The following is a 46,324-nucleotide window of genomic DNA, read 5'->3' as shown; positions in this document are numbered from 1 at the left end:
CTGCCGCTGTGGCGCCGAATGCGCATGCCGTGTTGCTGCTCGACCAAGCCGGATGGCACCTATCGGACAGGCTCGAGGTACCGCCGAACATCACCCTCATCCCGCTGCCGCCCAAGTGCCCTGAGCTCAACCCGGTCGAGAACACCTGGCAGTTCATGCGGGACAACTGGCTCTCCAACCGCGTCTTCCGCTGCCACGACGACATCGTCGACCATTGCTGTCGCGCCTGGAACCGCCTCGTCGAGCAGCCCTGGACTATCATGTCCATCGGACTGCGCGATTGGGCGTATCGGTTCTGATCAGTGGGATTTGGTATAAAGCGCTACCGCATCGGCGGTGCGACCATCAGCCCGCCGCGGGTCCAGAGGTCGTTGAGCCCGCGCGGCAGCCCGACCGGGCTCTCCTTGCCGAGATGCCGCTCATAGATCTCCCCGTAATTGCCCACGGCCTTGATCGCATTCAGCAACCAGGCCCGGTCGAGCCCCAGTGTCAGGCCCAGATCGCCGGTCTTGCCCAGCAGCCGCTGCACCGCCGGGCTCGGGCTTTCCGCCAGCATGCGCGAGGCATTCTCGCGCGTGATGCCAAGTTCCTCCGCCTCCACCAGCCCGTAGACGACGTAGCGGACGATATCGAACCACTGGTCGTCCCCCTGCCGGACGGAGGGCGCATAGGGCTCCTTGCTGATCCGCTCGGGCAGCAGCACATGCCGCGCCGGCTCGGGGAAGGCGCTGCGCACGGAGGCGAGCTGGCTGGCATCGCCGGTATAGCTGTCGCAGCGGTTGCTCTCATAAGCCCGGCGCGCCTCGTCCTTGTCGGCGAAGATGACCGGGGTGAAGCGGATGCCCTGAGTGCGCGACCAGTCCTGCAGGTTCAGCTCATGCGTGCTGGCCGAGACGAAGCAGATGGCGGCGCCGTCGAGCTGACGGGCGCTGGTGATGCCGCTCTCGGCATGCACGAGGAAGCCCTGGCCGTCATAGAAATTGGGCGCGGTGAAATTGAGCCCCAGCATCGAGTCCCGCGCGAATGTCCAGGTCGTCGTTCGCGTCAGCACCTCGACCTGTCCGGAGGCGAGGGCCGGGAAGCGGTTCTGCCCGGTGAGGTGCTGCCAGACAACCTTGTCTGGGCCACCGAGCACGGCGGCGGCGATGGCGCGGCAGATATCGGTATCCATCCCCTGCCAGACACCGCGGCTGTCCGGCTGGCTCCAGGCCGGGTCGCCGGTCGAGATGCCGCAGGACAGCGCACCGCGGGCCCGTACGGCCGAGAGGGTCGGCCCTGGGCTCTGGGCCTGTTGCGCGGCGGCGATCCCCGGCGCGAACAGCGCCAGGGCGAGCAGAATGGGCTTCAACATCGACAGTCTCCCTAGGGTCAGTGCGGCGCCGGCCGCGGCAGCCGCACCAGCTGGGCGGCGCCGATCAGGCCCGGCACGCCGAGCGCGATCGCCAACCGCACCAGGTCCGGCACGCCATGGTAGAAGGCGGCGAAAAGCCCAGCGGCGCCAAGCAGCAGCCGCGAGGCCCAGCCCATCGGCCGCAGCAGGAAGCCGGCATAGGCCGCGCAAATCGCCGTCAGCGCACCCACCTGGATCGCCGTCGCGGTGAGGATGTCGCCGAGCCAGCCGCGCAGCATGATTCCCGGGTCGTAGAGGAAGGCAAAGCCCACGGTGAAGCCGGCGATGCCGAGCCGCGTCGCATGGTTGCTCGAGACGAGCGGGGAGGCCTTGGCGATGGCTGCCGCCGCGAAGGCCGCTGCCGCCACCGGTGGCGAGGCATCCGCCAGCACGGCGAAGTAGAAGACGAAGAGATGTGCCGGCAGCAGCAGGTCCCCCGGCGGCACGCCAAGCGCCTTCGATCCAAGGTCGAGAATCTGCGGCACGCCGATGGCGGCGGCGATGATGTAGCTCGGCGTCGTCGGGATGCCCATGCCGAGGATGAGGACGGTGACCGCCAGCAGGATCAGCAGCAGCGCAAAATTCCCCGCCGCCAAATCCTTAATGATTCCGCCCAGCGCCACGACCAGCCCCGTCGCCGTCAGCGCCGAGACGACGATGCCCGCGCCAGCGATGGAAACCGCGAGCGGCGCCATGGTCAGGCCCGCATTGGTCAAGCTTTCCAGCACCTGCCGCCAGCCCATGCGGCTACGGCGCCGGAGCGCGGCCACGCCAACCATGGCGAACGTCGCCACGAAGGCCGCGTAATTCCCGCTCCAGCGGTCCGTCATCATCCATACCAACACGGCGATCGGGATGACGAGATGCGCATCCTGCGCCACCTCCCGCCAGGCAGGGATGTCGCGCAGCGCCATGGGCGCCATGCCGGCCTTCTTCGCCTCGAAATGCACCGCGGCGAGGATGGCGAAATAGTAGAGCGCCGCGCCGATCGCCGCCGCGACGACGATCTCGCCATAGGCGATGCCGGTGATCTCGGCGAGGACGAAGGCCGCCGCCCCCATCACCGGCGGCATCAGCGCTCCACCGACCGAGGCCGCGCTCTCGATCCCGGCGGCAACCGCCGGTTTGTAGCCGATGCGGATCATCAGCGGGATGGTCATGGCGCCGGTAGTGATGACGTTGGAGACGCTGCTGCCGCTCATCGTGCCGAACAGACCGGAGGTGACGACGGCGACCTTGGCCGGCCCGCCGGAGAATCGCCCCGCCGCCGCCGCACCGAGATTGCTGAACAGCCGCCCCGTCCCGCTGCCCTGCATGAAGGCGCCGAAGACGATGAAGACGGCGATGGTTGTCGCCACGATGCCGGTCAGCGGCCCATAAACGCCGCCCGCCGTCGGCACTAGCCAGGAAGCCTCCAGGATCTCGTCGACGCTGAAAGGCCGGCTGTTCAGGATGCCCGGAATGTAATGCCCGAAAGCCATGTAGGCGATCGAGATGATGATCATCCAGGCGAGCCCGACCTCGACCGCCCGCCGCGTCGCCTCCAGCAGTGTCACGATGGCGAGGACGGCGAGCACCGCCATCTCGGTGCTGAAGGGATCGACGAATTCCATCCGGTCCGAGACCTCGGACCAGTGCCACATCACCCAGCCATGCGGCGCCGCGGCTGCGAGCACCCAGAGCCAGTCAGGAAGGCTCGGCCGCCGCACCGGCGACCGGCCCGGCCGCGCCGGGAAAAGTAGGAAGAGCGGCGGGACAAAGACCAGCAGATGGAAGGCGCGGAGCGTGATCGGCTCCGGGAAACCGAACCCGCCCCAATAAAGATGGATGGCCGAAGCAGCGGCCAGCCAGAGGGTGACGATCAGCTTCAGGGGGCCGGCAAGGTCGCGCATCATGGCCTCAGACTATGCAAGGACCTTGCCGCCCCGGCCGGTTACGACAGGACGCCCGCTTCCTTGAAGGCCTTGATCCCGCCCGAATGCAAGGGCAGGCCCTGATACTGCACAGATTTCGCCGGATCCCAGGCCCCCATGCTGGCATGGATCGAGACTAGGCGCTGGCCCTTGTTGCGGATCAGCGTGCGGGTGATCTTGTAGGCGGCCTCTTCGGGTATGCTCTCATGCACCATGAGCACGCTGTCCATCATGGTCACCGGCACGTCGCCCGATTGCAGCGACGGGTAGGTCGCAGCCGGGATGAATCCCTCGGCATAGGCGTACTGGTCGATCAGATGGCGGCGGATATCCGCCGGGAACTCGACCAACTTGCCGGCGCGCCGCCCCTGCGCGATCTCGGTGAAGATCGCCGCCGGCTTGGCCAGCGCGACGAAGAGGTAATCCACCTGCCCGTCGGAATAGGCGGAGCCGATATCGGCATAGCTGCCGTTCAGGTAGCGCCCGCCCTCGGACCTGATCCTGTCCGGGCTGGTGCCGAGGAATTTCAGGATGCGCTGCAGCGTCATCTCATCGGTCGAGGAGCGCTGCGGGCAGCCGATGCGCAGCCCCTTCTGCGTCAGGATGGAGCGCATGTCCTCCGGCCCGCCATCGGTGCGGCGAAGGAAGTGGAATTCGGTCGGCGAATAGCCGGTGCCGAGGAAACGCAGCGCCTCGTGCTTCTCTGCATAAGGTTCCGTCCCCGCCCGGGCAGCGGCGGCGAAGGTGTCGATGCCCCAGCCCATCGGCGACTGGCCGCGGTTCACCCGCGTCGAATTCGCCAGCCCCCCGCCCGGGACGACGCGGATCTGCAGATCCGCATTTTCGTCCTTGATGAGGGCCGAGAGACCGGCGGCCATGGTATACCAGCCGCCACCGAGCGAGCCTGCCACCCATTCCAGCGTCTGCTGCGCCCGCGCCGTACGGATGAAAGGCAGTGCCAGGGCGCCGCCGACCAGGCTGCGCCGCGTCCAGATCAGGCTCATCGTCATTCTCCCAGCCGAAACCGGGGCGGGATCATGCGGCCCTGAGAACGCGGCCGCAACCGTGCTTCATCGGCACATCAGCACCGGCATGTCGCTGTTCTCGAGGATATGCCGGGTGACGCCGCCGAGGATGAGCTGGCGCAGCCGCGAATGGCTGTAAGCGCCCATGCAGAGCAGATCGGCTTGGAAGTCGCGCGCCGCGCCCAGCAGCCCGGCACCGACATCCTTGGTCATCGGCTTGAACAGCACCGGCTCCGCCTCGATCTCGTGCCAGCGGAGATAGCTGCGGATGCCCTCCACCTTCGGTCCGCGACGCTGGTACTCGTCGGCATAGAGCAGGCGGACCGCCTCAGCCCGGTGCAGCCAGGGCAAAGCGGCGGCGATGGCGGCGGCGCTTTCGGCCGAGCCGTTCCAGGCGCAGCAGACCCGGGTGCCGATCGCCTTCGGCACCTCCCGCGGCGCGATCAGCACCGGCCGGCCCGAATCGAAGAGCACGGCATGCAGCGCGTCGGAGGAGGAGACATCCTCATCCGCCTCCGGATGCGGCACCACCGCCATGTCATAGAGGCGCGACTGCTGGGCGACCACATCCTCCTCGCGCCCGGCGATGCTCTCGAAGGAGAGAGTCGGCCCATCGGTCTTGAGCGCGGTCTCGGCGCTGTCGGCGATGGCGACGCCGCCCGAGGTGCCGGCGAAGCGGTCGAACAGCGCGCGGACGCGTCCGGCGCGGTCGCCGCTCTCGCGCTCCGTCGCCGCCATCATCTCCTCGATCATGGCTCCCGACAGGCCCTCGCCCGCCAGCGGCGCGACATCCCGGGCATCGACCCGGACATGCAGGCAATGGACATGCGCGTTCCATATGCGCGCCACCATCAGCGCGGTGGCGAGCGCGGCCTCCCCGGCGGCAGTGCCGGTGAGGGGCAGGAGCAAACGACGATAGGCCATGGCGCGTCTCCCAAACGGCGCGGAAGACCGGGTTCTAGCACGGATCGGCACCGTTGCAGCCCAGCGCTTCGCAGGCGGCCGGCAGCGGATCCCCGGCCGCGTCGAGCACCCGCCAAGCTAGCGGCCCGGCATCCCGCGCCGCCGCCGCCGCCAGCACGGCCACATCGGCATCCGAGGCATCCGAGGCATCGCCGGTGCGCGCGGCGATCCGCGCCTCCAGCACCGCGCGCGGGGCGGTAAGCCAAATGCCGTCGAAGCGCACCCCTGCCGCCCGCGCTGCCGCCTCGATCGCCGCCCGCTCCTCCGGCCGGAGAAAGACGGCATCGGCGACCACGGCATGCCCGGCGCGCAACGCCGCCTCCGCCTGAGCCGCGAGTTCGGCGAAGACCGCCGCGCTCGCCTCCGGCGTATAGGCCGATGGCGGCAGGCGTTGCTCCGGTGGCACCCCGGCCCGGCGCTTGCGGATCTCATCCGAGCGCAGCACCAGCGCCCCCGGCGCCGGACCGAGCATCGGCGCCAGCGCCCGCGCCAGCCGCGTCTTCCCCGTGCCCTGCAACCCACCGACCGCCACCAGCCGCGGCGGCGCCGGATGCAGCAGCGCCTCCGCCCGGTCGAGATAGGCCAGGCCGTCGCCGCCCCGCTTCGCCTCCGCATGCGCCCGGATCATCGCCCGCAGCGAAAGCCAGAGCGGCAGCGCCGCCACCAGTCGCGCATCGCCCGAGCGGGCGGCATAGCGGTTGAGCACGCGGTTGGCAGCGGCGCGGCCCAGGCGGTGCTCGCAATCCATCAACAGGAAGGCGAGGTCATAGCCGGTATCGATGGTCGCCAGCGCCTCATCGAATTCGAGTGCATCGAAGGGCGTCACCCGCCCCTGCCAGAGGCAGAGATTGCCGAGGTGCAGGTCGCCATGGCAGCGCCGCACCCTCCCTTCGCCCGCCCTCGCGGCGAGCCAGGGGTCGAGCCGCTCCAACCAGCCGAGCGCCGCACCGGCCCAGGCCGCGACCCGCCCCTCCTGCAGCCCGGCCCCGAGCGCCGCCCGCGCATTGCCCTCGATCACCGGCCGGAAGCCGGGCGCTGGCCGCGTCGGCAGGGCGGCATGCATGGCGAAGACCGTATCCCCCAGCGCATCCAGCCGCGTCGGATCGAAGCCTGCCGCTTCCTGCGCGTCGAGAAAATCGCCCGGCCGCAGCGGCGCCATGCGAAGCACCCACTCCACCGGCTCGCCCTCCCCGCCAAGCTTGAGAGCGCCATCCGCCCCACGCGTGACCGGCACGACCTCCCGATACAGCCCCGGCGCGAAGGGAGCATTCAATGCCAGTTCCCGCCGCAGCAGCCGCTCGCGATCGGTCAAGCGGCTAAAGTCGAGGAAGCCGAGCGCCACCGCCTTCTTCAGTTTCCAGGCATCCTCGGGCCCGACATAGACCGCCGAGATATGCGTCTCCACCGCCGCCACGCCGGCCAGGCGCGCGAGCAGCGCACCCGCCTCCGCCTGCGCGGCGGGCAGGCTCACGGGTAGAGCGCCTCCACCCTCCAACCCTCACCCTCGCTATGGAAGACCTGCCGGTCATGCAGGCGGAAGGGCATGTCGCGCCAGAACTCGATCCGCCGCGGCAACACCCGGAAGCCGGACCAGAATTCCGGGCGCGGAATCTCGCCGATGCCGAATTTCAGCGTATACTCGGCCACCGCCTTCTCCAGCGCGAAGCGCCCTTCCAGCGGCCGCGACTGCCGGCTTGCCCAGGCGCCGATCCGGCTGCCCCGGGCGCGGGAGGCGTAGTAGGCATCCGCCTCCTCCGCCGAGACCGCCTCCACCGGCCCCTCGACGCGGACACTCCGCTGCAGCGTCTTCCAGTGGAAGCAGAGCGCCGCCTCCGGATTGGCCGCCAACTCGCCGCCCTTCCGGCTCTCGAGGTTGGTGTAGAAGACGAAGCCGCGCGGATCGACGCCCTTCAGCAGCACCATACGAGCCGAGGGCCGGCCGTCCGGTGTGCTCGTCGCCAGGCAGACGGCATTCGGGTCGTTCGGCTCGGATTTGGCCGCCTCCGCCATCCATTCCTCGAAACGGGCAAACGGGTGGGCGGCGCTGCTGTCCATGGCGGAAATCCCGGGTAACGAGGGGTGCGGGCGCTAAGGCTTGCTCGCTGGCCGGGGGTGTGCCACCACGCCAGGGCCACCACAACACTGCCAGAGCCGGTCCCCACGCACCATGTCCGACGCGCCACTCGCAGACGCCCCCACCGGCACGCTCATGGCGGGCAAGCGCGGCCTTGTCATGGGGGTGGCCAATGACCGCTCGATTGCCTGGGGCATTGCCCGCGCCGTCGCGGCCCAGGGTGCCGAGGTCGCCTTCACCTACCAGGGCGAGGCGCTGGAGCGCCGCGTCCGCCCCTTGGCTGAAAGTGTCGGCAGCAAGCTCGTCCTGCCCTGCGACGTGACCGACGACGCCAGCGTCGACGCCACCTTCGCCGCCCTCAAGGAGGCCTGGGGCGGCCTCGACTTCCTGGTGCATGCCATCGGCTTCGCCAACAAGGACTACCTCCGCGGTCGCTATCTCGACACGCCGCGCGACGTCTTCCTGCAGGCGCTCGACATCTCCACCTACTCCTTCGTCTCGGTCAGCCAGCGCGCCGTGCCGCTGATGAAGCCGGGTGGCTCGCTGCTGACGATGAGCTATCTCGGTGCCGAGCGCGTCACACCACATTACAATGTTATGGGCGTCGCCAAGGCCGCGCTGGAGGCCAGCGTCCGCTATCTGGCAGTCGATCTCGGCGGCATCGGCGTCCGGGTGAACGCCATCTCCGCCGGGCCGATCAAGACCCTGGCCGCAAGCGGCATCGGCGACTTCCGCTACATCCTGAAGTGGAACCAGTATAATTCGCCGCTGAAGCGCAACGTCACCATCGAGGAGGTCGGCGGCGCCGGCCTCTATCTGCTGAGCGACCTCTCCGCCGGCGTCACCGGCGAGGTGCACCATGTCGACAGCGGCTTCCATGTGGTGGGGATGAAGTCGGTGGACGCGCCGGACATCAGCACGGTCTGACCGCCGCGCGCGATGTCCCACAACAGCTTCGGCCACCTCTTTCGCGTCACCACCTGGGGCGAGTCCCATGGCCCCGCCATCGGCTGCGTCGTCGATGGCTGCCCGCCTAGGCTGGCGCTGACCGAAGCCGATATCCAACCCTTCCTCGATCGCCGCCGCCCCGGCGCCTCCCGCTTCGTCACGCAGCGGCAGGAGCCTGACCAAGTCCGCATTCTCTCCGGCACCTTCGAGGGGCTGACCACCGGCACCCCGATCTCCCTGCTGATCGAGAACCAGGACCAGCGCAGCAAGGACTACGGCGAGATCAAGGACCGCTTCCGCCCCGGCCATGCCGATATCGCCTATGAGCTGAAATACGGCATCCGCGACTACCGCGGCGGCGGCCGCTCCTCGGCGCGCGAGACGGCGATGCGCGTCGCCGCCGGCGCCGTCGCCCGCCGCCTGCTGGAAGGCGTGACCATCCGCGGCGCACTGGTGCAGATGGGCGACGATCGCATCGACCGCACGGCCTGGGACTGGGCCGCCGTCGAGGAGAACGAGTTCTGGTGCCCCGACCGTGGCGCTGCCCTTCGCTGGGAACAGCGCCTGCTGGAGGCACGCAAATCCGGCTCATCCCTCGGCGCCGTGATCGAGGTCGTCGCGGAGGGCGTCCCGCCGGGTCTCGGCGCGCCGATCTACGGCAAGCTTGATGCCGACATCGCCGCCGCCCTGATGGGCATCAATGCGGTGAAGGGCGTCGAGATCGGCGAGGGCTTCGCCGCTGCCGCCCTCACCGGCGAGGCCAATGCCGACGAGATGCGCATGGGCCCCGACGGCCGAGTGGTCTTCGGCGACAACCATGCCGGCGGCGTCCTCGGCGGCATCTCCACCGGTCAGCCTATCGTCGCCCGCTTCGCCGTGAAGCCCACCTCCTCCATCCTCACCCCTCGGCTGTCCGTGGACCGCTTCGGCCAGGAGGTTGAGGTGAAGACCAAAGGCCGCCACGACCCCTGCGTCGGCATCCGCGCTGTGCCGGTGGGTGAGGCGATGCTGGCCCTGGTGCTGGCCGACCACCTCCTCCGCCACCGCGCGCAGAACCCGGACGCACCGAGCGAGGCACGCCTCCCCCGCAACTAGGCGAAGACGAAATCGCTCGCCGTCAGCGCGGCCTTGGCGATTCCGGCCAGGATGATGCTGTCATCGGCATCGAGGGTGACGACCGCGCCGCCGGCCTGATTGCTGACATGGCCGAGGATGTTAGAGGCGTTGAGCCCCGCGAATCCCGCCAGGCGGATATGGTCGATGCCATGCGTGAAGTCGCCGATCCGGTCGGCGCCCGTGCCGTTGCCGATGGCGAAGGTATCGGCACCCGCGCCGCCGAAGAGCACGTCATTGCCGCGGCCACCATCGAGCGTATCCGCTCCCTCCCCGGCCATCAGCCAATTCGCCCCGGCATTGCCGGTGACGCGGTTGTCGAGCCCATTGCCCTGGCCGGTGCGCGTCGTACCCTCCAGCACGAGGTTCTCGACATGGGCCGGCAGCTGGTAGCTCCCGCCCGGGATGCGGGCCTGAACCGTATCGGTGCCCTGCCCTGCCGCCTCGCTCGCCACATCTTGCGTGCTGTCGACGATATAGACATCGTCGCCCGCTTCGCCGGCCAGCCAATCCGCCTCGCCACGGCCCGAGGCGGCCTCGAGCGTGTCGTTGCCGCCGCCGCCCAGCAGCCGATCCACCGAGGCATCGCCTCCGCCGAGCAGCGAGTCATTGCCGCCCCGGCCCAGCAGCGTATCGCCCCCATTGCCACCATCGAGCCTGTCCGCTCCGGCACCGCCATCGAGGGCATTCGCCACCGCATTGCCGGTGATGGAATCATCCCCAACCCCGCCCTTGGCATTCTCGATCACCACGCCGAAGGCGATCGCCAGGTTGTCGTGCCCGTCATAGGTCGGGGTCGGCGCCTCCGAGGCGAAGGCCGGGATTTCCAGCCGCTTCTCCGCCTCGGTTTCGCGCATGGCGATGCTGGAGAAGCGCCCGTCGCGCAGGTCGATGACCGAGTCCAGTGCCTGGTTCGAGGTATCGATGGTGTCGGTCCCGCCCGCATCCCAGATGGTCTGGAAGAAGCGGGCATTTGTGGCCCAAGAATAGGTGTCGCTGCCCGCCGCATGGATCATGTTGGCGCCGTAGAGCGCCTGCACGGCAGCGATGTCGTCGAGCATCGGCCCACTCGGATAGAGCGGCATCTCGACATAACTGTAGTCTTCCGCCGTTCCGGTGACGCTGACCACCGAGGCATTCTCCGGCGGATGGTAGTTCATGATCGAATGGCTGAGATTCTGCTCCGAAGCCGGCAAGGTCAGGGGACCCTCGAAGGGGTGCTTCAGCCCGATCGAATGGCCGACTTCATGCGTCAGCGTCTTGAGCCCATACTGTCCTGGCGCTGTCTGCGCATTCTCCGCGTAGCGGCCGAGATAGAGATCGCCGCCGAGATCGACCGGCTCGCCGCCGACGAAGCTGGGGTAATAGGAATAGCCGCCTACCCCATGCAGCGGCGAATCTGCGGGAAGCGCCGTCGTATCGAAGCTGCCGAGGCGGATCGCGCCGCCCCACCCTGAATCGGAGACCTCGGTGAAGGTCAGGTTGGCGACCGCCGCCCAGGCCCCGAGCGCCGCCCGCGTCGCCGCCTGCATCGACACGTCAAGCGGTGCGAAGCCGGGATGATTCGCCTGCGCGTCATAGGCGGGCACCGCTCGCATGAAGCTGTAGGTCACCTCGGCCGGAGTGCCGGGCACGTCCGGATAATTCCAGCGCGCCGTCGGCATTCCGTCCAAATAAGCAAGAAGCGGATCGTATTCGGCCATGAAATCCCTGCAGTAAACGGAAACGCGAGCAGAGCCAAAGCGCAGCAGGCCTGGACGAGGTTCCGGTTCCTAGCGCAAGCCCCTTGACGATTTCCCTGCGGAGGCGCTTAGCAGCATTAACGAGAAGGATGAGACGAAGCCATGACCTTCGCCGATCCGCAGCCAGCGCAGTTGAAGCGGGGCAGCAGCTTCCCCGCCTCGCCCAGCCTGACCGCTGCCAATCCTGGCCTCGATGCCTTCGTCGCGCTCTGCGGCGAAGCCACCTGGGCTGCCCGACTTGCCGATATCGGCAACCGTGCTCAGGCGAATTCCCTCGCTGGCCGCGCCGCCCAGCAGCGCCATGCGCTGGAACTGGCCCTCGCCCGCCTTTCCGGCCGCCGTGCCCTGACCCGCGCCAGCAGCACCGAGCGCTTGGTTTCCGCCTTCGCCGAGGAAGCCGTCCGCTTGGCCGACAGCCTGCCCGATGGCCCGCGGGCCCGTATGCGCGACCAGATTCTCGCCGGCCTCACTGGCGAGGCGACGCTCATCCCGCTGTTTCACCTGCTTCGCACTGCCGCCCTGCTGCGCGAGAGCGGCTTCGCCATCCGCTTCACCGGCTTGGTCGAGGGCACGCCCCATGACATTCTGGCGGAACGGGACGGCGCCAGCGCGGAAGTGATCTGCGAGACGGTCTCGGCCGAGGAGGGCCGCCCGGTCCATCGGGGCGATTGGTACGCCCTGGTCGACCGTCTCAATCCTGAGCTGCAGTCCTGGCTTGCGGCCCATCCTGGCCGTTACCTGCTGAAGATGACCCTTCCCGAGGGCATCTCTGGCCCCGAGCAGCTGGCCACCCTTCATGAGTGCATCACCGGCATGCTCGCCTCCGGCAAGCGGCAGGAAGCCGGCAGCCAGGCGGTGTTGAAACTCGATCCGCTGGTCCTCACCGGGCCGCAACAGGGGATGCCCGGCCTTTCCGCCCGCCTCCGCGCGCAATTCGGGCCTGAAGCACATCTCGCCATCACCACCGACGCGCCGAGCGGCAGTGTCTTCGTCCTCGCCGCCCGGGCAGGGCGGGAAAACGAGATCGCCGGCGCCGTCGCCCGCCGTCTCGGGCTGATGGCGGAGGCGCGGCTGTCCGGCCGTCGACCCGGCATTGCCGCCGTCTTCCTCGAGGATCTCGACCGCACCGAATGGCGTGGCCTGCGCGAGCAGCTGGAGCTGGAAGGCGCCGTTCGCCGCTTCCTGACCACGCCGCCGGCGCGGCGCGTGGTCGCCGTCACCTGTGCCTCGCGCTTCGAGATGTTCGGTGCCGCCCCGCCGGATGCTGCGGCCGAGCCAGCGCTGCGCTTCCGCAATCCCTCGCACCCGGCAGCTAAGCTCCAGGCCCTGGCGCCGGCCATCCTGTCCTCGATGTAGCGACTTCTTGATCGGGGGTCGGAAGGAAACCGTCTTCAATCTGCCACGTTTCCCTGCGGCACTGATCGACGCTGCCGCTGCCGGCAATGCTGGCAGGGCAGAGAGGAATGGAGCCGCATGACCGACCGCGAATTCCAGGCCAAGCTCGACGAGCTGGACCAGCTGCTGAACGACCCCGATGTGCGGATGGACCCGCACCGCGTCTGGACCTTGCTGGCCGAGATCAGCGCGGCGGAGGCGCAGATCGCGGCGGAATAGCCGCCACCCGCGGCGTCGCCATCAGGCGCCAAGGATCTTCCAGATTCCATCTGCATGGATCACAGTGCGGCCGCCGACCGTCACCAGTCCACGAACGAACACCACGCTCCGTGTCGCGCGCAGGATTTCTGCCCTCCCCTCGACGAAATCCCCGACGCGCGCTGGCGAGATGAACTGCGTGCTGAGCTGCACCGTGGTGCAGGGTTTGCGCCCGGCGGCCTCCCAAACAGTCATTCCGAGCACGTCATCGGCGAAGCTCATCAGCATGCCGCCATGGACGACGCCGCCATTGTTCAGGTGGCGCGGCTCAGCCGGGAAGCCGTAGCGGAAGCCTCCCTCCTCCCGCTTGAACCAGAAGGGGCCGATCAGGGCGGGGTAGCCTTCCGGCCGCAGGGGCTTCCAACCGGCGGAGGTGGGGTCGAACAGGGTCGGTGCGTCATTCATGTCGGAAGCTTATCCCGCACCGCAGCAATCAGAAACTCCCGGTTTCCTTCCGGCCCCAGCAGTGGGCTCGGCTCCACTCCCAGCACCCGCCAGCCGGGCAGCGACCCCCACCACTCCTCGATCTTCCGGCAGACGCCGCGATGTACCGCCGCATCCCGCACTACTCCGCCCTTGGCGACGGCCGGCCCCACCTCGAATTGCGGCTTGATCAGTGCAACTGCCCAACTCCCCGGCGGACAGAGCGAGAGCGGCTGCGGCAGCACCACCTGCAAGCCGATGAAGCTGGCATCGCAAACCAGCACCTCCGGCACAGCGTCAAGGTGTCCGGCCTCCAGGTAACGGGCATTCACCCGCTCCATCACCGTGACGCGCGGGTCGTTGCGAAGGCTCCAGGCCAGCTGGCCATGCCCCACATCCACGGCGAAAACCCGCGCCGCCCCATGATGCAGCAGCACATGGGTGAAGCCGCCTGTGGAGGCGCCAACATCGAGAGCGACCTTGCTTTGCGGGGAAAGCCCGAAATGCCGGATGGCATGGTCGAGCTTCACCCCGCCGCGCGAGACCCAGGGGTGGTCCTGCCCCCGCACCTCCAGCGGCGCGCCCGGCGCCAGCATCTGCCCCGCCTTTTCGATCCGCTGGGTGTCGGAATAGACCTTGCCAGCGAGGATCAAGGCCTGCGCTCGGGTTCGGCTCTCCGCCAGCCCCCGGTCGACCAGCGCCTGGTCGGCGCGTTCCTTGGCGATGGCCGCCTCAGGCCCGCGCCGGCTGCGCCGCGGCACCGGCGCCGAGCGCCGCGACCGCCATGGCGACGATCTGCGCGGCGTTCAACCCCGCCTTGTCATACTGCTTGCGAGGAGCCTCATGGTCGATGAAGCGATCCGGCAGGCACATCGGTCGCACCTTCAGCCCATGGTCGAGCATCCCGCGCATCGCCAGGTGCTGCAGCACGAAGCTGCCGAAGCCACCCACCGAGCCCTCCTCGATGGTGATCAGCACCTCATGTTCCCGCGCCAGCCGCTCGACGAGGTCGGTGTCCAGCGGCTTGGCGAAGCGCGCATCGGCGACGGTGGTGGAGAGCCCGCGCGCCCCGAGTTCCTCAGCCGCCTTCAGGCATTCCTGCAACCGGGCGCCATAGGAGAGGATGGCCACGCTCGTCCCCTCGCGCAGCACGCGTCCCTTGCCGATCTCGAGCGGCGTGCCCCGCTTCGGCAGCTCGAGCCCGAGGCCCTCGCCACGCGGATAGCGGAAGGCGCTCGGCCGGTCGTCGATGGCCGCCGCAGTCGCGACCATATGCATCAGCTCCAGCTCGTCGGCCGCCGCCATCAGCACGATTCCCGGCAGGCAGCCGAGATAGGCGATGTCGAAGCTGCCCGCATGGGTCGCGCCATCGGCACCGACCAGCCCCGCCCGATCCATCGCGAAGCGCACAGGCAGCGATTGCAGAACCACGTCATGCACGACCTGGTCGTAGCCGCGCTGCAGGAAGGTCGAGTAGATGGCGCAGAAGGGCTTCATCCCTTCCGTCGCCATGCCGGCGGCGAAGGTTACGGCATGCTGCTCGGCGATGCCGACATCGAAGCTGCGCTTCGGGAAGCGCTTGGCGAAGGCGTCGAGCCCCGTCCCCGCCGGCATCGCCGCGTTGACGGCGACGATGCGGCTGTCCGCCTCGGCCTCGGCGATCAGCGCGTTGGAGAAGACCTTGGTGTAGCTTGGCGGCCCCGGCGGCGGCTTCTGCTGCTCGCCGGTGACGACGTTGAACTTGACGACGCCATGGTACTTGTCGGCGCTCGCCTCGGCCGGCGCATAGCCCTTGCCCTTCTGCGTCACCACATGCAGCAGCACCGGCTCGCCGAGCTCGGTATCACGCAGGTTCCGCAGGATCGGCAGCAGATGGTCGAGGTCGTGCCCGTCGATCGGCCCGACATAGTAGAAGCCGAGTTCCTCGAAGAGCGTGCCACCGGTGAGCAGCCCACGCGCATACTCGTCCGCCCGCTTGGCGGCGCGCTCGATCGGCGCCGGGAAGCGCCGTGCCAGCTTCGCCATCATGTCGCGGATGGACAGGAAGGGCCGGGAGGAGACGACCTTCGACAGATAGGCGCTCATCGCGCCGACGGGCGGCGCGATCGACATGTCGTTGTCGTTGAGGATGACGATGAGGCGCGACTTCTCGGCGCCCGCATTGTTCATCGCTTCATAGGCCATGCCCGCGCTCATGGCGCCGTCGCCGATCACGGCGACGACGTTGCGCGGATCGCCCTTCAACTCGCTCGCCACTGCCATGCCGAGGCCGGCGGAGATGGATGTCGAGGAATGGGCCGCGCCGAAGGGGTCGTACTCGCTCTCGCTGCGGCGGGTGAAGCCGGAGAGGCCGCCGCCCTGGCGCAGCGTGCGGATGCGGTCGCGCCGCCCGGTCAGGATCTTGTGGGGATAGGCCTGATGGCCGACATCCCAGATCAACCGATCCCGCGGCGTCTCGAAGACGGCGTGGATGGCGACCGTCAGCTCGACGACGCCGAGCGAAGCGCCGAGATGCCCGCCGGTCTGGCTGACGGCGTGGATCGTCTCGGCCCGGACCTCGGAGGCGAGCTGCTTCAGCTGCTCCGAGGAGAGGTTGCGCATGTCGACCGGGATCTTGACGCGGTCGAGGAGCGGGGTGGCGGAGGGGACGGACATCAGCTCCTCCGCTCGATCACGAAATCTGCGAGCATGCGCAAGAGGTCTGCCCTCTCTCCGAAGACGTCAAGATGGGATTTGGCCTGGGCCACCAACCGGTCGGCCTGTAACCGTGCCCGTTCGAGCCCGAGCAGGGAGACGAGGGTGGCCTTCCCGGCCTCGGCATCCTTGCCGGTGCGCTTCCCCGCCTCCTCGGCGGTGACCGTCGCGTCCAACAGGTCGTCGGCGATCTGGAAGGCGGCGCCGAGGTCGCGCCCGTAGCCGAGCAGCGCGTGCCGCTGGGAGGCCGCGGCCTTGCCCAGCACCGCGCCCGCCTCAGCGGAGAATTCGATCAGCTTGCCGGTCTTCAACGTCTGCAAGCGGCCGATAGCAGCCTCGTCGAGCGGGTCGCCGCTCTCCTCGGCCAGCATGTCGAGCATCTGCCCGCCGCACATGCCGCGTGCGCCGGCGGCCTGGGCGAGGCAGCGCACCAGCTCCACCCGCACCGCCGGATCCGGATGCGTGTCCTCATGCGCCAGCGCGGCGAAGGCCTGGGTCTGCAAGGCGTCTCCGGCGAGGATGGCTGTTGCCTCGTCGAAAGCCTTGTGGACGGTCGGCTTGCCGCGGCGCAGGTCGTCGTCGTCCATCGCCGGCAGGTCGTCATGGACGAGGCTGTAGGCATGCAGCATCTCGATCGCGCCCGCGACGCGCAGCGCCGCATGGCGAGAGACGCCAAACTGCCGGGCGCCTTCCAGCACCAGGAAGCCGCGCAGCCGCTTGCCGCCGCCGACCGCCGCATAGCGCATGGCCGCATAGAGCCGGGCCTCGGGCCCCTCCTCCGGCGGCAGCAGGATGTCGAGGGCCTGATCGATCTCCTCCGCCGCCATCGCCATGGCGCGGCGGAGGTCCAAGGTCTCGGTGGTCATGCTCATCTCATTCCACGTCGCGGAGGGTGGGGCCGCCGGGGGCGTCGACGATCGCCTGGACCTTCGCTTCCGCCTCGGCGAGCTTCTGCTCGCAATGCCGACGAAGCGCGGCGCCGCGCTCGTAATCGGCGATGGCCTGGGCAAGCGTGCTCCGGCCGCCTTCCAGCGACTTCACGATGTCTTCCAGCTCCGCCAGCGCGTCCTCGAAGGACAGCGCGGCGAGGTCCTCCGGCGGGGATGACCGCCGCGCAGGGGCCGTCTGGCCTTGCGCCTCTCCCATTCGGTGCTCCTGGTTCGAACCCCCAGCATACAGCCCTTACCCGTTTGGTAACACCGGCTGCTTTGCATCGGGACCCAGGCGTTCCCTTTTTGACACGCTGACGTTTGCGGGCCTCGGACCGGATTTTATTTCAATAGGTTAGCCAAGGCCCGGCCCGTCTCGTGGGGACATGGCTCGCCCATGGCCTTCGCTATCCCTCATGCCTGATGCCGGCCAGCCGCTCCAGTACGGCACAGACCGCCGCCGTATCCTCGCCGCCCAGCCCATGGGCCATGGCGGCGGCGTAATAAGGCTGGGTCGCGCTGAAGAGCGGCACCGGGCAGCCGAGCGAAGCGGCGAATTCGCCGATCACCGCCATGTCCTTCTGCCACATGGAGATGCGCATGCTGGGCGGCGAATAGCTGTTCGCCGCCATCATCGGCGCCCGCAGCTCGAAGACGCGGGAACTGCCGGCGCCATCCTGCACCAGTTCCACCACCTGGGCCAGGTCGAGCCCCGCCTTCCGCGCCAGCACCATGGCCTCGGCCGAGGCGACATTGTGGATGGCGACCAGCAGGTTGGCGACGAATTTCATCCGCGTGCCGTTGCCGAACTCGCCAAGGTCGTGGACCGCCCTGGCGAAGCCGGCGAAGAAGGGCGCAAGTCCGGTGATCGCCGCGCTGTCCCCGCTGGCATAGACGACCAGGTCGCGATTCACTGCCTGCGCCCCGGTGCCCGAGAGCGGACAGTCGAGCATCCGGTGCCCCGCCCCGGCCAGAAGCTCGGCCGCCGCCTGCTTGTCCGACAGGGTGAAGGTGCTGGTCTCGACCAGCAGCTGGGGCGGCAGCCCGGCCGCAGCGAGGGCTGACGCCGTGTCGTGCAGCGAGCCCGGCCGCGGCAGGCTGGTGAGCAGCAGCGGCACCTCCCGCGCCAGCGCCACCGCATCCTCCGCGATGGCGATGCCCGAAGCGGCCGCCTCCGCCCGGCGGGCCGGGTTGGTGTCGAAGCCCAAGACCTTCCACCCCGCCTCCCGCAGGTTGCGCGCCATGGCGCCGCCCACGATACCGAGGCCGATCACGCCGGCAGCCTGTTCCATGCTGTTTCCTCCCGCCCGGCCCGGCAGTCTCGCCCGCCCTTGGCCCGCAGCGCAACGCGGGCCACTCTCGCCGGCAGGAGGGACCGGCATGCCCGTAGAACAGGCGCTCGAATGGATCAGCCAGCACCGGACGGGCATGGTCATCCTCGTCCTGGTGATGGCGGTGACCATCCTGGCGCGCAACCGGAAATAGGCGCTGCTTGCATCGCCTCGGCCGCCTGCCGATGATCGCCCTGCGTCCGACAAGAAAGGCAGAACCGATGCGCCGTCCCCTCCTCCATGCCGGCTTCGCGGGAGCCTTCCTGGCCGGCCTGCTCGCGGCCCGCCTCATGCCCTCGGCCGAGGCGCAATCCTCCCCGCCACCGCTGGAGCCGCGGATCATCAACGTCATGACCATGACGGATGAGGAGATCGGACCGCTCATCCGCAATACCGACCTCCGCTCGCGCACCCTCGTCGCCACGCCCGACGGCACGGTCGCGGTCCAGAGCGGCAATGTCTTCCGCCACTTCCATGCCGATGCGAACGAGATCCAGCTGATCCTGGATGGCGCCGGCTCCTTCTGGCTCGGCGACCGCGAGGTGCAGATCAAGGCGGGCGACCTCATCGTCATCCCCAAGGGCACCATCCATGCCGGCTCCCGCGCCACGACCGGCCGGTTCCGGGCGATCGCCATCAAGCTGCCGCCGCAGCGGCCGGACGATACCCACGCGGCGCCTTGACGCGGCGCGGCGCCGCTTCGCAAGCTTCCCGCCGAAGGCCGGCTCAGACCGGCCCCAGGGGGAGGAAACGCCGCCATGCGGTCCACGCGTCGCCTGGTCATCGGGCTCACCGCCGCGCCTTTCGCGGCCCGGGCCCAGGGTGACCGCTACCCGGACCGCCCTGTCCGCATCGTCGTCCCCTTCGCGCCCGGCGGCCCGACCGATGTCATGGCCCGCGTCCTCTCCGCCGGGCTGACGGCCGCGCTCGGCCAGCCGGTCATTGTCGAGAACCGCGGCGGGGGCGGAGGCAATATCGGCGCCGCCCATGTGGCCCGCAGCGCGCCGGACGGCACCACGCTGCTGGTCGTCTCCACCGGCTTCGTCGTCAATCCGAGCCTCTTCCGCAACCCGGGCTACGACCCGGTCAGGGATTTCGCCCCGGTGGCGGAATTGGGCGCCTCGCCCAATCTGGTCATCGCCGGCGCGCAATCGGGCATACGCTCGCTCGCCGACCTCATCGCCGCCGCCAGGGCGCGGCCAGGCGGGCTCGACATGGCCAATCCCGGCACCGGCTCCACGCCCCACCTCACGGCGGAACTGCTGCGCCTGCGCGCGGGGATCGAGTTCGTGCAGATCACCCATGCCAGCGCGGCGCTCGCGGTGCAGTCGGTGCTCGGCGGCATCACCCCGGTGGGCGTCGCGGCGCTGCCGCCGGCCCAGCCACACATCCTTTCCGGCGCGGTCCGCGCGCTCGCCATCACCAGCGCCGAGCGATGGCCAGACCTGCCGGACGTGCCGACGATGCAGGAGCTCGGCTATCCGGGCTTCGTCTCGGAAACCTTCCAGGCCCTTCTCGCCCCCGCTGGCACGCCACCTGCCATCATCGAGCGCCTGGAGCGCGACAGCCTCGCCATTCTCGCCGAGCCGGCGACCCGTGCCAGGCTTCGCGCCGCCGGCTTCGGCGTCGAGCCGCGCGGCCCGGCTGCGCTTGCGGAGCGCATCGCCCGCGAGGTGCCGCTCTGGCGCGACATCATCCGCCAGGCCGGCATTCCGTCCGAATAGCGCTTCCGCTTGACGGCATGCCGCAAGACGGCTTGGCTGATATGGCACTGGCCCCGGCAGAGGGCTTCGGCACCAGGGAGTGACGCCAGATGACGGCATTCGGGACCACCCGGCGCGGCCTCTTGGGGGCTGGCGCCGCCCTCACCATCCCCGCCAGCGTCGCACGTGCCCAAGGGCCGGCCCGCGGCGGCGACCCGCTCCGCGTCGGGGTGATGACCGATCTCTCCGGCCCCTTTGCCGGCGCCGGCAGCCAGCCGCTCTTCTGGGGCGCCGAGGTGGCGATCGAGCTCTTCAACGAACGCGGCGGCGTCGATGGCCGCCCCGTCCAGGCCATCACCGCCGACAGCCAGAGCAAGGCCGATGTCGCCATCAACGAGATGGAGCGCCTGCTCGGCCAGGAGCGGCTGGAAGTGGTGACGGGCATCTACTCCTCCGCCCATGCCGTGCCGCTCTCGGGCCGCTTCGAGCAGTCGCGGAAGATGATGTGGATCACCTCGGCCATCGCGACGGCGGTGCTGAAGGACAAGAATTTCCGCTACGTCTTCCGCCCCACTGTGCATTCCGACCAGTATGGCGAGGGCTCGATCTCCGCCATTGCCGACAATGCCCAGGCGAAGCTCGGCTTGGCGCCGGACAAGGTGAAGCTCGGCGTCATCTACGAGGACGGGCCCTACGGCACCGGCGTCGCCGCGGCGATCGAAGCGAATGCCAAGAGCCGCAACATGCCGATCGTCCTCAAGGAAGCCTATTCCTCGACCGCGCCCGACCTCTCGACGCTGGTGACGAAGCTGCGGCGCGAGCGGCCCGATATCGTCCTCCAGGTCGGCTACAACCCGGACATCACCCTCTTCCTCCGCCAGGCGAAGTCGGGCGGCCTCCGCTTCAAGATGCTGATCGGCCACGGCGCCGGCTGGTCGCAGATCGACCGGCTGACGGAGACCTTCGGCCAGGACGTGAACTTCATGTGCAACGTGGACCCGGCGGCGACGCAGATGCTCGACTGGAGCAAGCTGCAGCCGGGCGTCGGCGACCTGGCGAAGACCTTCATGGATCGCTTCCAGGCCAAGCATAAGTTGAGCGACCCGCCCACCCATGCCTCCATGGGCTTCAACAACACTTGGATCTTCCTCGAGCACGTCCTCAAACCCGCCGTCCGCAAGACCGGGGGAATGACCGCCGATGCCCTGCGCGAGGCGGCGCTTCAGGTGGACGTACCGACCGGCGGCACCATCCAGGGCTATGGCGTGAAATTCGTCCCGCCCGGCAATCCCATGGCCGGGCAGAACGAGCGCAGCATCGCGGTGGTCATGCAGTTCGAGAACGGCAAGTCGAAGGTGGTCTGGCCGGCCTCGCTCGGCCAGCCGATCGTCATGCCGCTGCCCGCCGGCAACGCCTACGCCGCCCGATGAGCACGGCCCCGCTGCTGGAGGTCGCCGGGCTCACCAAGCGCTTCGGCGGCTTCACCGCGGTCGACAACGTCTCCTTCGGGGTCGGCAAGGGTGAGATCCTCGGCCTGCTCGGCCCGAACGGCTCCGGCAAGAGCACGACCTTCAACTGCGTCGCGGGCATGCTCCGCCCGACCTCCGGCTCCGTTCGGCTGGCCGGCGAGGAGATCGGCGGGCTGACAGCCGACGAGACCTGCCGCCGCGGCATCGGCCGCACCTTCCAGATCCCCCGCCCCTTCCGCGGCCTTTCGCTGCTGGAGAATGCGACGCTCGCCGCGCATTATGGCGCCGGCGGCGGCATTAGCCGCGAGGAGGCGGAGACCCGCGCCCGCGACGCCCTCCGCCTCGCCCAGCTTCCCGACGACCCGCATGCGACGGCGCATGGCCTCGGCGCCGCGGGGCTGAAGAAGCTGGAACTCGCCCGGGCGCTCGCCACCCAGCCCCGCCTGCTGCTGGCCGATGAAAGCCTCGGCGGCCTCGACACCGCCGAGATGCACCAGGCCGCCGCCATGCTGAAGCGCATCCGCGACGAGCGCGGCATCACCATCGTCTGGGTGGAGCACATCATGGGTGTGCTGCTTTCGGTCGTCGATCGCGTCGTGGTGCTCGACCATGGCGCCGTCATCTTCCAGGGCACGCCCGAGGCGGCGCAAGCCGATGAGCGCGTCGCCGAGGTCTATCTCGGCCCGCCCGAGAGCCGCGCCGCATGAGCGCCGCCCTCGACCGCGGCGCCGGGACGCAGGCCGCACCGGGCGGGACGCTGGAGCTGTCCGGCATCCATGCCGGCTATGGCGATTTCCAGGCACTCTTCGGCATCGGCCTCCGCGTGGAGCCGGGCGAGGCGGTCGGCGTCGTCGGGCCGAACGGCGCCGGCAAGACCACCCTGCTCCGCGTCATCTCCGGCCTGATCCGCCCGACCGCGGGAAGCCTCCGCTTCGGCGAGCAGGATCTTGCGGCGACGCCCGCGCATCTGCTGCCCTCGCTCGGCATCGCCCATGTGCCGGAGAACCGCCGTCTCTTCCCGCATCTCACCGTCGAGGAGAACCTGAAGGTCGGCGCCTTCTCGCCCGCCGCCCGCGCGCATTTCGCCGAGCGACGCGACCGCGTCTATGACCTTTTCCCCCGCATGAAGCAGCGCCGCCACCAGCTCGCAGGCACCATGTCGGGCGGCGAGCAGCAGATGTGCGCCATCGGGCGTGCGCTGATGTGCGCCCCGCGCATCCTGCTGCTGGACGAACCCTCGGCCGGCCTCGCCCCGATCGTCGTGAAACAGGTGTTCGACCTCGTCCGCCGCATCCGCGAGGAGGGGCTGACGGTGCTGATCGTCGAGCAGAACGTGGCGCAGGTGCTTCGAGTCGTCGACCGCGCCTATGTGCTGGAGACCGGCCGCGTCGCCGCTGAGGGCCGCTCGGCCGAGCTCGTGGCCGACCCGGCCATCCGCCGCAGCTATCTTGGAGGGCATTGAGCCATGGACTCCTTCCTGCTGGAAGCGCTCGTCAACGGCATCCTCCTCGGCGGCGTCTTCGCCCTGCCGGCGCTCGGCCTCAACCTCGTTTTCGGCGTCGTGGACGTGGTCTGGCTCTGCTATGCGGAGCTGGTGATGGTCGGCATGTATGCTGTCTGGTTCCTTTACACCCAGGCGGGATGGCCGCTCTGGATGGCCTTCGCCGCCTGCCTGCCGGTGGTCTCGCTGCTCGGCCTGCTGCTGCACCTGTTCGTCGTGCGGCCGCTGCTCGCGGCGCCGCCGATCAACCAGGTGCTGGCGACAGGCGGCGTGCTCTTCCTGCTGCAAGGGGCGATGACGCTCATCTTCCGCACCGACTTCCGCAGCCTCGGCGTCGACATGCCGCCGATGGAGGTCGGCGAGATCTTCGTCAGCGGCACCAAACTCGCCGCCTTCTGCGCGGCGCTGGTGGGTGCGGCGCTGCTCTGGGCGTTCCTGAAATTCACCTATGTCGGCACCGCCATCCGCGCCATCGCCCGCGACCGGGAGGTGATGCCGCTGATGGGCGTCGACCCGCAGCGCATCTACCTCATCGCCTCGGCGGTCGGCGGCGCGCTGGCCGGCCTCGCCGCCTGCCTACTGGTGGTGCAGCTCGACGTCCATCCCTTTGTCGGCCTCTCCTTCGGGCCGATCACCTTCATGATCTGCGTCATGGGCGGGCTCGGCAACATGCTGGGCGGCTTCCTCGCCGCCTTCATCATGGGGATCATCGTCTCGGTCGGCGGTTTCTGGGGCACAACCGAATTCTCCTACGTCGTCGCATTTGCCTTCTTCATCGTCACCATCTTCGCCCGGCCGCGAGGGCTCTTCGCACGATGAGATACGTTATCCCCCTGCTGCTGGCGCTGGCCTGCGTCCCGTTGCTCTCGCCGCCCGACTACTTCCTCCATCTCGGCGTCACCGTGCTGCTGACGGCCGTCGCCGGCACGGGCTGGGCGATGATGGGGCGCTACGGCCTCGTCTCCTTCGGCCATGGCGCCTTTCTCGGCATCGGCGCCTATACCATGGCGCTGCTCTGGAACATGGCCGGGCTCACACCCTGGGTCGGCATCCCCATCGCCGTGACCCTGGCGGCCCTGGCCGGCGTCCTGCTCGGCTATCCCTGCTTCCGGCTGAAGGTCGTCGGCCACTACTTCGCGCTGGTGACGCTCGCCGCCGGCGAGATCGTCCGCATCCTCATCGTCGCGCTTCGCGACCATACCGGCGGCTCGCTCGGCATGACGCCGGACCGCGTCCCGCCCGACCAGGGTCTGCTGGCGATGCAGTTCGACAAATCCGGCTTCTGGTGGCTGGCGCTGCTGGCCTGGGCCATCGGACTGCTCGCCTGGTGGCTGCTCGACCGCTCCATGGCCTCGAAGGCGCTGGCCGCCATCTCCGAGGACGAGGACGCCGCCGCCTCCATCGGCATCCGGGTCACGCGGGAAAAGCTGCGCGTCACCCTCATCTCGACGGCGCTCGCCGCCCTGGCCGGGGCGCTGATGGCGCAGTACCGGATGTACCTGAACCCGGAATCGCTGGCCGGGCTCGGCATCTCGCTGCAGATCGTCTTCGGCGCCATCGCCGGCGGGATGTATGCCCCGCTCGGCCCGACCGTCGGCGCCATCATCACCATCGGCCTCGAGGAAGTGCTGCGCATCGCCTTCGGTACGGAGTTCACCGGCGGCGCGCCGTTCATCTACGGCATCTTGCTGGTGCTCTTCATGATCTACCTGCCGCGCGGCATCGTCGGCATCGTCGAGCGCAAGCGGCGCAGCGCCGCCGCCCCGCTCGGCCTGCCGGTCGCGGCGAAGTAGCCCTCAGCCGAGGGCCGCTTCCGCCAGCAGGCGGATGCTGCGCGGGGCGAGGTCACCCTCCGCCCCGGCGCTGTCGGCGAGGCAGCGCCAGGCGAAGCCCTCCCGCGCCGCTGGAGGCGCCAGCGGCACCGGCGCCTCACCGCCATTCAGCGCCACCAGCGCCCGGTCCCCCTCGGCATACAGCACGACCGCCAACGCGCGGCTGTTGTCCCAATCGGGCTCGCCACCATCCGGCCGCCGCCACTCCACATCGGGGATGCCGCTCGAATCGATAGCGGCGCCGGTCAGCCTCCGCCCATCATGCAGTGCGGGATGGGCGAGCCGCGCACGCACCAGCGCCGCGGTGAACTCGACCAGCCATTCATCCATCTCCTCCCAGTCGAACCAGGAGAGCGGATTGTCCTGCGCATAGGCGTTGTTGTTGCCGGCCTGGCTCCGCCCCGCCTCGTCGCCCATCGAGAGCATCGGCGTCCCCCGCGCCGTCAGCAGCAAGGCGAGCAGCGCCCGGACATCGCCGGCCCGCCGGGCACGCACGGCCGGGTCCTCGGTCGGTCCCTCGACGCCATGGTTCCAAGAGAAATTCTCCCCCGTCCCGTCGCGGTTCTCCTCGCCATTCGCCCAGTTGCGCCGCTCGATGTAGGCGGTGAGGTCGGCGAGGGTGAATCCGTCATGCGCCGTGACGAAATTGACGCTGTCCGCCGCCGGCCGATCAGCACCGAGCACATCCGCCGAGCCGGCGAAGCGCGTCGCCAATTCGCCCAACAACCCGCCACCGCCGCGCCAGAAGCGCCGTGCGGTATCGCGGAAGCGGTCGTTCCATTCGCCCCAGCCGGCAGGGAAGCGCCCGAGCTCATAGGTGCCGATATCCCAGGGCTCGGCGATGATCAGCAGCTCGCGCAGCGCCGGGTCCTGCCGCATGGCCGAGAGCAGCGGCGCCTGCGGGTCGAACCCCTCCTCCCGCCGCCCGAGCGTCGCCGCCAGGTCGAGCCGAAAGCCGGCGATGCCTGCCTGCACCACCCAGTGCCGCAGCGCATCCATCACCAGCCGCAGCGGCCACGGCCGATCGAGGGCGAGGGTGTTCCCAGTTCCCGCATCATTCGCATAGCCGGCCCCGCGCGTCCGGTAGAAGGCACGGTTGCCGAGCCCGCGCAGCGAGAGCGTCGGCCCCTCCGCATCCCCCTCGCCGCTGTGGTTGAAGACGACATCGAGGATGGTGCCGATCCCCGCCGTCCTGAGCGCCGCGACCGCCGCCCGCACCTCCGCCATCCCGCCTGGCGCCAGGCGCGGGCAGGGCACGAGCCAGCCGACGGGGTTGTAGTTCCAGTAATTGGTCAGCCCCAGCGGCGGCAGGTGCCGCTCATCGATCCCTGCCGCCACCGGCAGCAGCTCGACATGCGTCACCCCGAGCCGTTGCAGATGCGCGATCGCCGCCGGGTGGCCGAGCGCGGCGAAGGTGCCGCGGATCGCCTCCGGAATCGCCGGATGACGCATGGTGAAGCCGCGGACATGCGCCTCATAGATCACCCGCGGCCCTTGCGGCAGAGGCGGCAGAGGCGGCAGAGTCAGAGGCGCCGCCGCGGACCCGGCGACGACCCCCTTCGGCAGATAAGGCGCACTGTCCGTCCCGTCCGGATGCTCGCCCGTATCGAACAGCGCCGGATGCAGGCGGAAGTCCCGGTCCAGCGCCACTGCCCAGGGATCGACCAGGAGCTTCGCCGGGTTGAACCGGTGCCCTTCCTCAGGCGCCCATGGCCCCTCCGCGCGGAACCCGTAGCGCGCCCCGACACCGATGCCCGGCACGTATCCATGCCACAAGGCCCCCAGGCGTGCCGTCAGACGATGCCGTGCCACCTCCCGCTCACCTTTGAAGAGGCAAAACTCCACGGCCGTCGCATCCGGGGCGACGATGCCGACGCGCACCCCGTCGCCATCGGCGACAACACCCGGCTGCGGCTCAGCCATTCACCAATCCCCTGAACAAGTCCGCATAGCGCCCGGCCGAGCGCGCCCAGGAGACATCGGCCGCCAGCGCATTCCGCCGCATCGCGTCCCAGGCCGCCTCGTCTCGCCAGAGCGCCGAAGTCCGCCGCAGCGCCCCCGCCAGCGCCTCGTCGGAAGGCGGCGCGAATTGCACCCCCGTCGCCACCCCGGCCGCCAGCGCTGCCTCATTGGCGTCGATCACCGTATCGGCGAGGCCACCGACCCGCGCCACCACCGGCGGCGCTCCGTAACGCAGCGCGCAGAGCTGGGCGAGGCCGCAGGGCTCGAAGCGCGAGGGCACCAGCACCGCATCCGCCCCACCATAGCCGAGCCGCGCCAACCCCTCATCGAAGCCGATCACCGCCCCGACCCGCCCGGGGTTCGCCGCCGCCACTTCCCGGCACCGCGCCTCCAGCGCACGGTCCCCGGTGCCGAGGATGGCAAGCTGCGCGCCCTCCGCCAGCAGCGCCGGCAGCGCATCCAGCACCAGGTCGATCCCCTTCTGCCAGGCCAGCCGCCCGACGAAAAGGAAGAGTGGCCCACCCTCCTCCAGCCCGAACCGCGCCTGCAACGCCGCCTTGTTGGCCGCCCGTCCCCCCGGCTCCGCCAACGAGAAGCGCCCCGCCAGATGCCGGTCCGTCGCCGGGTTCCACTCCGCCGTATCCAGCCCGTTGAGGATGCCGCTCACCACCGCGGCGCGATGCCGCAGCAGCCCGTCCAGCCCCATTCCGCCCTCCGGCCTGCGGATTTCGATCGCATAGGTCGGCGAGACGGTGGTGATCCGGTCGGCATAGTGCAGCCCCGCCTTGAGGAAGCCGATGCCTCCAAAATACTCAACCCCTTCGACAGCGAAGGCCTCCGCCGGCAAGCCGAGACGAACGAAGACCTCCGCCGGATACCGCCCCTGGAAGGCGAGGTTATGGATGGTGAAGACCAGCGGCCGCGCCCCGCGCAGATAGGCCCCGACGAGCCCTGCCTGCCAGTCATGCGCATGGACGGCATCGAACCCCTCCGCCACCTCCGCCGCCGCCCGGCTCAACGCGGCGAAGCGAATCGGATTGTCCGCCCAGTCCTGCCCATCCGGCCCGAGATACGGGTTGCCCTCACGGCCGAAAAGATGCGCGGCCTCCAGCACCAACAGGTCGAGCCCGGCCGCCCGCCCCCGCACCAGCCGCGCCGGCCCGCCGAACAGCTCGGACCAGTCCCGAATCGCCTCCGCGCCTTCGAGTGCCGCCAGCACCGCCGGATAGCCAGGCAGCAGCGTCGTGACAGCGATCCCCTCCCCCGCCAGCACCCTCGGCAGGGCGCCCACTACATCTGCGAGCCCCCCCGTCTTCACCAGCGGGAAGCATTCCGAGGCAACCGCCAATACGCCGAGACTCATCCCTGCAGCTTGTCCAGCATCGCCTGGGTTACGAGGCAGATGCCCTTCTCCGTCCGGCGGAAGCGGCGCGCATCCTCCACCGGGTCCTCGCCGACGACGAGACCAGGTGGAATCCGCACGCCCCGGTCCACCACCACGTTGGTCAGCCGCGCATGCTGCCCGACATCCACCTGCGGCAGCAGCACCGCGCCCTCCACCTTCGACCAGCTATGCAGATGCACTCCGGTGAAGAGCAGCGACCGATGCGCCGACGCCCCCGAGATGATGCACCCGCCTGAGACGAGCGAGGAGATCGCTTCACCCTTTCGCCCCACGACATCATGGACGAATTTCGCCGGCGGCGTGATCTCCGCATAGGTCCAGATCGGCCAGTCGCGGTCGAAGAGGTCGAGCGGCGGGACGATGTCGGTCAGGTCGATATTGGCCTCCCAATAGGCGTCGACCGTTCCCACATCGCGCCAGTAGGGCTGGAACTCGGACGATGAGCGCACGCAGGACCGCTCGAAGCGATGCGCTACGGCATTCCCGTTCCGCACCAGCCAGGGGATGATGTCCTTGCCGAAGTCGTGCTCCGAATTCGGGTCCTCCGCATCCCGCCGCAGCAGGTCGAGCAAAAAGCGCATCTCGAACACGTAGATGCCCATGCTGGCCAGCGCCAGTTCCGGCCGGTCCGGAATGCCTGGCGGATCCGCCGGCTTCTCCAGGAATTCGACGATTCGCGCCGTCTGGTCGACCTTCATCACTCCGAAGCCGCGCGCCTCGAGCCGCGGCACCGCCATGCAGGAGACGGTGACGTCGGCGCCGCTCTCGACGTGCTGCGCCAGCATCTTCTCGTAGTCCATCTTGTAGATATGATCGCCGGCCAGGAGCACGATGTGCCGCGGCGCCATGTCGGCGATGATGTCGGCGTTCTGGAACACCGCATCCGCCGTGCCGAGATACCAGTTCTGCTCCGAGACACGCTGGCTGGCGGGCAGGATGTCGAAGCTCTCGTTCCGCTCCGGCCGCAGGAAGGTCCAGCCGCGCTGGAGATGGCGGATCAGGCTGTGCGCCTTGTACTGCGTCGCCACCGCCACGCGCCGGATGCCGGAATTGATGGCGTTCGAGAGGGCGAAGTCGATGATCCGCGACTTGCCGCCGAAATAGACCGCCGGCTTGGCCCGACGGTCCGTCAGCTCCATCAGCCGGCTGCCGCGCCCGCCGGCCAGGACGAAGGCCATGGCGGTCCGCGCCAGAGGCCCCTCGACTCGCTCTGGCCCGTACTCACGGCTGCTCGGCATGCCATTCTTCCCCCGGTGGCGGCAGGGGCAGATTGCCGGTAAATCGATCCGCGCGACAGTTGCGAATCGACATTCCCGCGATCACGCCCGCGTCGCCACCCGGGCGGTCAGCGCCGCACCGGCACCTGCCAGATCTCCTCGGCATACTCGCGGATGGTCCGGTCGGAAGAGAACCAGCCCATATTCGCGGTATTCAGGATGGCCGAGCGCTGCCAGGCCGCCCCCTCCGCCCAACGCGAAGCCACGTCGCGCTGCGCCTCGAAATAGGCATCGAAATCGGCCGCGACCATGAAGTAGTCGCTGCCGCAGAGCGCATCCACCAGATCCGTGTAGCGGTTGCGGTCATCCGGGGAGAAGACGCCGGAACGCACCGCCTCCAGCACCTCGGCCAGGCGCGGCGAGGCCTCGACCGCCGCCGAGCCCTGGATGCCGTCGCGCCGCCGCTGCTCGACTTCCTCGGTCGTCATGCCGAAGATGAAGATGTTCTCCGCCCCGACATGCTCCAGCATCTCGACATTGGCGCCGTCCAGCGTGCCGATGGTGAGCGCCCCGTTCAGCCCGAGCTTCATGTTGCCCGTGCCCGAGGCTTCCATCCCCGCCGTCGAGATCTGCTCGGAGAGATCGGCCGCCGGCACGATCATCTCGGCCAGCGAGACGTTGTAGTTCGGCAGGAAGGCAACCTTCAGCAGGTTGCGCACCGTGGGGTCGCTGTTGACCACCCGCGCTACGTCATGCGCCAGCTTGATGATCTGCTTCGCCCGGTGGTAGCTCGCCGCCGCCTTGCCGGCGAAGATCTTGACGCGCGGCACCCAGTCCTTGGTGGGCTGCGAGCGGATCGCGTCATAGAGCGCGATCGTCTCCAGCACGTTCAGCAGCTGGCGCTTGTATTCGTGGATGCGCTTGATCTGCACGTCGAACATGGCATGAGGGTCGATGCGGATGTCGAGCTGGCTGCGGATCAGCGTCGCAAGCGCCTCCTTGTTCTGCCGCTTCACGCCGAGAAACTTCGCCTGGAAGCCGGCATCACCCGCCAGCGGTACCAGCGCCTTCAGCGCCTCCGGCTCGTCGAGGAAGCGCGGCCCAATCGCTTCGGTCAGCAGCCCGGTCAGTCCCGGGTTGCATTGCTGCAGCCAGCGCCGGAAGGTGATGCCATTGGTCTTGTTGACCACCTTCCCCGGCTCGAGCTGATGGAAGTCCTTGAAGACGGTCTTCTTCAGCAGATCGCTGTGCAGCGCCGAGACGCCGTTCACCTTGTGCGAGCCGACGAAGGCCAGATGTCCCATCCGCACCCGGCGCCCATGATCCTCCTCGATCAGCGAGACGGAGGAGAGCAGCCGCGTATCGCCCGGATGCTTCGCCCGCACCCGGTCCAGGTGGAAGGCGTTGATCAGGTAGATGATCTGCATGTGGCGCGGCAGCAGCCGCTCCATCAGCGGCACCGCCCAGCTCTCCAGTGCTTCCGGCAGCAGGGTGTGGTTGGTGTAGCTGACCGTGCCCTGAGTGATCTCCCAGGCCTCGTCCCAGGCGATGCCATGCAGGTCGACGCAGATGCGCATCAGCTCGGCGATGGCGATCGCCGGGTGCGTGTCGTTGAGCTGGATCGAGACCTTGTCCGGCAACGACTTGAGGTCGCCATAGACCCGCAGGTGCCGCCGCACGAGGTCCTGCAGCGCGGCGGAGGCGAAGAAGTACTCCTGCTTCAGCCGCAGCTCCTGCCCTGCCGGGCTTTCGTCGGACGGGTAGAGCACCTTGCAGATGCTCTCCTGCCGCACCCGGTCGGCCAGCGCGCCGACATGGTCGCCATAGTTGAAGGCGTCGAGCTTCAGCGGATCGGCCGCACGGGCGGACCAGAGGCGGAGCGTGTTCACATGCTCGCCGCGCCAGCCGACCACCGGCGTGTCATAGGCGACGGCCTGGACCGTCTCCGCCGGATGCCAGACATGCCGCATCCGCGCCTCGGAGACGATCACCGCCTCGACGCTGCCGCCGAAGCCGATGTCATAGGCGATCTCCGGCCGGGCATATTCCCAAGGGTTGCCGAAATTCAGCCAGTCCTCCGGGTATTCCTGCTGCCAACCGTCGCGGATGATCTGGCGGAACAGCCCATGCTCGTAGCGGATGCCATAGCCGAAGGCAGGAATGGCGAGGCTCGCCATGCTTTCCATGAAGCAGGCCGCGAGCCGCCCGAGGCCGCCATTGCCGAGCGCCGCATCCGGCTCCGCCTGCCGCACCTTCTCGAAATCGACGCCGAGCGGCGCCAGCGCCTCGGACACCATCTGGTCGAGGCCGAGATTCGTCACGCCGTCCCGCAGCAGCCGGCCGATGAGGAATTCGAGCGAGAGGTAGTAGACCTGCTTCTGGCCACCCTCATAGGCGGCCCGCGTCACGCTCAGCCAGCGGTCGATGATGCGGTCGCGCACGGCGAGCGCCGTCGCCATGAACCAGTCGCGGTCGCGCGCCCCGGCCTGGCTCTTGCCAAGGTCGTAGGTGAGCTTCCGCACGATCGCCGCCCGCAGGGATTCGGCATCGAGTGCCTCGGCCGGCAGAGGAACGTATGAATTGGATAGCGTATCCACGGACGACCTACCTTTACAGAGACCCTGGCGGCACCGCCGCATCTCTCACGGAATAGTGCCAGACCCTTGCACGAAACTGAACCGACATCGCGTTCATTTCGATGAGCCGGCATTGGGGAAGAACAACTGCTCCCCATTGACGCGGTAGCCGGCGATCGCCGCCTGCCCCGCCGCCGCGGTGATCCAGTCGATGAAGGTCTGCGCTTCCCTCGCCTTCACGCCCGGATGGCGCTGCGCGCTGACGGCCAGTATGCCATACTGGTTCAGCAGCCGCGCATCTCCCTCCACCAAGAGCTTGAGCGCCTGCCGGTTGCGGAAGGCGAGCCAGGTTCCGCGATCGGACAGCAGATAGGCTTCCTGCGCCGCCGCGGTGTTGAGGGCCGGACCCATCCCTTGCCCCACCTCGCGGTACCACTGCCCGCGCCCCCGCACCGGGTCGATGCCCGCCTCCTGCCAGAGCCGCAATTCCGCCGCATGAGTGCCGCTGCGGTCGCCGCGCGAGACGAAAGGCGCCCGCCTGGCTGAGACGCGCCGCAACGCCTCCGCCACATCGCGGGTGCCGGCGATCCCGGCCGGGTCGGAGGCCGGGCCGATCAGCACGAAGTCGTTGTACATCACCTGCCGCCGCGGCCCGCCATACCCCTCGGCGACGAAGCGCTCTTCCGCCGCCTTGTCATGCACCAGCAGCGCATCCGCATCGCCGCGCCGTCCGACATCCAGCGCCTGCCCCGTCCCGAGCGCCACCACCCGAACGCCGATGCCACTGGCGCGAGTGAAGGCCGGCAGGATATGGCCGAACAGCCCCGACTGCTCCGTGCTGGTCGTCGAGGCGAGAGTGATGAACCGGTCCTGCGCCGCCGCTGGCCAGGCGAGACCGGCCGGCAACAGGCCCAGCAGCAGAGACCGTCTCACCACAGCAATTCCCCCTGAAGGAAGGCCGCCCCCTCCGCACTGGCAGGGCCGGCGAAGAAACGCTCCGCGGAGGCGGCTTCCACCACCCGCCCGCGATGCAGGAACACCACCTCCCCCGCCAGCCGCCGCGCCTGCCCGAGATCATGGGTGGTCATGACGATCTTGGTTCCCCGCGCGGCGATGCGGCGGATGATCTCCTCCACCGCCCGCGTCGCCGCCGGGTCGAGGCTGGCGCAGGGCTCGTCGAGGAACAGCACCTGCGGCTCCAGCGCCGCCGCCCGGGCAAGCGCCAGCCGCTGCTGCTCGCCGCCCGAAAGCCGCCGCGCCGGCCGGCTAGCGAGCGTCGAGAGCCCGACCTCCGCCAGTGCCGCCTCGGCCCGCCGCGCCCGCTCCGCCCTCGGCACCCCCGCAAGCGCCATCGGGTAGCGGAGATTGGCCAGCACCGAGCGCCGCAGCAGCACCGGCCGCTGGAACACCATCGCTCCGCGAATCGCGGCCGCCGGCGTGATCCGCCCGGCCTCCGGCCGCAGCAGCCCGTGCAGCAGCCGCAGCAGCACCGACTTCCCCGCACCGTTCGGCCCGAGGATCAGCATCGGCGCGCCCGGCGCGATGGTGAGCGACACCCCATCGAGGATCGCAGCCCCACCCACGGCATAGGACACCCCCTCCGCCCGGATCGGCAGCATCAGCCGGCCCGGCGCAGCGCGACATCGCGCAGCACCTGCGCCAGCGCATTCACCCCGAGCACGATCACCATCAGCACCAGCCCCAAAGCGAGGGCCAGCGGCAGGTCGCCCTTGCTGGTTTCGAGCGCGATCGCCGTCGTCATCGTCCGGGTGAAGCCCTCGATATTCCCGCCGACCAGGATCACCGCCCCGACCTCCGCGCTCGCCCGCCCGAAGCCGGCCAGCAGCACGGTGAGCAAGGCGAAGCGCCCATCCCAGAGCAGCGTCGGCACCGCCCGCCAGGGTCCGGCGCCGAAGGAGCGCAGCGCCTCGGCATATTCCTCCCACAGCGCCTCCAGCACCCCGCGCGACAGGGCGGCGAGGATGGGCGTGATCAGCACCGCCTGGGCGATCACCATCGCCCCCGGCGTGAACAGCAGCCCCCAATGCCCGAGCGGGCCGGAGCGCGAGAGCAGCAGGTAGACCAGCAGCCCGGCGACCACCGGCGGCAGCCCCATCAACGCGTTCAGCGAGACGACCACCACCCGCCGCCCGGGGAAACGCGCGACGGCCAGCAGCGCCCCGAGCGGCAGCCCCACCACCGCCGCGATGCCGAGCGCGGCGAGGCTCACCCGCAGCGACAGGCCGAGGATGGCGAGCATCCCCGCATCCCCGTCGCGGACCAGCGCGATGGCGGCCATGAAGGCGGAACCCAGATCCTGCACGAAAGCCCCCTGGAAGCGGCGGGAAGGTGCTGGCGCCGGGCGCCGCGGTCAATCTTCACTTGCCGCCCGCCGCCCCGGCGGCTCTCCTGCCGAGGAGGAGGACCGCAATGGAAAGCCTGCTGCCCATCGCCGCCCGCGCCGGCGCCCTGCTGAAGGCCCGCGGCGAGACCATCGCAGTCGCCGAATCTTCGGCCGGCGGCCTGGTTTCGGCCGCGCTGCTCGCGGTGCCGGGCGCCTCGGCCTATTTCCTCGGCGGCACCGTGGTCTACACGCGGGCGGCGCGGGAGGCGCTGCTCGCCATCCCGCCCGAGCGGCTGGACGGCGTGCCCCCCTCCACCGAGGCCTATGCGGCGATGATGGCCGAAGGGATGCGCCAGCGCCTCGGCACGGTCTGGGCCCTCGGCGAGACCGGGGCGACGGGCCCGAGCGGCAACCGCTACGGCTACCCGGCCGGCCATGCCTGCCTTGCAGTCGCCGGCCCTGTGGCGCGGACGCTCACGGTCGAGACCGGCCACGGCGACCGCATCGTCAACATGCGCGAATTCGGCGCCCGCCTGCTTGGTCTGCTGGTCGAGGCGCTGGAGGCCGCGCCATGACGGGATACTTCGCGTGGCACGAGCTGATGGTGCCCGACCCCGAGGCGGCCACCCGTTTCTACGGCACCGTCACCGGCTGGGGTACCCGCGATGCCTCCACGCCGGACCAGCCCTATACCCTGCTGACCGCCGGCGACCGCCCCGCCGCCGGCCTGCTGCCGCTGAAGCAGGCCGATATGGCCAAAGGCGCCCTCCCCGGCTGGGTCGGCCATATCCTGGTCGATGACGTGGACGCGACCCTCGCCCGCGCCACGGCACTCGGCGGCGTGGTCCATGTCCCGCCCCGCAGCATCGGGATCGGCCGCTTCGCCGTCCTCGGCGATCCGCAGGGCGCCGTCTTCGCCATCTTCGCCGGCACCCTGCCCGAGCCGCAGCCCATCGGCACGCCGGGCCATGTCGGCTGGAACGAGCTGGCGGCGGCCGACTGGCCCGCCGCCTTCGACTTCTACGCCACGCTCTTCGGCTGGCAACGGGCGGAGGCGGTGGATATCGGCCCGCTCGGCACCTACCAGACCTTCCGCCTCGGCGGCCCGGCGATAGGCGGCATGTTCAACAAGCCGGATGCCATCCCCCGCCCCTTCTGGTGCTTCTACATCGCCGTCGGCGACATCGACGCCGCCGCCGGCCGGGTGCGCGAGGCCGGCGGCCAGATCGTCAACGGGCCGATGGCAGTCCCGGGCGAGGCCTGGGTCCTCCAGGGCTTCGACCCGCAAGGCGCCTTCTTCGCGCTACTCGGGACTCGCGCTACCCCCTGAACTGCGCCCCGCCATCCACGTCGATGGTGGTGCCGGAGAGATAGCCGCCGCGCGGGCTGGCGCAGAACACCGCGAGGTCGGCGATCTCCTCCGGCTTCCCCGCCCGGCCGAGCGGCAGCCCGGCCAGCATCTCCTCCCAGCGGTTCTCGTCGCCGAACTTGGTTTTCGCCCGCGACTTGGAGAGGGTGATAATTCGGTCCGTCATCGTCGCCCCCGGCGCGATGCCGACCACGCGGACGCCCTTATCGGTCGACTTGCCGCCGAGCGCCGCGGTGAAGGCGATCAGCGCCGCATTGCCCGAGGCGCCGCAGATGTAATCCGCCCGCGGCGCCCGCCCGGCCATGCCGATGATGTTGACGATGGCGCCGTCGCCTCGCGCCTCCATCCGCGGCAGATAAAGCCGCGAGAGATGGATGTAGCCGAAGACCTTCAGCGCCCAGGCCTCCTGCCAGCGGTCGAGGTCGATATCGGCCAGCGTCCCGCCCGGGATGGCGCCGGCATTGTTCACCAGCACGTCGATCTCCGGATGCGCCGCGGCCAGCGCCTCACGCGCCGCGGCATCGCCGAGATCACCGGCATGGACGGCGATGCTGATATTGTGCCGCGCCCGGATGCCCTCCGCCGCCCGCTCCAGCGCCGCTCCGTCGCGCGAGGCGAGCACCAAGTCGCACCCTTCGGCCGCGAAGGCCCCGGCGCAGGCAAGGCCGATCCCCTTCGACCCGCCGGTGATCAGCACCCGCTTGCCGGCAATTCCCATCTCCATGGCGTCGTCCTCCCGTTCAGGGAGGGAAGCCTACAGTCGCGGCGCGACGCCCGACACCCCGCTCGCCTGCTCCAGCTGGGAGAGCGCCAGCAGATAGGCATAGCGCGCCTGGTTGGCCTGCACCCGCGTCACGTTCAGCACGCGGAGCGCATCCAGCACGTCGAGCAGCGTCCGTCCGCCGGCGACATAGGCTTGCTCGGTGCTGCGATAGGCCTCCTCCGCCCGGCCGAGCGCGCCGCCGGCATAGAGGTTCAGCAGGGCGCGCGACTGCTCCACCCCGGCCCAGGCCGCGGCGAACTCCGCCCGCGCCTGCAGCATCGTCGCCCGCGCCACGGCATCCGCCTGGCCCTGCTGCGCGGTCGCCGCCGCGACATTCCCCTCGACGATGCGCGAGGTAAAGATCGGCACCGAGAGCTGCACGCCGAAGCTGTTGAGCGCGCCCAGCCGGTCGCGCGAATCCGGCAGGTCCTGCGACAGCGCCGAGCGGCTCCAGCCCGCATCCACCGTCACGTCGCGCGAGCGGCTAGCCTCGGCCAACTGCCGGTTGGCCGCCGCCGCCGCCGCCTGGCGTTCCGCCGCCACCACATCCGGCCTGCTGGCGACGCCACTGGCCAGTTCATCGCGGCCAATCCCGAGATCGGGGATGGCGTCGAACCGCCCGCGCACATCGAAGGCCACGGGCGAAAGGATCGTCCGCACCGCCGTCGGCGCGCTGGCCGGCCCCGCCGGCGTCCCCGTCCGCCCCTGCTGCCCCGGCGGCGGCGCCAGCGCGCCCCTCACTGCCGGATTGATCCCGAGCGAGGAGAGTGTGCCCGCCCCCTGCTGAAAGGCTGCCGGATCGGCCGAGAGCAGCGCCGCCACCGCAGCGACCCCCGCCGCATAGGCCTGGGCGTTGCTCGTCACATCGCCCTCGAATTGCAGCCGGCTCGCCTGGAAGCGCAGCAGGTCGCCCTCGGGAATGGCGCCGTCGCGCAGCTGCCGGCGCAGCAGCTGCTCAGTCCGGTCGAGGCTCGCCCGGTTGCCGAGCGCGACCTCGAGATTCGCCCGCGCGAGCAGGGCCCCGAGGAAGGCCTGGCGCAGCGCGAAGAGCTGGGTGCGCAGCGCATCCAGAACCTGCGCCTCCGCCCCCTCGATCTGCCGCTCGGCGAATCGAGTGCGGAGCGTCCGCTTGCCGCCGCGCTCCACCAGCACCGTCAGCCCGACGCTGATGTTTTTCGCGGGGCTCAGATAGCGCGCCCCGCGCAGCGCGCCGTTCTGCGTCTCCCCGACCTGGGCGAAGCTGTTGCCGACCGAGACCGTGGGCGCGGGCCGCGAGGAGGCGACGAGCCGCTGCGCCCTCGCCGCATCCACCCCACGCCGCGCGGCGATGACGGCGAGGTTGCGCTCGACCAGCGCCGCCTCCGCCTCCTCGAGCGAGAGCGGCCGGGCGCCCGGCCCGATCGGCAGCGGCGCCATCCCCGGCGGCGGGGCGGCCGGCGGGGTGGGCTGCGTCTGGGCATAGGCGGGCGGGCCGGCCAGCAGGGCGCAGCCGAGCAGGGCCGCGCGGAAGGTCAGCCTCATGCCCGCACCGCCGCCCCATGCGCCGCCGCCTCGGCCCGGCGGATGTGCCGCGGCTTGCCGAAGAGGTCGATCATCGCCGGGAAGACCACCAGGATGAAAAGCGGCACCAGCCCGATTCCCCCGACGACGACGAGCGCCAGCGGCTTCTGCACGTCGGCGCCGATGCCGGTGGCCAGCGCCATCGGCAGCAGGCCCGTGAAGCTGGCGAAGCAGGTCATGAAGACCGGCCGCATCCGGTCCCGCCCGGCTTGGTCGAGGGCCGGGCGCCAGGGCATCCCCTCCAGCCTCAGGTGGTTGAAATGGGAGAGCATGATGATGCCTTCCATCACGGTGATGCCGAACAGCGCGAGGAAGCCGATGGCCGCCGGCACGCTGAAATTGAGCCCCGCCACGGCCAGCGCCGCGATGCCGCCGGTGATCGACATCGGCACGATGCCGAAGACCAGCAGCGTCTCGCGCAGCGTATTGAACTGCACGTACAACAGAACGAGGATCAAGGCGAGCGCCGCCGGAACCACCACCAGCAGCCGCCCGATCGCCTCCTGCAGGTTGCGGAACTCGCCCAGCCAGTCGAGGCGATAGCCCGGCGGCAGTTCCACCCGCGCCGCGACCAGCGCCTGCGCCTCGGCGACGGTGCTCGCCGGGTCCCGCCCGCGCACGCTGAAGCGGATCGGCACGTAGCGCGAGGCATCCTCGCGGTAGATATAGGAGACGCCGGAGACCAGCTTGATCTCCGCCACGTCGGAGAGCGTCGCCCCGCGCGGCCCGCCTACGGGGATGCGCCCGATGGCCTCCAAGCTGTCGCGGTAGGGCGCGTCGAGCCGCACGACGATCGGGAAATTGCGGTCACCGCCCGGCTCGTAGAGCCGCCCCGCCTCGCGCCCGCCGATCGCCGCCTGCACCACCTCGTTCACGTCGTCCACCGCAAGGCCGTAGCGGGCCGCCCGCGCCCGGTCGATCTGCACCGCGACCGTCGGCTGGCCGAGCGAGCGGAAGACGGCAAGGTCCGCCACGCCCTCGACGCCGGCCATCACCTGGCGGATCTCCTCCGCCTTGCGGGCGATGATGTCGAGCTCCGGCCCGTAGACCTTCACCGCATTGGCGCCCTTCACGCCGGAGGCCGCCTCCTGGACGTTGTCGCTGATCGCCTGGGAGTAGCTGAACTCGACGCCGACGAACTGGCCCGACAGCCGCTCATGCATGGCCCGCACCAGCCCGTCGCGGTGCGGCGCCGTGGTCCATTGCTGCGGCGGCTTCAGGGGCAGGAAGAACTCGGCATTGAAGAAGCCGGCGCTGTCCGTGCCGTCATCCGGCCTGCCCTGCTGCGAGGTGGCGGTGACGACCTCGGGGAATTCCATCAGCGTCCGCCGGATGCGGTTCACCGTGTCGTTGCCCTCCTCAAGGCTGATCGTCCCCGGCATCGAGGCACGGACCCAGAGGTTGCCCTCCTCCAGCGTCGGCAGGAATTCGGCGCCGAGTTGCGACATCAGCAGCAGCGAGCCGGCGAAGAGCGCGGCCGCCAGCATCAGGCAGAGGGCGCGCGCCCGCATCGCCGCGGCATAGAGCCGGCTATGGACCCAGCGCAGCCCCCGGACCAGCAGCGTGTCGCGCTCCTTGCTGTCCTCGCGCAGCAGGGCGGCGGCCAGTGCCGGGGTGATGGTGAAGGTCGCCAACAGCGCGCCGATGATCGCATAGGCATAGGTCTTCGACATCGGGCCGAAGATGCGGCCCTCGATGCCGCCCAGGGTAAAAAGCGGGATGAAGGCGGCGATGATGATGAGCGCCGAGAAGAAGATCGCCTTGTCCACCTCGCCCGCCGCCCGCAGCACGGTCAGCGACAGGCCGGACAACTCCTTCGAGCCGGAGGGAGCGATATAGCGGTGCGCCGGGTTCCGGCTGAGGCCGAGATGCCGGTAGATGTTCTCGACCATGATGACGGTCGCATCGACCAGCAGGCCGAAGTCGAGCGCGCCGAGGGAAAGCAGGTTGGCGCTCTCGCCGCGGGCCATCATCAGCAGGATGGCGAAGAGGAAGGCGAAGGGGACGGTGGCCGCCACCACCAGCGCGCCGCGGAAGTCGCCGAGGAAGAGCCACTGGATGAGCAGGATGAGGGCGACGCCCTCGATGATGTTGTGGACCACCGTGCGGGTGGTGATCTTGACCAGGTCCTCGCGGTCGTAGAGCGGGACGATCTTCACCCCCGGCGGCAGCACGCCCCCGGCATTGATCCGCGCCACCTCGGCCTGCACGCCGCGGATGGTGGGCAGGGTCTGCTCACCGCGCCGCATCAGCACGGTGGCCAGCACCACGTCGTCGTCATTCTCCTGGCCGGCGATGCCGAGGCGCGGCAGGTTGCCGATCTCGACCGCCGCCACGTCGCCGAGCAGCACCGGCACGCCGCCCTCGGCCGAGACCACCACGTTGCGGATGTCGTCCAGCCCGCGGATCAGCCCGATCCCCTGCACCACCGCCGCCTGCGGCCCGATGCGGATGGTCCCGGCGCCTACCGTCGCATTGCCCGCCCGCACTGCCTGGATCACTTGCGGCAGGGTGAGGCCGAGCGCCGCGATCCGCCTGAGATCGACCACCACGTTGTAGCTCTTGGAGAGGCCGCCGAAGGAGGTGACGTCCACCACGCCGGGGACGCGCTTGAAGCGCCGGTCGAGCACCCATTCCTGCAGGGTCTTGAGGTCGGCCAGCGAATAGCCCGGTGGGCCGACCAGCCGGTAGCGCATGATCTCGCCGATCGGCGAGAGCGGGCTGATCTGCGGCTGCACGCCCTCCGGCAGCCCGTTGAGCTGGCCCAGCCGGTTCAGCACCTGCTGCAAGGCCTGGTCGTAGGTGTAGTTGAAGTTGAACTGCACCCGCACGTCGGAGAGGCCGAAGAGGCTGGTCGAGCGGACCGAGGTGAGGTTGGGCAGCCCCGCCATCGCCACCTCGACGGGGATGGAGACGTAGCGCTCGATCTCCTCCGCGCTCTGCCCCGGGTTCTGGGTGATGATCACCACCTGGGGCGGCACTGGGTCGGGATAGGCCTCGATGTTCAGCCGGGTGAAGGCAGCCAAGCCGACGACGATGAAGGTGAAGAACAGCAGTATGACCAGCGGCCTGCGCTGGAGAGAAAAGGCGACGATCTGACGCATGCTGGTCTTCCCGACTGGCCGGGATCGCCGGCGCGCTATTTTGCCCCGGAGCCCGTGCCCGTCGCCAGAAGCTTGTCGCTCAGTCGATCCGGGCGGCCCGGTCGATGAAGAGGGCGCCGCCGGTGACCACGCGGTCGCCCGGCTTCAGCCCTTCGGTCACCTCCACCATGTCGCCGGAGCGGATGCCGGGCCTGATGCGGCGGAGGATGAAGCGGTTGTCGTCGAGCGCCAGCCAGATGCTGGCCTCGGCGCCGCGATAGATGATGGCGTTGACCGGCACGCCGACATTCCGCTCGCCTTCGCCGACCGAGATGCGGAAGGTGGCGAACATCTCCGGCTTCAGCAGGTGCTCGGGGTCCTTCACCTCGGCGCGGACGGTGAGGCGCCGCGTGGTCGGGTCGAGCCCGGCGCCCATGGTTGCGATGCGCGCCTCGAAGCGGTGGCCCGGCAGGGCGCCGACGCTGACATCGACCGGCTGGCCGGTCTTGATGAGCGGCGCATCCAGCTCCCGCACCGCCGCGACGAGCCACATGGTGGACAGGTCGGCGATGGTGAAGACCGGGTCGGATGCGCCGATCGAAAGCCATTGGCCGGGGCCGACGCGGCGCTGCACCACGGTGCCGCCGATCGGCGCCGTCACCGGCACCACGGCATTGACCATGCGGGTCTGCTCGATCCGCGCGATCTCGTCCATGCTGCGGCCGAGGACGCGCAGCTTGTCGCGGGCGGCGGATAGCGTCGCCTCGGCGCTGCGGAGATCCGCCATGGCGGTCATGCTGCCGGTTCGGGCCTGCTCCACGTCGCGCTGCGAGGCGGCGCGTGCGCCGAACAGGCTGTTCTGCCGCGCCTCCTCGCGGCGCGCCTGGTCGAGCGTGGCACGCGCCTTGTTGGCGGCATCGGCAGCGGAGAGCAGGTCGTTGGCGGCACCGGCGAGGTCGGTGGTCTCGATCTCGAGCAGGGTGTCGCCGGCCTTCACCTCGTCGCCCATGCGGACCAGCACGCGCACGACCCGGCCGTTATAGGGCGAGAAGACGGGGGTGGAGCGATCCTCGTCATAGGCGATGCGGCCCTCGGCCATGCGCTCGGCGCGGAAGGCATGGCTGTGCATCTCCTCGATCCGCAGCGCCCGCATCTCGGTGTCGGAGAGGCGGAATTCACCCTGGGTCAGCGGCTCGGTCTGGGTGGCGGCGGGCGAGGTCGGAATGGCCTCGGTGGCCTTGCGGGACTGGTCGTACCAATAATAGCCGCCGGCCGCGGCTGCGAGGACGAGGCCGAGCGCCAGCCAGAGCTTGCCGCGGCCGCGGGGCGGCGCCTCGGCGGGTGCCTGGGCCGGATGAGGGGCGGATTGCGGGGCGGTGGCCTCGGGCAAGGGCTTCTGGGTTGCGGCCGCATGCAGGCTCAAGGCATCCACCGTCGATGCGAAGCCATCGGTCCCTTTCGGCGGCAGCAGGTGAGTGGCGTTCATGGTGTTCCCGGCCCTGGCGAAGCGTTTACCGTCATTCCGCGGAGTGCCTGCAACGGCGCCTCGCGGCCGGGCTGGTCCGGCTCCGTCATGATGCATCATGCACGGCCGGAACTTACAGAGACATTGGGCGAAACCTGAAACCTAAGCCATCTATTGACCACAAAATCAGCAAGAAGTCTCACGAAAGATACCGCCTCCCGCATCATGTCCTGGACCGCGAGCATGATCGCATCCCATGCCCTGAAGGAATGTGCCCTTGGCCCTCGATACCGCCCACTTCCTCGCCGACCTGGACCGGCTGCGTCGGATCGGCGCCTACCGCACCGGCGTCCATCGCCCCACCTTCGGGCCGGAGGACATGGAGAGCCGGCATTGGCTCGCCGCCGAGATGGAGGCGGCGGGGCTGGAGGCGAGGATCGACGGCATCGGCAATGTCTTCGGCCGGCATCGGGGCCCTGGGCCGCATCTGCTGGCGGGCAGCCACATCGAGACGCAGAACCAAGCCGGCTGGCTGGACGGCGTGCTCGGGGTCGTCGCGGCGCTGGCCCTCGCCCGCGCCGGCCTGGCGGTCGATGTCTGCGCCTATGCCGATGAGGAGGGGCATTGGGGCGACTTCCTCGGCAGCCGCAGCCTCATCGGCGCGGTCGAGGAGGCGGAGTTGGACGCGGCGCGCAACCGGCATGACGGCAGGCCGCTGCGCGAGGCGCTGGCCGTGGCGGGGCTTGCCGGACGGCCGCGGCTGCGGCTGGAGCCGGAGCGGTACAAGGGCGCCTTCGAGCTGCATATCGAACAGGGAACGCAGCTGGAGCGAGCCGGGATGCGCATCGGCGTCGTCACCGGCGTCATCGGAATACGGCAGTGGAGGATCACCGTCACCGGGCAGCAGGACCATACCGGCGGCACCACCATGGCGGAGCGCCGCGATGCGGGGCTGACGGCGGTGCGGCTGCTGGCGGCGCTCGATCAGGCAATGCCGATGGCGGCCGGCGCGCGCAGCGTCTGGACCACGGGGCGCATCCTGCTGGAGCCCAACGCGCCGCAGATCATCCCCGGCCGGGCGGAGATCACCTTCTCCTTCCGCGACCTCTCGCCCGAGGTCATGGACCGGATGGAGGACTGCCTCCGCCGCACCGTGCAGGAGAGCAACCGGCGCGAGCGCTGCCCGGCCGTGCTGGAGCCGATCGGCCATACCGACCCCTCGCCCTGCGACCCGGCGATGCGGGCTGCGCTGCGCGAGGCCGCCGAGCAGCTCTGCCCCGGCGCCTGGACGGAAATGCCGAGCGGGGCGATCCATGACAGCCAGATCCTCGCCCGCGTCATGCCGGTGGCGATGCTCTTCGTCCCCTCCATCGGCGGCATCAGCCACCATTGGACGGAGGACACGAAGCGGGAGGACCTGGCCCTCGGCCTCGAGGTGCTGGCCGAGGGCGCGAAGCGGTTCCTGGCGAGCTAGATCATCAGCTCGATGAGGAAGGGGCCGGGGCGGGAGAAGCTCTGCGACATCAGGTCGCCGAGCGCCTCGAGCGTCGTCGCCTGCGCGGCCTCGACGCCCATCGAATTGGCGAGCTGGACCCAGCCGATATCGGGGTTGCCGAGATCGAGCATGTCCATCGCCGTCCGCCCGGGATTGGCGCCGACATTGCGGTATTCGCCGAGCAGGATCTGGTACTTGCGGTTGGAGAGCAGCACCGTCGTCACCGGCAGCTTCTCGCGCGCCTGGGTCCAGAGGCCCTGCACCGTGTACATGGCGCTGCCATCCGCCTGCAGGCCGATGACGCGGCGGCCGCCGCCGGCGATCGCTGCGCCGACCGCGACGGGGATGCCGTAGCCGATGGCGCCGCCGCAATTCTGCAGCCAGTCATGCGCCGGCGCCGCCACCGTCTCGGGGAAGAAGCCGCGGCCATAGGTGACGGATTCATCGACGATGATCGAATGCTCCGGCATCAGCGCGGCGACGGCGCGGGCGAGGCCCTCGGGCGAGAGGGCGCCGCGCGGCGCCTCGGGCCGGGGGCCGGCGGAGGGGATGGCGGCAGCGGGCGCGCCCAGCTCGTCGGCGAGAGCCGTGAGGGCGGCTTCGGCATCCTGCTCGTAGCGGGTCAGCAGATGGACGGCGGCCTCGGCCGGGTAGAGGCGGCTCGGCTTGCCCGGGTAGCCGAAGAAGCCGATCGGCTCCTTGGCGTTGACCAGCACGAGGTGCTGGACATCGGCGAGCGCCGCCAGCGCCTGGTCCACCACATAGGGCACGCGGTCGAGCGGCAGGCGGCCCTGGCCGCGCTGGGTACGGGCGTTCGAGCCCTCGGCCAGCAGCCGGCAGCCGGTGGCGGCGGCGATGCGGTGGGCCTGCTTCTGGGCGCCCTCGGTCAGCGCGAGGCCGCCGAGCAGCAGCATGACGCCGCGCTGCTCACGGAGGATGCGCGCGACCTGCTTCACCGCATGCGGGTCGGCGACGGGGGCGGCGGGGACGGGCAGCGGCTTGGCGACGAGGCCGCCCTCGTTCCAGGACGAATCGGAGGGGAGGATCAGCGTGGCGATCTGGCCGGGAGAGGTGCGGGCGGCCTGGATGGCCGTCGCGGCATCGGCGCCGACATCCTCCGCGCGGGTCGTGGTGCGGGTCCAGGCGGAGACGCCTCTTGCCCAGCCCTCGGTGTCGGCGGTCAGCGGCGCGTCGAAGGGACGGTGGTAGACCGCCTGGTCGCCGACGATGTTGACGATGCCGGAGCGGGCGCGGCGGGCGTCATGCAGGCCGGCGAGGCCGTTGGCGAGGCCGGGGCCGCAATGCAGCAGGGTGCTGGCCGGCTTGCCGGCGATGCGCCAGTAGCCGTCCGCCGCGCCGGTGACGATGTTCTCCTGCAGGCCGAGCACGCAGCGCATGCCGGGGATGCGGTCGAGCGCGGCCACGAAATGCATCTCGCTGGTGCCGGGGTTGGAGAAGCAGACATCGACCCCTCCCCCGAGGAGGGTGTTCACCAGGCTTTCGGCTCCGTTCACGGCGCGGTCCTCTCGTTTGATGGGCGCAGGGTGCAGGGGCTTGCGGCAGTGGGCAAGATGGGGCGCGACATGGCAGTCTGTTGCGCGACCGAAGGGGAGAAGTCCATGGCCGCAGAACGCTTCATCGCCTCGCGCCGGGTGGCGCTGGGGCTCGCCACGGGGCCGCTGCTGGTGGCGGCAGGCCCGGTGCGGGCGCAGCCGCGGCTCGACAGGGTGAGCTTCGTCACCAACTGGCGCGCCCAGGCGGAGCATGGCGGCTTCTACCAGGCGCAGGCGGCGGGGCTCTACCGCGCGGCGGGGCTGGAGGTGGAGCTGCGCTCGGGCGGGCCGCAGATCAACCCGGCGCAGCTGCTGGTCGGCGGGCGGGTCGACATGGCGATGGGCAACGGGCTCGGGGCGCTGGGCTTCGTGCGGGAGGGCATTCCGTTCCTCTGTGTCGCCGCGGTGTTCCAGAAGGATCCGGTGGTGCTGATCGGGCATCCGGGCCAGGGGATCACGGGCTTCGAGTCGCTGAAGGGGCGGCCGGTGCTGATCAGCGCCGAGCCGCGCGTCACCTGGTGGCCCTATGTGCGGCAGAAATACGGGCTGAGCGACGAACAGGTGCGGCCCTATACCTTCAGCCTGGCGCCCTTCCTGGCCGACAAGCGGGTGATGCAGCAGGGCTATCTGGGGAGCGAACCCTTCTCCATCCGGCAGCAAGGGGTCGAGCCGGTGGTGCTGCTGGTGCATGACAGCGGCTTCCAGGACTATGGCACCACCATCAATGTCGGGGCGAAGACCCTCGCCGAGCGGCGCGAGGTGATCGGGCGCTTCGTCGAGGCCAGCCTCCAGGGGTGGGACCAGTACCTGAAGGGCAAGGCCGGCGGCT

41 protein-coding genes (1 of these 41 running past the window's edge) are annotated in these 46,324 nt (G+C 69.8%); 16 read left to right on the top strand and 25 right to left on the bottom strand.

The window, feature by feature from the left end; all coding sequences use genetic code 11:
- Positions 1-299, top strand: a 299-nt coding sequence (locus tag EP26_RS09175; protein WP_043337977.1) for a transposase, incomplete at its 5' end; no start/stop codon positions are given.
- 23 nt (positions 300-322) lie between these two features.
- Here the strand turns inward: EP26_RS09175 and EP26_RS09170 are convergent.
- The 6 genes from EP26_RS09170 to pdxH form a co-directional block, all read right to left on the bottom strand.
- Positions 323-1,351 (bottom strand): amino acid ABC transporter substrate-binding protein, encoded by a 1,029-nt coding sequence (locus EP26_RS09170; RefSeq protein ID WP_043337921.1) that lies wholly within the window; start codon positions 1,349-1,351, stop codon positions 323-325.
- Between the two features lie 17 nt (positions 1,352-1,368).
- Positions 1,369-3,282 (bottom strand): TRAP transporter permease, encoded by a 1,914-nt coding sequence (locus tag EP26_RS09165; protein ID WP_169747376.1) that lies wholly within the window; start codon positions 3,280-3,282, stop codon positions 1,369-1,371.
- Positions 3,283-3,323: 41 nt separating this feature from the next.
- Positions 3,324-4,307 carry a TAXI family TRAP transporter solute-binding subunit gene (locus EP26_RS09160; protein WP_043337919.1) on the bottom strand — a complete coding sequence of 328 codons (984 nt, stop codon included), beginning with the start codon at positions 4,305-4,307 and terminating at the stop codon, positions 3,324-3,326.
- A gap of 66 nt (positions 4,308-4,373) precedes the next feature.
- The gene (locus EP26_RS09155; protein WP_043337918.1) at positions 4,374-5,252 is read right to left on the bottom strand and encodes a universal stress protein; all 879 of its coding nucleotides are present in this window, start codon (positions 5,250-5,252) and stop codon (positions 4,374-4,376) included.
- A gap of 34 nt (positions 5,253-5,286) precedes the next feature.
- The gene (locus EP26_RS09150) at positions 5,287-6,762 is read right to left on the bottom strand and encodes a bifunctional aminoglycoside phosphotransferase/ATP-binding protein (RefSeq protein ID WP_052388979.1); all 1,476 of its coding nucleotides are present in this window, start codon (positions 6,760-6,762) and stop codon (positions 5,287-5,289) included.
- Complete coding sequence (gene pdxH, locus EP26_RS09145) at positions 6,759-7,346, bottom strand: pyridoxamine 5'-phosphate oxidase (protein WP_043337917.1); 588 nt, start codon at positions 7,344-7,346, stop codon at positions 6,759-6,761. The genes EP26_RS09150 and pdxH overlap by 4 nt, the downstream gene beginning before the upstream one ends.
- A gap of 112 nt (positions 7,347-7,458) precedes the next feature.
- On the opposite strand from pdxH, the gene fabI reads away from it, so the two are divergent.
- Positions 7,459-8,292 (top strand): enoyl-ACP reductase FabI, encoded by an 834-nt coding sequence (gene fabI, locus EP26_RS09140; RefSeq protein ID WP_043337916.1) that lies wholly within the window; start codon positions 7,459-7,461, stop codon positions 8,290-8,292.
- 12 nt (positions 8,293-8,304) lie between these two features.
- Positions 8,305-9,408 (top strand): chorismate synthase, encoded by a 1,104-nt coding sequence (gene aroC / locus EP26_RS09135; protein WP_043337913.1) that lies wholly within the window; start codon positions 8,305-8,307, stop codon positions 9,406-9,408.
- Here the strand turns inward: aroC and EP26_RS09130 are convergent.
- Entirely contained in the window at positions 9,405-11,129 is a 1,725-nt protein-coding gene (locus EP26_RS09130; RefSeq protein ID WP_043337912.1) for a M10 family metallopeptidase, read from the bottom strand. The two genes, aroC and EP26_RS09130, sit on opposite strands and share 4 nt — an antisense overlap.
- 141 nt (positions 11,130-11,270) lie before the next feature.
- Here EP26_RS09130 and EP26_RS09125 point away from each other — a divergent pair, with 141 nt between their 5' ends.
- Positions 11,271-12,524 carry a hypothetical protein gene (locus EP26_RS09125; RefSeq protein ID WP_052388978.1) on the top strand — a complete coding sequence of 418 codons (1,254 nt, stop codon included), beginning with the start codon at positions 11,271-11,273 and terminating at the stop codon, positions 12,522-12,524.
- 117 nt (positions 12,525-12,641) lie between these two features.
- On the top strand, positions 12,642-12,782 hold the full coding sequence (locus EP26_RS09120) for a hypothetical protein (protein ID WP_043337910.1): 141 nt from the start codon (positions 12,642-12,644) through the stop codon (positions 12,780-12,782).
- 21 nt (positions 12,783-12,803) lie between these two features.
- On the opposite strand, the gene EP26_RS09115 is transcribed toward EP26_RS09120, so the two are convergent.
- The 6 genes from EP26_RS09115 to EP26_RS09090 all read right to left on the bottom strand — a co-directional run bounded on the left by EP26_RS09115 (position 12,804) and on the right by EP26_RS09090 (position 18,159).
- The gene (locus EP26_RS09115) at positions 12,804-13,226 is read right to left on the bottom strand and encodes a PaaI family thioesterase (protein WP_043337909.1); all 423 of its coding nucleotides are present in this window, start codon (positions 13,224-13,226) and stop codon (positions 12,804-12,806) included.
- A complete protein-coding gene (locus EP26_RS09110) occupies positions 13,223-13,969 on the bottom strand; it encodes a TlyA family RNA methyltransferase (RefSeq protein ID WP_043337973.1) in 747 nt (248 codons plus the stop codon). The genes EP26_RS09115 and EP26_RS09110 overlap by 4 nt, the downstream gene beginning before the upstream one ends.
- Positions 13,970-13,976: 7 nt before the next feature.
- The gene (gene dxs / locus EP26_RS09105) at positions 13,977-15,899 is read right to left on the bottom strand and encodes a 1-deoxy-D-xylulose-5-phosphate synthase (protein WP_043337907.1); all 1,923 of its coding nucleotides are present in this window, start codon (positions 15,897-15,899) and stop codon (positions 13,977-13,979) included.
- Entirely contained in the window at positions 15,899-16,810 is a 912-nt protein-coding gene (locus tag EP26_RS09100) for a polyprenyl synthetase family protein (protein ID WP_043337906.1), read from the bottom strand. Before EP26_RS09100 ends, dxs begins: the two co-directional genes overlap by 1 nt.
- A gap of 1 nt (position 16,811) precedes the next feature.
- Positions 16,812-17,084 (bottom strand): exodeoxyribonuclease VII small subunit, encoded by a 273-nt coding sequence (locus EP26_RS09095; RefSeq protein WP_052388977.1) that lies wholly within the window; start codon positions 17,082-17,084, stop codon positions 16,812-16,814.
- Between the two features lie 190 nt (positions 17,085-17,274).
- Positions 17,275-18,159, bottom strand: coding sequence for an NAD(P)-dependent oxidoreductase (locus tag EP26_RS09090; RefSeq protein ID WP_043337905.1), 885 nt, complete (start codon positions 18,157-18,159; stop codon positions 17,275-17,277).
- Positions 18,160-18,419: 260 nt separating this feature from the next.
- Between EP26_RS09090 and EP26_RS09085 the strand changes: the two genes are divergently transcribed.
- The 7 genes from EP26_RS09085 (at position 18,420) to EP26_RS09055 (ending at position 24,664) form a co-directional block, all read left to right on the top strand.
- Positions 18,420-18,881: an AraC family ligand binding domain-containing protein gene (locus EP26_RS09085; RefSeq protein ID WP_043337970.1), complete on the top strand. Its 462-nt coding sequence runs from the start codon at positions 18,420-18,422 to the stop codon at positions 18,879-18,881.
- Positions 18,882-18,956: 75 nt separating this feature from the next.
- Complete coding sequence (locus tag EP26_RS09080; RefSeq protein WP_043337904.1) at positions 18,957-19,922, top strand: Bug family tripartite tricarboxylate transporter substrate binding protein; 966 nt, start codon at positions 18,957-18,959, stop codon at positions 19,920-19,922.
- A gap of 89 nt (positions 19,923-20,011) precedes the next feature.
- Positions 20,012-21,331 carry an ABC transporter substrate-binding protein gene (locus EP26_RS09075; RefSeq protein ID WP_043337902.1) on the top strand — a complete coding sequence of 440 codons (1,320 nt, stop codon included), beginning with the start codon at positions 20,012-20,014 and terminating at the stop codon, positions 21,329-21,331.
- Positions 21,328-22,077 (top strand): ABC transporter ATP-binding protein, encoded by a 750-nt coding sequence (locus tag EP26_RS09070; RefSeq protein ID WP_245624340.1) that lies wholly within the window; start codon positions 21,328-21,330, stop codon positions 22,075-22,077. The genes EP26_RS09075 and EP26_RS09070 overlap by 4 nt, the downstream gene beginning before the upstream one ends.
- Entirely contained in the window at positions 22,074-22,832 is a 759-nt protein-coding gene (locus tag EP26_RS09065; RefSeq protein WP_052388976.1) for an ABC transporter ATP-binding protein, read from the top strand. Before EP26_RS09070 ends, EP26_RS09065 begins: the two co-directional genes overlap by 4 nt.
- Before the next feature lie 3 nt (positions 22,833-22,835).
- Positions 22,836-23,690, top strand: a complete 855-nt coding sequence (locus tag EP26_RS09060; protein ID WP_043337901.1) for a branched-chain amino acid ABC transporter permease — start codon at positions 22,836-22,838, stop codon at positions 23,688-23,690.
- Entirely contained in the window at positions 23,687-24,664 is a 978-nt protein-coding gene (locus EP26_RS09055; protein ID WP_043337899.1) for a branched-chain amino acid ABC transporter permease, read from the top strand. The genes EP26_RS09060 and EP26_RS09055 overlap by 4 nt, the downstream gene beginning before the upstream one ends.
- A gap of 3 nt (positions 24,665-24,667) precedes the next feature.
- On the opposite strand, the gene glgX is transcribed toward EP26_RS09055, so the two are convergent.
- The 7 genes from glgX to EP26_RS09020 form a co-directional block, all read right to left on the bottom strand.
- Entirely contained in the window at positions 24,668-26,626 is a 1,959-nt protein-coding gene (gene glgX, locus EP26_RS09050; protein WP_043337967.1) for a glycogen debranching protein GlgX, read from the bottom strand.
- Entirely contained in the window at positions 26,619-28,028 is a 1,410-nt protein-coding gene (gene glgA, locus EP26_RS09045) for a glycogen synthase GlgA (RefSeq protein WP_043337898.1), read from the bottom strand. Before glgA ends, glgX begins: the two co-directional genes overlap by 8 nt.
- Positions 28,025-29,308, bottom strand: coding sequence for a glucose-1-phosphate adenylyltransferase (gene glgC, locus EP26_RS09040; RefSeq protein ID WP_043337897.1), 1,284 nt, complete (start codon positions 29,306-29,308; stop codon positions 28,025-28,027). Before glgC ends, glgA begins: the two co-directional genes overlap by 4 nt.
- 107 nt (positions 29,309-29,415) lie before the next feature.
- Positions 29,416-31,884 (bottom strand): glycogen/starch/alpha-glucan phosphorylase, encoded by a 2,469-nt coding sequence (locus tag EP26_RS09035; protein ID WP_043337896.1) that lies wholly within the window; start codon positions 31,882-31,884, stop codon positions 29,416-29,418.
- Positions 31,885-31,977: 93 nt separating this feature from the next.
- Entirely contained in the window at positions 31,978-32,796 is an 819-nt protein-coding gene (locus tag EP26_RS09030; protein ID WP_342669094.1) for a substrate-binding domain-containing protein, read from the bottom strand.
- Positions 32,793-33,482: an ATP-binding cassette domain-containing protein gene (locus EP26_RS09025; RefSeq protein WP_043337895.1), complete on the bottom strand. Its 690-nt coding sequence runs from the start codon at positions 33,480-33,482 to the stop codon at positions 32,793-32,795. Before EP26_RS09025 ends, EP26_RS09030 begins: the two co-directional genes overlap by 4 nt.
- Complete coding sequence (locus EP26_RS09020) at positions 33,482-34,186, bottom strand: ABC transporter permease (RefSeq protein WP_245624339.1); 705 nt, start codon at positions 34,184-34,186, stop codon at positions 33,482-33,484. The genes EP26_RS09025 and EP26_RS09020 overlap by 1 nt, the downstream gene beginning before the upstream one ends.
- A gap of 107 nt (positions 34,187-34,293) precedes the next feature.
- On the opposite strand from EP26_RS09020, the gene EP26_RS09015 reads away from it, so the two are divergent.
- On the top strand, positions 34,294-34,782 hold the full coding sequence (locus EP26_RS09015; RefSeq protein WP_043337893.1) for a CinA family protein: 489 nt from the start codon (positions 34,294-34,296) through the stop codon (positions 34,780-34,782).
- On the top strand, positions 34,779-35,537 hold the full coding sequence (locus EP26_RS09010) for a VOC family protein (protein ID WP_043337892.1): 759 nt from the start codon (positions 34,779-34,781) through the stop codon (positions 35,535-35,537). The genes EP26_RS09015 and EP26_RS09010 overlap by 4 nt, the downstream gene beginning before the upstream one ends.
- Here the strand turns inward: EP26_RS09010 and EP26_RS09005 are convergent.
- From EP26_RS09005 to EP26_RS08990, 4 genes are all read right to left on the bottom strand, one after another.
- The gene (locus tag EP26_RS09005) at positions 35,527-36,300 is read right to left on the bottom strand and encodes a short-chain dehydrogenase/reductase (RefSeq protein ID WP_043337891.1); all 774 of its coding nucleotides are present in this window, start codon (positions 36,298-36,300) and stop codon (positions 35,527-35,529) included. The two genes, EP26_RS09010 and EP26_RS09005, sit on opposite strands and share 11 nt — an antisense overlap.
- A gap of 30 nt (positions 36,301-36,330) precedes the next feature.
- A complete protein-coding gene (locus EP26_RS09000) occupies positions 36,331-37,860 on the bottom strand; it encodes a TolC family protein (protein ID WP_043337890.1) in 1,530 nt (509 codons plus the stop codon).
- Complete coding sequence (locus EP26_RS08995; RefSeq protein WP_043337888.1) at positions 37,857-41,003, bottom strand: efflux RND transporter permease subunit; 3,147 nt, start codon at positions 41,001-41,003, stop codon at positions 37,857-37,859. Before EP26_RS08995 ends, EP26_RS09000 begins: the two co-directional genes overlap by 4 nt.
- A 79-nt stretch (positions 41,004-41,082) precedes the next feature.
- Positions 41,083-42,468 (bottom strand): efflux RND transporter periplasmic adaptor subunit, encoded by a 1,386-nt coding sequence (locus tag EP26_RS08990; protein ID WP_169747375.1) that lies wholly within the window; start codon positions 42,466-42,468, stop codon positions 41,083-41,085.
- Between the two features lie 250 nt (positions 42,469-42,718).
- Here EP26_RS08990 and EP26_RS08985 point away from each other — a divergent pair, with 250 nt between their 5' ends.
- Complete coding sequence (locus EP26_RS08985; RefSeq protein ID WP_043337887.1) at positions 42,719-43,921, top strand: Zn-dependent hydrolase; 1,203 nt, start codon at positions 42,719-42,721, stop codon at positions 43,919-43,921.
- Here EP26_RS08985 and EP26_RS08980 read toward each other — a convergent pair.
- Positions 43,918-45,456 (bottom strand): acetolactate synthase large subunit, encoded by a 1,539-nt coding sequence (locus EP26_RS08980; RefSeq protein ID WP_043337885.1) that lies wholly within the window; start codon positions 45,454-45,456, stop codon positions 43,918-43,920. The two genes, EP26_RS08985 and EP26_RS08980, sit on opposite strands and share 4 nt — an antisense overlap.
- A 105-nt stretch (positions 45,457-45,561) precedes the next feature.
- Between EP26_RS08980 and EP26_RS08975 the strand changes: the two genes are divergently transcribed.
- Positions 45,562-46,324, top strand: the 5' portion of a protein-coding gene (locus tag EP26_RS08975; RefSeq protein WP_052388973.1) for an ABC transporter substrate-binding protein. 266 nt of this gene lie beyond the right edge of the window; only the first 763 of its 1,029 coding nucleotides appear in the window; it begins with the start codon at positions 45,562-45,564; its stop codon lies off the right edge, out of view.

The organism is Belnapia moabensis DSM 16746 (assembly GCF_000745835.1).
GTDB classification, from domain to species: domain Bacteria; phylum Pseudomonadota; class Alphaproteobacteria; order Acetobacterales; family Acetobacteraceae; genus Belnapia; species Belnapia moabensis.
Note: the sequence above shows the minus strand (reverse complement) of the source record. Positions and strands in the feature narration are given on the sequence as shown.

Bases quoted from the DNA above. Each gene is read 5' to 3' on its own strand.
- EP26_RS09170 (WP_043337921.1), bottom strand. From the start codon at position 1,351: ATGTTGAAGCCCATTCTGCTCGCCCTGGCGCTGTTCGCGCCGGGGATC.
- EP26_RS09165 (WP_169747376.1), bottom strand. From the start codon at position 3,282: ATGCGCGACCTTGCCGGCCCCCTGAAGCTGATCGTCACCCTCTGGCTG.
- EP26_RS09160 (WP_043337919.1), bottom strand. From the start codon at position 4,307: ATGAGCCTGATCTGGACGCGGCGCAGCCTGGTCGGCGGCGCCCTGGCA.
- EP26_RS09155 (WP_043337918.1), bottom strand. From the start codon at position 5,252: ATGGCCTATCGTCGTTTGCTCCTGCCCCTCACCGGCACTGCCGCCGGG.
- pdxH (WP_043337917.1), bottom strand. From the start codon at position 7,346: ATGGACAGCAGCGCCGCCCACCCGTTTGCCCGTTTCGAGGAATGGATG.
- fabI (WP_043337916.1), top strand. From the start codon at position 7,459: ATGTCCGACGCGCCACTCGCAGACGCCCCCACCGGCACGCTCATGGCG.
- aroC (WP_043337913.1), top strand. From the start codon at position 8,305: ATGTCCCACAACAGCTTCGGCCACCTCTTTCGCGTCACCACCTGGGGC.
- EP26_RS09130 (WP_043337912.1), bottom strand. From the start codon at position 11,129: ATGGCCGAATACGATCCGCTTCTTGCTTATTTGGACGGAATGCCGACG.
- EP26_RS09125 (WP_052388978.1), top strand. From the start codon at position 11,271: ATGACCTTCGCCGATCCGCAGCCAGCGCAGTTGAAGCGGGGCAGCAGC.
- EP26_RS09120 (WP_043337910.1), top strand. From the start codon at position 12,642: ATGACCGACCGCGAATTCCAGGCCAAGCTCGACGAGCTGGACCAGCTG.
- EP26_RS09115 (WP_043337909.1), bottom strand. From the start codon at position 13,226: ATGAATGACGCACCGACCCTGTTCGACCCCACCTCCGCCGGTTGGAAG.
- dxs (WP_043337907.1), bottom strand. From the start codon at position 15,899: ATGTCCGTCCCCTCCGCCACCCCGCTCCTCGACCGCGTCAAGATCCCG.
- EP26_RS09100 (WP_043337906.1), bottom strand. From the start codon at position 16,810: ATGAGCATGACCACCGAGACCTTGGACCTCCGCCGCGCCATGGCGATG.
- EP26_RS09095 (WP_052388977.1), bottom strand. From the start codon at position 17,084: ATGGGAGAGGCGCAAGGCCAGACGGCCCCTGCGCGGCGGTCATCCCCG.
- EP26_RS09090 (WP_043337905.1), bottom strand. From the start codon at position 18,159: ATGGAACAGGCTGCCGGCGTGATCGGCCTCGGTATCGTGGGCGGCGCC.
- EP26_RS09085 (WP_043337970.1), top strand. From the start codon at position 18,420: ATGCGCCGTCCCCTCCTCCATGCCGGCTTCGCGGGAGCCTTCCTGGCC.
- EP26_RS09080 (WP_043337904.1), top strand. From the start codon at position 18,957: ATGCGGTCCACGCGTCGCCTGGTCATCGGGCTCACCGCCGCGCCTTTC.
- EP26_RS09075 (WP_043337902.1), top strand. From the start codon at position 20,012: ATGACGGCATTCGGGACCACCCGGCGCGGCCTCTTGGGGGCTGGCGCC.
- EP26_RS09070 (WP_245624340.1), top strand. From the start codon at position 21,328: ATGAGCACGGCCCCGCTGCTGGAGGTCGCCGGGCTCACCAAGCGCTTC.
- EP26_RS09065 (WP_052388976.1), top strand. From the start codon at position 22,074: ATGAGCGCCGCCCTCGACCGCGGCGCCGGGACGCAGGCCGCACCGGGC.
- EP26_RS09060 (WP_043337901.1), top strand. From the start codon at position 22,836: ATGGACTCCTTCCTGCTGGAAGCGCTCGTCAACGGCATCCTCCTCGGC.
- EP26_RS09055 (WP_043337899.1), top strand. From the start codon at position 23,687: ATGAGATACGTTATCCCCCTGCTGCTGGCGCTGGCCTGCGTCCCGTTG.
- glgX (WP_043337967.1), bottom strand. From the start codon at position 26,626: ATGGCTGAGCCGCAGCCGGGTGTTGTCGCCGATGGCGACGGGGTGCGC.
- glgA (WP_043337898.1), bottom strand. From the start codon at position 28,028: ATGAGTCTCGGCGTATTGGCGGTTGCCTCGGAATGCTTCCCGCTGGTG.
- glgC (WP_043337897.1), bottom strand. From the start codon at position 29,308: ATGCCGAGCAGCCGTGAGTACGGGCCAGAGCGAGTCGAGGGGCCTCTG.
- EP26_RS09025 (WP_043337895.1), bottom strand. From the start codon at position 33,482: ATGCTGCCGATCCGGGCGGAGGGGGTGTCCTATGCCGTGGGTGGGGCT.
- EP26_RS09015 (WP_043337893.1), top strand. From the start codon at position 34,294: ATGGAAAGCCTGCTGCCCATCGCCGCCCGCGCCGGCGCCCTGCTGAAG.
- EP26_RS09010 (WP_043337892.1), top strand. From the start codon at position 34,779: ATGACGGGATACTTCGCGTGGCACGAGCTGATGGTGCCCGACCCCGAG.
- EP26_RS09005 (WP_043337891.1), bottom strand. From the start codon at position 36,300: ATGGAGATGGGAATTGCCGGCAAGCGGGTGCTGATCACCGGCGGGTCG.
- EP26_RS09000 (WP_043337890.1), bottom strand. From the start codon at position 37,860: ATGAGGCTGACCTTCCGCGCGGCCCTGCTCGGCTGCGCCCTGCTGGCC.
- EP26_RS08995 (WP_043337888.1), bottom strand. From the start codon at position 41,003: ATGCGTCAGATCGTCGCCTTTTCTCTCCAGCGCAGGCCGCTGGTCATA.
- EP26_RS08990 (WP_169747375.1), bottom strand. From the start codon at position 42,468: ATGAACGCCACTCACCTGCTGCCGCCGAAAGGGACCGATGGCTTCGCA.